Raw genomic sequence first — 57671 nt, 5'->3', positions numbered from 1 at the left:
CTGGAAAAAAAAGTCAGTTGCCCACTTGTTTCGTCCATTTTATAAACATGAATATGCTCAATAAAAGGCGTATTCTGAAAAGTGCCCAGCCTCTGTTTTTCAGAAGCAGAGTCGTCGAATACGATAGTTCGTGCAGCATTACTGGCGATAATTCGCGTGTAAGAGAGTGCTTGTTCCTGAAGCGACTTTTCGAACTGTCCAACCTGACTGACAATATTTATTGTAAAGCCAATGAGCAGCGCAAAACTGGTGACCAGTAGCACCAGATAAATGAGTATGCGCTTCAGTGAAATCGTATGCATTCAGTTAACAGCTCAACTTAATTATTGTTTATGTTTATTTATGTTAGCAAATCGTTAACAAAAGAGTAATCGCCTAAACGATAAAACGCTTATTTTATCGACGAATGGCTTCGTAAACTCGGTAACGACCATCATCAACAAGCGTTTCACAGTGTCCAAAGTGTTCTTCGATAACCTCTGGCCAAGGTAAAAAGCGATTCGCAACGATATACAAAGCGCCATTTTTCTTCAAATGTTTGCGAGCACTACTCAAAAATTTACGAGCAATGGCATAGTCCGTTTTTTGGCCTGTGTGAAATGGCGGGTTACTGACAATAGTGTCAAACACCTCTAAATTATCAGGTAAGCCGTCGGCTAAGCGCAAATCAACCTCAATACCCTGCTGAGCAAACGTCATTGTGCTGGCAGCGATGGCCATAGGGTTAACATCACAGGCGGTTAAATGCTCGGCTGACTGACGTAATGCGCTGGTTATCACACCGGCACCACAAGCAAAGTCTAACACTTGCCCCAGTGGTTTTTCGCTCAGGGTGTTCAATAGCAATTGGGTGGCAGGGTCAATATGAGTTTGACTGAATACGCCTGGTAATGTGGTGAAACTCTCAGTGTGCCCATTTAACTCATAATGGACATGGGTTGCGTAATCCGTTAAAGGCCTGGGGTCAGTCGCTGCTTCAATATGACTCGAGCTAAATAATTGGCAATGATTTCCCGATGCGACCTTACGCGCTTTTGAAAAGCTCTCAGGCAATTTTTTAGCGAGGGACTGAACGCCGGAGCGCTTCTCTCCAACCAGCCAGACAATAGCATCCGTAGGTAATGCAGTGAGTTGCTCCAGAATATACTGATTCAGCGCTTTTTCTTTGGCAACCACCAGCATGACTTGTGTGTACTGGCTTATGTCAGGAGCTGAAGCCTGACAATAGGCGACGTTACCTTTAGCTTGCCACTGGCTCGCCGTGCCCGCATGAAAGCACCAGGCTTCTGCATTCTTGAGTGTTGCTAAAGCATCGTCCAGGGGGTTAATCACCAGTAAAGGAGCATCGCGCCAGGGCTGCTCGTGTTGGCGTTCTAATAAAGAGAAAATAGCAGATGACATTATATTGAATCGTTACAGTAGACTGTCTACGCGCAGTTGTTTGTCTTCAAGTAAGAACATTGTACCATTGCGATGCTCTTTAATGCGCAGGCTTTTTTCTTTAAATATGAAGAGTATACCGGGGAATACTTCGCGACTAACCATTGTGCGTAAAGTCGGGTGCGTTTCGAACGCTTCTAAAACGGAATCAATGCTAATGCGAGTCGTCGTAATTCGGGACTTTATTTTTTTAAGTTCACCGTGCAGTTTTTGCTGGTATTGCACCCGTTTGGCTTCGTCCTCAAGTGATTTACAACGTTCCAAACCTTGCTGCAGCGTTTTGGCACGCGCAATCAGCTTAGCGAGAGAGCTACGTAAGTGATTGAGGTGAGAGACTGCCTGTGGATCGTGGGGTGGTAGTGACCAGTAAATACGAGTTTTGGTCCCGGCAGGAGCCCCCAGTTGACCGCAATAGATGTGATCACTGGTTTCAATGGTGCCACCAATGAGTTTACCCCTGGCGGCTTTACCTTCCCCGCCAATTGCTAAAGGACCTTTTGTAACGACATGGCAATGCGTGAGCTGCTTATTGGTATGCACACCGTTTTTCGCATCAAAAAACGAATATTGAGCGTAAGCACACCAGACTGAACCGCCGGCAACTAATTTTGTCGATACTTCGGGAATCCAGTCGTCAGCATCTTCATCGTGTTCGCCGGTTTCGGAAGCATTCAGAAGTCGGCCAATACAGCCTTTTTGAACGGTAATGTTACCGTCGGCATAGAGCTCGGCAGAGTCGACATAACCACCAACGGTAATATCGCCGCTGCAGGTTACTTTCATACCTTCGCTTACGTTACCGGTGACTATCACGCTGCCTTTGAACTTGACGTGACCGGTGGAAACATCAACGTTATTTAACTGCATAACGTCGTCGACTTGTACGCTATTACCATTAAAACTGGGTAAACCGGTGCGGTCAGCGATAATAACATTCGGATCATCATCACTTATTTTCGTGCCCTCACCGGGGGCAAAGTCACGATCTTCTCCATCCATTGCTTCGAGTTCCTGGCCAAACACGGTAAAACCCGGGCGACCTTTACTCAGTGGTATTTTCTGTAGCAGTGGCTGACCTGGGTCGACAGTGACTTGCGCACCTAAGTCACGCATATCGGCAGTACCATCGTCCCGAAGTTGCGGCCGCAAAACGCGTTTTCGAGCATCGTCGACCAGTGGTTTAAAACGTGCATTACTGCCGTTAATCGGATGCTTTCCTTTAGCGACAGTTACTGACATTTCCGCCCCGGGAGGCGCTTCGTTGGTATGCTCTACCAGAGCTTCGATGCCTTTACGCTGAATGCCCGAGGTAATATCTTTTTCCCGAAGCGTCGCAATGATCATCTCTTGCGTTAAAGGCTTGCCGCCAAAGCCAACAATGGCAGTGGCTGTCACTCTCATAGAGTCGTCACTGATTTGCAACTTAAGCTCAGCGTCAAAGATTTCAGCAATAGTGACTTGAAAAGGAATGCTCTTGTTGCTGTCTTTGGAGTAGTGCTGCGCGTATTTTGTTGCCGTTTGCGTCAACATTTGAGGATCCAACAGTTTGGCAGCCGAAAACTCAGAAGCCTGCCAGGCTTTCTGTAATGCTTCTGCTTTAACGTCTGACGGCGATGTACCGGCATCAATACTTATGTATACATCGCGTTCAGAAACCCGGAAACTCACCGGACTGGACATTGCGCGCCTACTGTCTAACTGTTGTTATAATTTTATCGACCAATCTTAACGAAGTTTGATAAGTTTTTGTATTGTTTTTAGTCGGTTTGCGGGTTTTCGTTGCAATAGTGTTGGACTTTTTGATTCACTTCAAAAAGGAAGTGGTTCAGTTGTCTAATCTCTTGGCGCTTTTCACTGTCAGTTAAGCTGGGCCACTTATTGAATACTTGTCCAACAAACTCACTAAACGTATCCGCACCAATTGTTGCCGTTAAACTTTTTAATGTATGTATCTTAATTTTTGCTTCATTGTCGCTAGCAAGCAGGGCGTCTTCGTCTATCAGCGGTGAAAACTCCTCCAGGTAACATTGAAGGACTTCACGATAAAGCGACGGTACATCGTCGCAATGGTGCAGACCTTTCTCAAAGTCGACAGTTGACAGCTTCATCGTCATAAGGGCTTGTTCTCATACACCTCGGTAAATGAATCCACACTTTCTGTGGCATCGGATATGACATCTTTGTCAAACTGAGCCACATTGAACAACGCCTCGCCTTCGTTCGCAACCGGAATATTGCTGCAGCCAATAATAATGCCGCGAACCGGTGACTCAATAGGGTCGTCTGCACCGCCGTGAGGGTTCACACTTAACGCCAGTATTTGACCTTTCTGAATGGTTTGTCCCAATTCTACTTTACGAAGTATTAGACCGTCCCGCTCGGAACGAACCCAAGTGGAGCGGTGCGATATAACTGGTGTAATACGGCGTCCTTTACGGCGACCTTTAAGCATTTTCAGGTGCTTCATGACATTCTGAACACCAATAACCCCGGCACTTATTGAAGCCTCGTCAAAGCGCAACGCTTCGCCTGCTTCATAAAGAATGAGCGGAATACCTAATTCAGTCGCTAAAGCCCGGAGTGAACCGTCCCTCTCTTTGGAATGCAAAATAACTGGCGTACTGAATGATTTAGCCATTTCGAGAGACTTGTCGTTATCAACGTCCGCGCGAATTTGCGGTAGGTTACTGCGGTGAATGGCGCCGGTGTGTAAGTCGATAATATGGGTGGATTTTTTTACCAGCTCTTCACTGAATAAAAAGGCCATGCGACTGCCTAATGCACCACGTTCAGACCCCGGGAAACAACGGTTTAAGTCACGTCTGTCCGGTAGGTAACGAGACTGTTGGATGAACCCAAATAAATTCACGATAGGCACGACGACCAGCGTTCCGGCAAGGTTGTGGGCGTCGGTTTCGTTAATTAAGCGGCGGCATATTTCTATGCCGTTGAGCTCGTCGCCGTGAATAGCGGCAGATACCAACAGAACCGGTCCCGGCTTGGTACCGTGGAATACATCAATACGTAAGTCCAGCGGTGCATCGTTATAAAGGCGAACCGCCGGCAACGTAATATGCTGATGTGAACCGGACTCAATACTTTGCCCGGCAAGCTCAAACCGCTTCATTTTAGCCTTTTCCTTTCGTACGTGTTTTATGCGCCTTTGCATTCTTTTCTAAGAACGTAATAATTTGCGAGGCAACGTCTTTTTCTGTTGCCTGCTCAATGCCTTCAAGGCCTGGCGATGAATTCACTTCCATCACTAATGGGCCGTGGTTCGAGCGTAAGATATCGACGCCGGCCACATTCAACCCCATAGTTTTTGCCGCTTTAACTGCGGTTGCTCGCTCTGCCGGAGTCAGTTTTACTAAGGATGCGCTACCTCCACGGTGAAGGTTCGAGCGGAACTCTCCGGGTTTGGCCTGGCGTTTCATAGCGGCTATGACTTTGTCGCCAAGGACAAAACAACGGATGTCTGCCCCACCGGCTTCGCGAATGTATTCCTGCACCATGATATTGGATTTCATGCCCATAAAGGCCTCTATCACGCTCTCAGCCGCTTGTGCCGTTTCGGCTAACACCACACCGATGCCTTGTGTTCCCTCGAGTAACTTAATAACTAACGGCGCACCACCCACCATATCGATTAAATCGGGAATGTCTTGTGGTTGGTCGGCAAAACCGGTGGTTGGCAAACCAATACCTTTGCGCGAGAGTAGCTGCAATGAGCGTAACTTGTCGCGGCTGCGTGAGATAGCGACCGACTCGTTTAACGGGTAAGTGCCCATCATCTCGAATTGGCGCAATACGGCGGTACCGTAAAAGGTTACAGATGCGCCAATACGCGGAATGACGCAATCGTAGTACGGTAACTCTTTACCGTGCCGGTGAATTGAATTTTCTCGCGCGTTGATATTCATGTAGCAGCTGAGTGGGTTTAATACATCAACCTCGTGGCCTCGGTCACGAGCGGCTTCAATCAGTCGGCGAGTCGAATACAGCGAAGAGTTTCGCGATAAAATCGCTATTCTCATTTTACATCTCCAAGTAAGTGAGAGGCATCAGGGTTGACCAGAAAATGACCTCGCATGGCCTGGCGTCCCAATAACATTCTGAATTTCATAGTGTCTCTGTTAGTTAAGGTCAGTTCGACCTCCTGGTCAAATGAGCCGAGCACGAAACGAGTTTTTATCACGTAGCGTACTTCAGTATGGCCTCCAGAGTCGGTCACTTCTCTTTTGTCATATACTCTTGCTTCGCAAATGTGCTCTTCCAGTGATTCTTGTTTAGGGTGAACGAAAATGCGCAGCCATTCCTCGCCTTCTTTCATAAACGGTTCGAGTTGAAAAGCGTGCAAACACGACGTTTTTGCGCCAGTATCGACTTTCATGTGAATGTTACTAATGCCGAGCGCGGGGAGGTGACCCCATTCTCTCCAACCAATTGTTATCATTGTGCTACCTTGTAATATAATGCTGAATGCTTAATACAGTATTTTTCAAAAAAGGCAATTTTTTTAGTGATCATTTGAAAAAATTTTTTCGTTTGAAGACGATGAAAAAGTAAGCAAGGAAACTTTATGTCTGCATGTCCAGGATGCGATTGCCGAACGCCACTAAACTTCGGTATTAAAATGGCTTTTCAACCTATTGTTGATGCCAGCCAAAAAAATGTGTTTGCCTACGAAGCGCTCGTGCGCGGAGAAAATGGTGAAGGCGCCGGAGAAGTATTAGGCCGAGTCACGGAAGAAACCAAGTATACCTTTGATCAAAGCTGTCGGGTAAAAGCCATAGAAACGGCCTCAAGAATTGAGCTGCCGTCAAAGCTAAGCATTAACTTTATGCCGAATGCTATTTATGAGCCAGAAACCTGTCTGGCCAAAACCTTATCGACTGCGCGCAAGACAGGGTTCGATAAGAAGAACATTATTTTTGAGGTAACCGAACAGGAAAAAGTGGTCAGCCAGGACTTTCTGGTGGATGTTTTTGAAGCCTATCGGAAAGAGGGATTTATGACTGCTATTGATGACTTTGGTGCTGGTCATTCCGGATTGAACCTCTTGTCTGATTTTCAGCCTGACATCATTAAGATAGATATGAAGCTTATTCGTGATATCGATTCTAATAAAGTGAATCAGGTACTGGTTAAAGGTATTTTGGATATTGCAGAGCAGCTTGGCATACGAATTATTGCCGAAGGCATAGAGACCGAACACGAGTTTAAGTACTTGCAAGATGCTGGTGTCTCTCTTATGCAAGGTTACTTCTTTCAAAAGCCGATGCTAGAAGCCATACAACCCGTCGTATTCCGGTAAAGACGCAGCCTGATGCTATTGCATCAGGTGCGATGGTGAACCATCATTAGCCTGTGAATTCAAAATCGCACCTGACGTAAATCACGTCGGGCTACATAAACCAGTTTGCAGGAATAAAGGAACGCCATGCAATTCACCGTAAGCCCACAAGCCAGACGCAATGCCATAAGCTTTTGCGGTATCGCGCTGCTTATATTGGTGCTACTAGTCTTTCTGCATCTTATTAGGGATGACATTCCAATTGGCGTTTCAGTTGTTCTCGGAGCGGCCTCGGGCATATTCATGTTGCTTGGCATAGGAAAGTTAATAGAACCTCCAGTCTCACTGGTAATTACCCCAGAAGGTATTCAATATCTACACCGGCGCGGTGAGTGGCATATTCGGTGGGAAAACATCATTCGCTTTGATGTACCCAGAGTAAACCGAGTACTAGATCTTGAAGATGCGCCCTTTATCGGTTTCCGTCTACATAATGTAGAAGAGGTTTTAGACGAGATATCACCACGCTTAGCTTCCGCACTATTGTTTGAGCAGCGCCAACTCTTGACAATGGCACTACGGCATCAAGCTCCCGACCGGGAGGACTATACGCCATACTTCGACATTCCAGACAGTTACACAAGCCCTAATGGTAAAGTTTATAAAGGACTTATTGGCGTTTTTGGCAAGCGAATGGAACAAATGCGCGAGCTTCTTGGTTACGACCTTTATGTTAGTGCTAATGCACTTGATAGAGATATCTACGAATTTAAAGCTCACCTCCAGCGTTTGCAGGCAAGCCGTTAAGATCGCACCTGATGCAATAGCATTAGGCTACGTTGAGGTACGCCTCTGATTAAGCAAAAATGCGCTGAAGGATGGCTCGGGTGAAGTCTTTTTTGAGGTAGAACCCGCGGGGACGAACTTTAATGATGGTGCCTTCGGGGCCAATGGCGTCCGTTAGAACAGAGCCGTCAGCAGCTTTCGGCCGTATTTGCATAACTTCACCTTGTCGGGCAGTAATGCTCTCGACCTGTCCTAACGCGATTCTATCCATGTGCTCTTCCCAGTCAGCACGAAGTTGAGCTTCCTCTTTCTCATTGGGTGCCCAAAGGAAAGCGCTGCCAACCACCCGGTCAGGAACGGGTATCTCGCGGCGGCCATCGATAGGCAACCAGAGTACATGCTGAAGTTTGTTGCGCACGTTCGACGTAGCCCACTGCACCCCTTTAATACTCGTCAGCGGGGCGCTGCAAACAAAAGTCGTTTCCAATGGCTCTCCTTCTGGAGTGACCGGTAGCGTTTTTAATTCAACCCCCAACTCAGGGAAGTCCTGAGTGGGCTTAGAGCCTGCAGTAGCGCCAAGGTGCAGTTCCAGAAGTTGTCCCACCCAGCCTTTGTCGCGGCGTAGGTTTTCTGGGGCAGTTAAACCCACCTGTTCGGCTAATTCCGAAAAGCGCTTACCGGCAAGTGCGGCTGCGCGTTCAAACAGTTCGTCAACGGATGTAGGGCGAGAGGGCTTGTCTGTCATGTCGTAAATCTGCGCAAATCCAAAATGAGTATTTGCCCGAAACCGGGCTTTATGGAAGAATCCACTGTAACAGAGAATAATTGAGGATGCTCGCGTGATAGATGCTGAAGGATTCCGACCCAACGTAGGAATCGTCATCTGTAACGGGCATGGGCAGGTATTTTGGGCTCGTCGAATCAACCAGCAGAGCTGGCAGTTTCCACAAGGAGGCATTCACGACGGCGAGACTCCTGAACAGGCAATGTACCGAGAACTTTATGAAGAGGTCGGTTTAAAGCCTGAGCAGGTCGAAATTCTGTACACCAGCCGTCACTGGTTGCGTTATCGGTTGCCAAAACGACTGATTCGGCGTGAACAACGGCCCATGTGTGTTGGACAAAAACAAAAGTGGTTTTTACTGCGCCTGAAGTGTCGGGAAGAAGACGTCGATGTCTTGCATTCAGGTCATCCCGAATTTGATGGCTGGCGCTGGGTAAGTTACTGGTACCCTGTACGACAAGTCGTATCGTTTAAACGCGATGTGTATCGCCGGGTTATGAAAGAATTTGCCCCGCATGCTATGCCATTTCGCTCGTCCGGAGGGCGTCACCACCGACGTAGAAGATAATGATGTTAGTCACACTGCAAAGAATTGTTGAAGGCGTGAATAAAGCGCCTGACTTTAACATGGCACTAAATACCATGGTCGGTCAGGTACGCGAAGCGCTAGAAACAGACAGTTGCAGTGTGTTTATTGCTGATAACGATCAACGTCAATTCGTTATGGCCGCCAGTGACGGCCTGCGAACAGAAGACGGCTCGTCAATTCGCGTCGACTTCGGTGAAGGTATAATCAGTCTCGCTGCACAGCGGGAAGAACCACTGAATATCGCAGACGCTAGTCAGCACCCTGCCAATAAAAAACTAGTCGACACCAACGAAAATATTTATCGTGGGTTATTGGCTGCGCCTATTATTCACCGCAGAAAAGTGTTGGGTATCGTTGTCGTTCACCAAAGCGTTGCCCGGCAGTTTACTCGCGAAGAAGAAGCCTTCATTGTAACCTTGGCGGCGCAGTTAGCGGTGGTCATTGCTCATGCCGATGCGAAAGGCCTGTTAATGAGTGACCACTCTCCGTGGATTCACAGTCTTCGCGGACTTCCTGGCTCTCCCGGTGTGGCTATTGGTGATGCTTATGTATCCCGACCTGAAGCAAGATTGGATGAAGTCACCCCAAAGCGCTCCGATAAACCGGTTCATGAAATACGTAAGTTTCGGCAAGCCGTTGCGCGCACACGAGCTGACCTAAAAGAACTGTCCCGACGCATGGCCGGGCAGGTTCCTGACGATACGCTGGCTATTTTCGACGTGTATCAAGGCATGCTTGATGCCGCCAGCCTTGGTGATGCCGTCGAAAACATGATTAAAGAAGGCTGGCGCGCGCAGACCGCATTAAAGTACGTGGTTGAACAGTTCGTTTCGCAGTTTGAAGCGCTAGAGGATTCCTACCTTAAGGAGCGTGCGACAGACGTTCGGGACATTGGTCAGCGTGTGCTTATGCACCTGCAGAACCGTCAACGGCAACGTAAACCGCTGCCGGATAGTTTCATATTGGTGGCGGATGAAGTCACGGCTTCTATGCTTGCAGAGTTACCGCAGGACCATATCGCCGGTATTATTTCATTAAATGGTTCAAGTAACTCGCACGCAGCCATTATGGCGCGCAGTATGGGTATTCCGGCGGTATTGGGTATTGATGATATTGATCTCCATTTTTTCTCTGACCGCCAGCTTGCTGTCGACGGTTACACTGGTGAAGTTTATATTGACCCGCCACCACAGGTGCTTAGTCAGTTTCATCAGTTGGCGGAAGAAGAGCAGGAACTCAAGGATATTGTCTCTGAGCACAGCCATTTGCCAGCTGAAACTCAAGACGGTCAGCGAGTTAGTTTACACCTAAACCTGGGGTTAGATGTTGCCCACGATTATTTACAGTCCTTGAATATTGACGGTGTTGGGCTTTATCGCTCTGAAATTCCGTTTATGATGCGCGACCAACTACCGACAGAAGACGAGCAAACGGAAATGTATCAGGAGGTGCTTGAACAGTTTCCTGATCGTCCGGTGGTTATGCGGACACTCGATGTGGGCGGCGATAAACCTTTACCGTATTTTCCGCTGCAGGAAGACAACCCTTTCTTAGGTTGGCGCGGTATACGACTGACGCTCGATCACCCTGAGATTTTTCTGATACAAATTCGGGCAATGCTAAGAGCCAGTATTGGTAAAAGTAATCTACGTATTTTATTGCCTATGATCACTAGCACCAGTGAGGTAGACGAAGCATCACGGCTCATTAAACAGGCGTACTTCGAGGTTGCAGAAGAGCAGGGGTGTGAAGTTGGCGTAAATCTATTCCAGCCGCAATTAGGAGTGATGATAGAAGTCCCTGCAGCTATTTATCAATTACCGGCCATGGCCAGTAAAGTCGACTTTTTCTCAGTAGGTAGTAACGATTTAACACAGTACTTACTAGCTGTAGACCGCAATAATCGACGCGTTGCCAGCCTTTATGACGCCTACCACCCGGCAGTTCTGGCGAGTTTGGATGAGATTGCCCGGCGCTGTGAGGAACTGGGTAAGCCTGTTAGCGTATGTGGTGAATTAGCCGGAGACCCTGGTGGTGCGCTACTACTCGTCGCAATGGGCTACCGACAGCTAAGTATGAACAGTTATAACGTTGACAGAGTACGCTGGATTCTCCGCAACGTGCGTTCAAGTACGCTCAATGTCATGCTGGCAAAAGCGTTACAGGCACGCAACCCGGAGCAAATACGCAGTATGATAGCGGACAAAATGGAAAGTATGGGCTTGGGTGGTTTCGTGCGAGCGGGTAAATAATTATGTTATTAAGCACTTGGCTTTTGTGTTTGGGCGGCGGAGCAGTTGCCGGTTTGTTGGCTGGCATGCTTGGTATTGGTGGTGGTTTAGTTATTGTGCCACTACTTATTTATTTGTTGCCGATAATAGGTGTGCCTCCTGAACTGGTGGTTCCGAGTGCTATAGCAACCAGTTTGGCTACCGTTTGCATGACAACCGCCAGCGCTTCGCGTTCTCATGCTAAGCACGGCTTAATGGAAAAGTTTTGGTTAGTTCGTGTTTTGCCTGGCTTGTCTATCGGCGCAATGACCGGAGCGTACCTGGTTACCGTTATCGACCCCGACTGGCTGAAACGTATTTTTTCCATTGTATTAATAGCCTTGGCTGCTCGAATGGTTCTGCCTCAGAAAACCGGTGAGCCGATGACATCGGTGTCAAAACGGTTGGTTGCCTTAGGGAGTTATATTATTGGCACCATATCGGGCTTAGTTGGAATTGGCGGAGGGGCCTTAACTGTGCCGTTTTTAACGAAAATGCGACTGCCTGTGCGTCAGGCTATTGCAATATCGTCGCTCGGTAGTTTTATTATTGGCTGTAGTTCCGTCGTTATGTTTATTGCTAATGGCTGGCTGTCGGGTAAAGCCACTGGGGCTTTCGGGTTAATTCATATACCGGCGTGGATAGGCATTTCCGTAGCGTCGGTTTTAATGGCTCCATTAGGTGCTAAACTTGCCCATAAATTACCGGTTAAGCAGTTGCAGCGCGTGTTTGCTGCATTTTTAATTATTGTTGCTGTACAACTTATTTTTTAATAGAACAAGGGAGTGTCCTCAGTGCCTTCGAACGAATACTGGCAGTTTCCAGCGATAGATCCAGTGGCCTTTAGCATTGGCCCTATTGATGTGCATTGGTACGGTATCAGTTATCTTGTCGCCTTTGCATTTGCCTATTTCTGGGGTGTTCGCCAAACCAAAACAGATGAAAACTGGAGCAAAGAACAGTTTAGTGACTTACTGTTCTGGTGTTTCATCGGTGTTTTTGTTGGAGGGCGTGTCGGTTATACCTTGTTCTACCATTTTGACTACTTCCTTGCCGACCCCCTCTATATTTTCTATGTCCACGAAGGTGGTATGTCTTTTCATGGCGGCTTATTGGGTGTTATAGCTGCGATGTTTTTATACGCAAAGAAGAAAAAGCGCGACTTCCTTCAAGTGGGGGATTTTGTAGCACCACTAGTGCCTATGGGCTTATTCTTCGGACGTATAGGTAACTTTATCAATGGCGAGCTTTGGGGCCGTGCGGCAGAAGTACCCTGGGCAATGTACTTCCCCAGCGGTGGCCCGGTGCCAAGGCATCCGTCGCAGCTTTACGAAGCGCTATTAGAAGGCTTGCTGCTGTTCTTGCTTATTTTGTGGTTCCAGCGTAAACCGCGCGGCGTTGGTGCAGTCAGCGGTCTGTTCTTGTTAGGTTACGGCGTGGCTCGTTTCATAGTTGAGTTTTTCCGCGAACCGGACGCTCACTTAGGTCTACTGTCTCTGGGTATGTCCATGGGTCAATGGCTGACCCTGCCAATGATCATTTTAGGTGTTCTCCTGATGGTTCGTGCCAAGCCCCGGACGGCGTAGGGCAGTGGTTGTAGCCTGACATTCATGTCAGGTGAGATGCCGCCGCTCACATAAAAGTCGGGCTACTACATCTATTATTCGTACGTGATTTCAACGGACAAGATCCCACCTGATGCAATAGCATCAGGCAACGGCATCAGGTACGATATAAAATATTACGCACAACATAATTTGTAGAAAAAATGAAACAATACTTAGAGCTGTGCCAACGCATTGTCGACGAAGGTGTTTGGGTTAAAAACGAACGTACAGGCATTAACTGCCTAACGGTTATAAACGCCGACTTAGAGTACGATGTTGCAAACAACCAATTCCCGCTCATTACCACTCGCAAAAGTTATTATAAGTCAGCTATTGCTGAGCTTTTAGGCTATTTGCGTGGCTACGACAGCGCGGCTCAGTTTCGTGAGATTGGCTGCAAAACCTGGGACGCCAATGCCAATGAAAACCAGGCTTGGCTAAACAACCCGAACCGCAAAGGCGAAGATGATATGGGCCGGGTGTATGGGGTACAGGGCCGCTCGTGGCAAAAGCCGGACGGCAGCCACTTAGATCAGTTGAAAAAAGTGATTAATAACCTATCAAAAGGTATTGATGATCGCGGTGAAATAGTGACCTTCTATAATCCCGGGGAATTTGAGTTAGGCTGTTTGCGTCCGTGCATGCATACCCACAACTTTTCACTGTTAGGCGACACGCTTTATTTAACCTCGTACCAACGCAGCTGCGACGTACCGCTGGGGCTTAATTTTAACCAAATTCAGTGCTTCGTTCTTTTAGCTTTGGTGGCACAAATTACCGGACACAAGCCGGGCAAGGCGTACCACAAGATAGTAAACGCTCACATTTATGAAAACCAGTTGGAACTCATGCGTGATGTACAGCTGAAACGCGAACCTTTTCCGTCGCCTCAGTTACACATTAACCCTGAGATTAAATCTCTTGAAGATGTTGAAACCTGGGTGAGCAAAGACGACTTCACCGTCAGCGGTTATCAGTGCCATGAACCCATTAAATACCCATTCGCCGTGTAGCCTGACATTCATGTCAGGAGCGGTATCTCACCTGACATGAATGTCAGGCTACACGAATAGCATCAGGCTACTGCCTGCGCTAGAATAAGGGCACTAAACAACGGCCGGGAATTTCAATCTATGACGCTAAAAGTCACGCTGTGCGATGACTCGAAAATGGCGCGGAAACAGCTGTTGCGCACGCTGCCGGATGACTGGGACGCTGAGGTGCACCAGGCGGAGCACGGTGAGCAAGCGCTTACTTGTGTGCGTGAAGGGCGTGCGGAAATCCTGTTTCTGGATTTGAATATGCCGGTAAAAGACGGCTACGAAACTCTGCAGGCCATCAAAGACGAGCAGTTAGAAACTCTGGTTATTGTAGTGTCGGGTGACATACAGCCTGAGGCGCAAAAGCGCGTGCAGTCATTAGGTGCCATGGCCTTTGTGAAAAAGCCGATGAAAGCCGAGGACGTACAGACTCTATTGCAGCAGTTCGGCCTTTACCAGCCCGCCGGTGGACAACTAAAAGTCGCCGACCAGCAAACTCAGGCTCCGTCTAATCCGCTCGATGTATACCGCGAGGTTTCAAACGTTGCCATGGGTCAGGCGGGTGATCACTTAGCCCGGGTGCTGGATACCTTTATTGAGTTACCCGTGCCGAACGTCAATTTCATTGCGCCTTCTGAACTGCACATGGCGATAGAGTCTATCGATGCTAAACAGCAAGTGGCGGCAGTCAGTCAGGGCTTTTCCGGCAGTGGAATATTAGGGGAGGCTCTAACGCTCTTTAATGAAGCGGCTATTGACGACATTGGTCAGTTATTAGGCGCGAAGCTGGGCGAAAGTGGCTCGGTGAAGCAGCAGCGCATTGAGTCATTAATGGACGTGGCTTCTATTTTATCCTCTGCCTGTTTAAACGGTTTGGGCCAGCAGTTGCATGTGGAGTTTGCGGCGTCACAGCCGGTATTGCTTGGCGAAAACCAGTCCATGCAAGAGTTACTGCAATACGGCGAACAGCGCTGGCAGAAAATTCTGGCCATAGAAATAGGCTATCAGTTGCCGGAGCATAAGCTGGCGTTTGATCTCTTACTGTTGTTCCCGGCCGACGCTGTGAAAATTCTCGACCAGCAGCTGGCGCACTGGCTGCAAAACGAAGAGGATGACCAATGATAGACGATATGGACGAGCTGCACAGCAAGCTAAGCATTCTGGGTGCCATTGATGTAGGCATTGTGGTGGTCGATAACGACAACAACATCCAGATGTGGAACGAGTTTATGCAGAATCACAGCGGCCTGCGACCCAGCGAAGTGCGCGATAAAAATTTATTCCGCTGTTGTCCGGGTATCGACCAGGTCTGGTTTCAGCGTAAAATTGACCGCGTGCGGCAATTAAACTCGCGGGTGTTTATCACCTGGCAACAGCGTCCTTACGTGTTTCGATTTCGCCACAGCCGGCCCATAAGCGGGCAGAGCGAATGGATGTATCAAAACGTCACCCTAATTCCGCTTAAGAACCCGCGTGGTGAAGTGCACCAGGTGGGCATTATTATCTACGATGTGAGTGAACAACCCAGTCATGAGTGAAGTACCCGATCAGCGTTTTGGTGGTGTCAGCCGTGTTTACGGACAACAGGCACTCAACCATTTTCAACAGTTACACATAGTGGTCGCCGGGCTTGGCGGCGTTGGTTCCTGGGCGGTGGAGGCACTGGCGCGCACCGGTATTGGCAAGCTGACCCTCATTGATTTAGACGACGTATGCACCACCAATATTAACCGTCAGTTACCGGCTACCGATGATACCATTGGGCAGCTCAAAACCGAGGTGCTGGCACAGCGCGTGAAAAGCATTAACCCAAACTGCGAAGTTAAGGTTATTGATGACTTTTTGCTGCCCGAAAACTTTGAAGAGTACTTAACCGGCGCCGATGCTGTGCTGGACGCCATAGACAGCGTTAACACCAAAGCGGCGTTAGTAGCCTGGTGTAAACGTCGCAAACTACGCTTAGTAGTCTGTGGCGGTGCCGGTGGGCAGATAGACCCGGGTATGATCCGCGTCGGTGACTTAGCCAAAGCCAAGCAAGACCCGCTACTCGCCAAAGTACGCTCGCAACTGCGTCGCGACTACGGCTTTTCCAAGAACCCAAAGCGCAAGTGGGGCGTCGACTGTGTGTACTCCGAAGAGCAACTGCGCTATCCGGTTATTTCCGGTGAACTGGAAGGTGAAGTGACCCTGCAAAAACCAGGCTCCGGCTCCATGCGCATGGACTGCAGCTCCGGCTTTGGTGCCGCTATGGTCGTCACCTGCAGCTTCGCCATGCAAGCTGTTTCTACTTTGTTAAAACGGATGAGCCCGTAACCTGACGTTATTACGTCAGGAAGGATATCTCACCTGACATAAATGTCAGGCTACCCAAAAACCTTTTGCGTGATATAGGTTGCAAAAATAGATTTGTTTGTCTATTTTGAGTGTAATATCACTCAATTTTAGGTGCGTCATGAATAGTCTAACGGTACAGGCTTACCTGCAAAACCAATGGCAGGACATAGCCATGTTAACTTTTACTGAACGAGCCGGGCAGAATGAACCCGACGTACAAGTGCAGTATAAAACGGACTACGCTATTGAGCACCTGGAGCAGGATGATCACCATGCTGTTTCCTTAAACCATCCCGTTCAGCTTTATTTCGATGACGACGATCAACCCGGTTGGCTTCGCTTTCTTGATGATATTATTCCAAGTGGTGCAGCTCGACGGTTTTGGGTGGATCAGCTTGAAATACCCAACTTGCCACTAAGCGAACAAAATTTGGTTTTATTAGAAAAGGCCGCAATTGCACCTGTTGGACATTTGAGAATAAAAGAAGCTGTCGAAAACCAGAACAAATCTACAAACCCTCCTCAGTTTAAAGTCAGAGACGTTGTAGAGAGAAACGCAAGTTTTCTTGAATATGCTCAACAGCGAGGAGCCATTGCCGGGGGAGCCACCGGAGCGGGCGGGGAAGCGCCAAAACTGTTGCTGCGATGCAACAATAATGACGAGGTTTGGATAGATACCTTTCAAGACGGTACCAATACTCAGGACGCATTTTATCTGGTGAAGTTTCCCCGAGGTCAACGAAAGCAAATTGATTGCGATATCCTGCGCGCGGAATATCACTTTTATTGCGAGCTTGAGCAAATGGGAGTGAGCGCCATAGCAACCGAACAGATGAGGCTTGAAGAAGGAGATAACTTTCCGTCACTTTGGCTTCCGCGTTTTGACGTTGAAGTTGTTAATGGTGTCGTTACTCGCAAGGCAATGGAGTCTGTCTACTCTATTTTAAAAAGAGCCCCCGGTGTACGTCTTCGTCATGCCGATGTAATACGTGAGTTAGTCAGCAAAATTGAAAACTCATACACGGTGAAAGAACAGGGAGCTTATTTTAATGTAGAGGCGTTCGTAACCGAATGGGTACGAAGGGATTTATTGAATATCGCTTTTGGTAACTCGGATAATCACGGTCGTAATACGGCATTTTTCAGGGATGAAAGTGGTATAAAGCTCACGCCAATTTATGATTTTGCGCCGATGCGAGCTGACCCCGAAGGAGTGCCAAGATCAACTGTTTGGGGAGAGCCAATGGAAAGTGGTGGCGAATATAACTTTGGCGCCCTCTGCGAGGAGCTTTCTGATTTAATTGAACCCGAACAATTGCTCGGTGACCTGAATACATCGGCTGAGCGACTTATTGGTTTGGAAAGTAGATTAAGAGAACGAGGCGTTCCAGACAGCATTATGACGATGCCTAAAGTCGGACTGGCAAATATTCCAGAAAAACTGAAACGCTGGGGGCTGCTATGATTAAGAGTAACCAGCTTAGCGGCGAAGAGCGAGAAGCTCTTATTGAACGTATTGCGCTACAACTATTACAGGGTGACATAAGCCAGGGACAAGCGTTGCAGGAGTTCAGGAAAAAAATTACTGGGTTGAATCAAAGCGATTATGCCAAGCTCACAAGAACTTCCCGAAAGACCGTTTCAGAAGTTGAAAATGATCTAGGCAATTATTCTAGCGACATAATTAATAGACTGTTTAAGCCCTTTGGGTTAAAAGTCGGCCTGGTTCCGGCATCCGCTCGGTTAAAGCGCCGTACATTGAAGGTATCGTGAGCGCGCCCGGTGGTTATGGGAGCTACTGCGGAGGTGTGCAGCGCCATGGACGGCGCTGCCCAAGCCCTACAAGGATGTATTCACGGGCGTCCTCCGCAGTAGCTCCTATAACCTCAGCGCTCACTCACGCCTCAATAACCCGCAACTTCAGGGTTTTGGCGACCTGATACAGGCCGTTGCTGCGTGAGGGACTTAGGGCGTTATCTAAACCTTCGGCGCGATAAAAGGCGTCAATGTCAAAGTCGGCTATTTCCGCTACCGAGCAGCCGTCCAGCCGCTGTTGCAGTAGTGCCAGTAGCCCGCGCACAATGCGCGATTCAGAATCAAAACGAATCACTACCGCCTCTACATCAGAAGTATCCAGCCACAGCCACACCTTTGCCTCGCAGCCACCCACCAGATGATCGTCATCACGACATTCCGCCGGATATTCTGCTAGACTTCTAGCCTGTTGCACTAGTTGACGAAAAAGCTGTTCCCAGCTGGCCATGTAAACTCTCCCTTACGGCAATAGAGTTTTATTCTCCCACAACTTGTGAGATCGACGCCAGTTTAGGATAATGGCAGCATAATAAACACCAACATTAAGAACATTCCAGCAAAAGGAAGTACAACATGAAGATACTCGTCGCGGTTAAGCGCGTCATTGACTACAACGTCAAAGTTCGTGTGAAACCAGATCAGTCTGATGTCGATTTGGCGAACGTCAAAATGGCACTCAACCCATTTTGCGAAATAGCAGTAGAAGAAGCGGTGCGTTTAAAAGAAGCCGGTACTGCTGATGAAGTTGTGGTTGTGTCAATTGGACCTAAAGCCGTTCAGGAACAACTTCGCACTGCCTTAGCACTTGGCGCTGACCGTGCTATTCAGGTTGAAACCGATGACATGCCGGACTCTTTATCTGCTGCGAAAATTCTCAAAGGCGTGGTAGAGAAAGAAGGGCCGGACATGGTCATTCTGGGTAAACAGTCTATCGATTCAGACAACAACCAAACCGGTCAAATGCTGGGTGCTTTAACCGGCATGCCACAGGGCACTTTCGCGTCAAAAGTCGAAATGGGTGACGGTTTTGTTAATGTGACTCGCGAAATTGATGGCGGTCTGCAAACCGTTAAATTGAACCTGCCAGCAATTGTTACCACCGACTTGCGTCTGAACGAACCGCGTTACGCGTCACTGCCAAACATTATGAAGGCCAAGCGTAAGCCGCTGGAAACCACAACACCAGACGAGCTGGACGTTGAAGTAAAACGCACTGTTAAGCTGCTGAAAGTCGAGCCGCCTGCAGAGCGCAGTGCGGGTGTGAAAGTTGCCGATGTTGACGAGCTGGTAGACAAACTGAAGAACGAGGCCAAAGTATTATGAGCATCTTAGTAGTAGCAGAACACGACAATAACGCAGTTGATCCTTCAACGCTCAAAACGTTAGCCGCTGCCCAGAAAATCGGTGGCGATATTCATGTACTGGTTGCTGGTAAAGGCTGCTCAACTGTTGCTGAGAACGTGTCTAAAGCGGACGGCGTGAAGAAGGCGATTTTGGCCGATAACGAAGCTTACGAGCACCAGTTGGCTGAAAACATCAGTGAGTTGGTCGCAGAGTTAGGCAAAGACTATAGCCACATCCTGGCACCAGCGACCACGACCGGTAAAAACTTTATGCCGCGCGTTGCTGCTTTGTTGGACGTAGCGCAAGTATCCGACATTATCGCGGTAGAAAGCGACGACACGTTCAAACGTCCTATTTATGCGGGTAACGCTATTGCTACCGTTCAATCAGAAGACAACATCAAAGTCATTACTGTCCGTGCAACCGCATTTGATGCGGTAGCAGCAGAAGGTGGTAGTGGTGATGTTGAGAGCATCGATTCAGTGTTTAACAACGACAAATCTGAGTTTGTTGGAGAGCAACTGGCGGACTCTGAGCGCCCAGACCTGACGGCAGCGGAAATCGTCATTTCCGGTGGTCGTGGTATGCAAAACGGTGAAAACTTCCACATGCTGGAAGACATTGCCGACAAACTAGGGGCGGCGGTAGGCGCATCACGTGCGGCCGTTGACGCTGGCTTTGTCCCTAACGACATGCAGGTGGGTCAGACCGGTAAAATTGTTGCGCCACAGCTTTACGTGGCTGTCGGTATCAGTGGTGCTATCCAGCACTTAGCCGGTATGAAAGACTCCAAAGTCATCGTTGCTATCAACAAAGACGAAGAAGCACCTATCTTCCAGGTGGCGGATTACGGTTTGGTAGCCGACTTATTTGATGTTCTTCCCGAACTCAAAGAAAAGTTATAAAACACTTTTGAAGACTCGTTACCAGCGTCAATTTAGACGCTGGTAACGACATTTTCCCGCACTTTTTCCAACAACTTGTTATCTTTTCGTGTTCATACACTTGCATATTTTTAACTCATCGGACATGATTCATCTATAACCGCCAAACAAGTTTAAAGGATTAGGTGGCTCACAATGAAAAGAAGAACAACTATGCTAAAAAAACTTCCTCTGGCTACGGCCATTGCACTGAGCTTTGCGGCTACAGGCCAGGCTGCTGACTTCGAAGTCGGCGACTATGAAATTAAATTCGACTCTATTCTGTCCTACGGTGCGTCATGGCGTATGGAAGATCAGGCCAACCACCTGATTCATCCAGGCAACCGCGCAGGCGGAACCGCAGGCTCAAGTGTCGGTGATGACGGCAACTTGAACTTTGACAAAGGCGACTTAGTATCATCAGTTTTCAAAGGTGTTCACGATTTAAGCATTGACGGTGATAATCATGGTGCTTTTGTGCGCTTTAACTATTGGTACGACTATGTGATTTCTGAAGAGGAAATGCCGCATGGTCACAGTCCCAATGGCTACTTCCCGAATAAGAAACTAAATGATGATGCTTTTGACGATTATTCGCAGGGGCATGGAGTTGAGTTGCTAGACGCATTTGTTTATGCAAACTTTGATATCGGTGATATGCCTGCAAACGTCCGTGTGGGTCGTCAGGTATTAAGCTGGGGTGAAAGTACCTTCGTTTTCAACGGCATTAACGACATTAACCCGTTAGACGTCAACGCCGCTCGCCGTCCAGGTGCTGAAATTAAAGAAGCCTTGTTGCCAGTCGGTATGATAAGTACCAACATCGGTTTAACCGACGTAATGAACTTTGAAGCCTTCTACCAATATGAGTGGGACAACACCAAGTTGGATGGCTGCGGTACGTACTTCTCAAGTGTTGATATTATTGGTGGTCCGGGTTGTGGCACCGTTACGCTAAACCCCAGTATAGGCAATGGTATCTCGTTAAGTGATCGCCAATCTTTTGAGGCGGGAGCTTATATTGGAAGCAACCCGCGCATTGAAGCCTCTGACAGTGGTCAGTGGGGCGCAAACTTACGCTACTACTCAATGGATCTGGGTGCTGAGTTTGGTGTTTACTACCTGAACCTGCACAACAACACACCAATTATTTCTGCGTATAACTGGAGTGTTGATCCTCGTCCTTATCAAGAAGCGGCGGGAGCAGCTGGTCAAGCACCAGATTATGCATGGTCGACACCAAATGGTTATCCGATTGATGGTCCACGCTTGGTACTGGAATATCCGGAAGATACTGAAGTTTATGGTTTAAGCTTTAGCACAAACCTCGGTATGTGGTCTGTGTCTGGTGAGTATAGCTACCGTGACGGTATGCCGGTACAAATCAACACCACTGAAATTTTGACCGCTGGCTTACGTCCTAACACGCCAAGCACATTTGCTGATCGAGTAACTACAACGCCTCTTGGTGAAAAGGCAAATGGTTATGACCGCTTAGATGTAAGTCAAGCACAAATTAGTTTCGTTCGTTTCTTCGACCGTTTCTTAGGTTCAGATCGTATGACCTTTGTCGGTGAGGTAGCGATGAACAGTGTTCACGACATGCCGGGCATTCAAGAACAACGCTACGGTCGTTTACCGTTATTTGGTAAGTGCTTAACAGAGCAGGACGCTGGCCCAATGGCAAATGGCAACTGCGAAGGTTTTGTGACCTCAACATCCTGGGGTTATCGCACGCGTTTCCAGTTTGAATATTCAAACGTGTGGCAAAGTTGGGGGTTAAATCCAACAGTCCAGTTTAACCATGACGTAAATGGTCATTCGCCAAACAGTAACTTTATTGAAGACCGCAAATCTCTGGGTCTGAATTTAATGGCTGACTACCTGTCAACCTATAAAGTGACTCTTGGCTACACCATGTATTCAGACAGCGACTTAGACCCGTTAGCGGACCGTGACTTTGCGTCCGTTAGCTTCTCATACGCGTTCTAATACATTGATTCATGTTTTGAATCGCGATAAAACCGTCTCTAAGAGGCGGTTTTTTTATGTCCGTATGCGAATGTAGCCTGACGTTACCTACGTCAGGTGTAATGTCTGGGGAGAACAACAATGAAAAAGTGGATAGTTGCAGCAGCGGCTCTGGCTGTATCAGGTGCCGCAGTCGCTCAGGAAAAACTGGCGTTAGAAGACGTATTCACTCTGGAGTACGCATCGTCACCGACCATTCACCCAAGTGGCGAGTGGAGCGTATTTGTCCGTCAGTCTATGGACATACAAAACGACCGTAAAGTAGGGCGCTTATGGAGTGTCTTACCTGACGGTGATATTCGTCCATTAACCGGTGAGAAAGGCAGTGAGAGCCAACCCGTATGGTCGCCCGATGGCAAACGGTTAGCCTATGTATCGACAGAAACAGGCAGCCCGCAAATCCATATCTATTGGGTCGACTCGGGTGAAAGCGCCGCCATTACTCAATTAACGAAAGCGCCGTCAGGACTGAGTTGGTCGCCCGATGGTAGCCAAATCGCATTTTCAATGTTTACACCAAAGCCAGAACCTGCTCCGGTAAGCTTGCCGGGAAAACCCGAAGGGGCAAACTGGACAACACCACCGAAATATATCGATAAAGGCAATTACCGTTATGACGGCGGTGGCTATGCAGAAGACGGATTCCAGCAAGTTTATGTTGTGCCTGCTACGGGAGGCTCGCCACGTCAGTTAACCGAGGACGAATTTAACCATGGTGGTAATCTGGCCTGGTCAGCCGACGGGAAACGTATTTTCTTTTCAGCGAATCGTCGGGACGACGCATTCCTTAACCCTGTAAATAGTGAAATTTATCAGCTAACCGTTGCTAGCAAAGAGGTATCGCCAATTACTGACAGAAATGGACCAGACGGTTCACCTAAAGTGTCACCAAACGGCGAGAAAATAGCGTATACCGGTTATGACGATGAAAAAATGAGCTATCAGATTACTAAGCTCTACGTCATGAATACCGATGGCACTGATATCGAAGTGTTAACACCAGACTTAGATCGCAGCGTTACTGGCTTTGAGTGGGACTCTGGCAGCCGTGGCATCTATTTTACTTATGACGACAACGGAATTGGGCAACTGGCACGAACGGACTTAAACGGCGAGCACACGCACTTAACTGACCGCGTGGGTGGCCTTTCTTACAGCCGACCTTATGGTGGAGGCGACTTCAGTGTTGCAAAAGGGGACAAAATTGCTTTTACCATTTCAAACCCAATGCGCCCAGCTGAATTGGCGTTATGGCAAGACGACAATGTCCAACAAGTGACTCGCCTGAATGAGGACGCGTTAGCTCACAAGCAACTCGCAAAAGTAGAAGAGATTCGCTATAAGTCGAGCGTCGATGGTAAAGACTTACAGGGTTGGATTGCGTATCCGCCCAACTTCGATAAAGACAAAAAATACCCATTGATGCTGGAAATTCATGGCGGTCCACATACTAATTATGGTCCGCGTTTTGCCGCTGAAGTTCAGCTCTTTGCAGCGGCCGGTTATGTCGTGCTGTATACCAACCCTCGTGGCAGTACTAGCTATGGTGCTGATTTCGCCAATGAAATTCATCATAACTATCCAAGCGATGACTATAACGACCTTATGGACGGCGTTGATGCAGTAATTGAAAAAGGTTTTATTAACGAAGATGAGCTGTTTGTCACCGGTGGCAGTGGTGGTGGCGTACTAACTGCTTGGATAGTGGGTCACACAGACCGCTTCAAGGCAGCTGTTGTGGCGAAACCGGTCATTAATTGGTACAGCTTTGTGCTCACTGCAGACATGTATAACTTCTTCTACCAGTATTGGTTCCCGGGCCTACCATGGGATAATATGGAACATTACATGGAGCGCTCGCCAATTAGCTACGTTGGCAATGTGACAACGCCGACCATGCTATTAACCGGTGAGAATGACTACAGAACGCCCATGTCGGAAACCGAGCAATATTATCAGGCCTTGAAATTGAAAGGTGTCGACACTGCTATGGTGCGCATTCAGGACTCAGGCCATGGCATTTACGCGCGGCCCAGCAACCTGATGAATAAAGTTGCTTATATCTTACATTGGTTTGAGAAGTACCAAGAGAAAGAAGATTAACTTCTTTCTCTGTTTTTATGGTAGCGGCGGTTCTGGCAAAAGAACCGCCATTGCTCTTTCAAACGAACCCAGCCCCTGCGCCTGGCATCGTGTCTGTTGGCAACACTGAAGATATCACTTTCGTGCGTATGACTGTTATCAACGGTGTAAGGGAGCAAGCCGAGAACATGAGCACCTGTTTCCCATTGCCATTGCATATCAACATCGACCGGGCGAAAAAACGGTGTACGAGACAACATTTTCTTTGCGCCTTTTCGACTTATTAAATAACCACAAGCGCCCATCGGCGGTTTAATATAGTCGACTAATTGAAAGTCGCCAATAGTGTCCAGCTGTCTGGACTCTTTGGGTTTGAATGGTTGAGCTAGTTTAATAATATCCCAGTCAGAGTAAGCGCTGTTCTCAATTTCAGCAGTGGCATGATGCAAGTGAGCAAATGCCGGACTAAGCACAATGTCATCCTCGAGGATAATGGCTGCTTGATGATCGCTATCTAATAACTTTTGCCATGCCTTTCGGTGACTCATATAGCAAGCGATTTCCCCTTGCGTTAAATCATAATTATAGCGTTCTGCGTTTAGTTTATGGCTATACGCTGCGTTTATGTCTGAAGTGGATATCACTCGCCCATCAATGGCGGGGACACGCTCATAGTCAAGGCCGAGCTGTTTCATCGATTTGTCGACATCTTCAAGGCGATGACGAGAGCGGTCGAGGTTAATTAAAAATATCGGTAAAAATGACATGTTATCGCTCTGACTTTTCTACATCGTCACCGCGCTTACGCCTGTAGGCGCGCTCATAAAGCTTAGCTTCAGTGAGAAAAAAGTGAAAAGCATCAATATTTGCCTTAATAAAGCCTCGCCAACCGGCTAAAAACATCCGGCGGATAAAGTAAAACTTGATGAACATCAGCGGGAATATAAGTAATACCCGAGCTAAGCTGCAGTGACGACCTCTCTCTTCTCGCTGTTTAGCCTTCAGCAGCGAATATTTGTTCAGCTTATCCATGTACCCATGTGCTGAATCGTAGCCATAATGTTTAACATCGATCGGCAAATGAGTCAGAGGCGGCTCTACCTCGATATGCTCATGAACTTTGGTTGATGTGTTCCAGTGAGACTTAGATTTTCGGTAGACTCGGCGGAAACGGTGGTGGCGATGACCGGGCAGAGAGTGCCCCATAAAGATATCGTCGTGAGCTAAATAGATACCATTGATATCATTCTGCGCGATGCGATGTTGAATGGTTTCAAAAGCGCCCTCAGGCAGAACCTCGTCCCCATCTAAGTTGATGACCCAGTCGTTTTTGCATTGCTCTAGAGCAAAGGCTTTTTGTTTTGCATAGCCTAGCCACGATTGGTGAATAATTCGTGCACCGTGGGTTTCGGCAATTTCGAGTGTATCGTCGGTGGAACCTGAGTCGACTAACACTATCTCGTCGGCGCCTTTGACACTGCTGAGAACTTCATCTAAATGACGGCCCTCATTGAGTGTTATTAAGTAAACACTTACTTTCGGTAAGCTATTTCGCTCTGTCATGCTAAACCTTGAAATCATTCAGTTGAGAAGTGGGATCATATCGTTTTATGATACAAAGGTGTAGCCTGAACTAAAGGAATTCCAATGCCCTGGAGCGACTTACTTGCCGAAGAAAAACAAAAGCCGTACTTCAAAGAATTGTGGCAACGTGTTGAGTTGGCACGTCAGCAGACGGTCGTTTACCCTCCAAAGGAAGAAGTATTTAATGCACTGAAGTTGACCGAGCCCGAGCAGGTGAAAGTGGTTATTCTGGGGCAGGACCCTTATCACGGGCCAGGTCAGGCGCATGGGCTGAGTTTTTCTGTTAAAGAAGGCGTGAAGTTTCCGCCGTCACTGCGCAATATGTTTAAGGCAATTGCTCTGGACTACCCAGACACCGTACTCCCTCAACATGGAGACTTGACCGCATGGGCGCAGCAAGGCGTGCTCTTATTAAATACAGTGCTTACGGTTGAGCAGGGAAAAGCGCACAGTCATGCAAGCTGGGGTTGGGAAACCTTCACCGATACCGTTATTAAAAAAGTGTCGGAAGCGACAGAGCATGTCGTGTTTTTATTATGGGGTTCACATGCTCAGAAAAAGATCCCGCTGATTGATGGCACTAAGCATTACATTCTGACCGCGCCACACCCATCGCCCTTATCTGCGCATCGCGGCTTTTTTGACGCTAACCATTTCAAAAAAGCCAACGATTATCTGCAGCAGCACGGACGGCAGCCCATTAAATGGGCGTAAAGGGCGTTTACTTCACAATATCTATCCACACCAAGCGGTGGTCAGAAGAAGCCTGGCGCTTTTTCATCATGTCGGCACCTGGCTCATCGTTAACGGGCCAGAAAACCCCTGCATTTTTGACCACTAAGTCATCAGACGGTAGGGCGTAGTCAACGCGCTTGCGCCAAGCCGCTGTGTGAAATTGAGAACCCTCAATATCCGGCGAATGCAATTTACCACCCTCGCTTTGTGGCTTAACGTCGTTGACGCGCGGGTGCTCGAGGAGCTGCTCAATTGCACCGTCAACACCACCTGCGCCTGCTTGTGCATTCATGTCTCCCAGAATTACAAAGCTAGCGTCTTCACCTAGCCCGCCACGAACACCGTTATCGTCATAAAGATAGTTATCGCGACCAGGTGTTAAATAATCAGCAAACAAGCGGATTTCATCATAGTTGCGCATTCCGTTACGGTTCTCAGGACCGTCAAAGACAGGCGGTACCGGGTGCGCCGCTAATAGGTGAATAACACGGTCCCCAATTTTTACCGGCACATCCCAGTGAGATTTCGAGCTCAATGGATATTGGGCCATAGCGTCTTCAGAGAACCAGGGCTCAGATGTTGGCTGCTTATCGGAGTCATGTACATAAGGAATGTGGCGGCCCGGCATATCTTTCCATAGGAAATGCTGGAAGGTACGCGCGTCCTCGGCTGCCAGAGGGTATTTTGACAAAATAACCATGCCGTATTGACCCGGGTACCAACCAAAAGCCCAGGCATCGTCACCAGAGCCACTGGCTTTGCCATCGCGGTTTAAATCGAAAGGTGAAGGCACACCGGTGTTAACAGGGGCGGTGTAGGCATAAGGGTAGTCAATAGCTGCCTGGCCGTTTTGAGACACTTCTAAATAATCACTGCGGAAAACATCAATACCTACGGCTTTATCAACGTAGTCAAACTCGTTCAGTAGGACCACATCGGGACGTACGCGTTGAAGTATTTCTGCAATACCACGAATTTGCTCATGGTTTTGCTCCAGAACACCAGGAAGAGGAGAGCTCTTCAGCGTAGGGAGTTCGTTTTCCGGCAGATAATTAGACGCGTCCATACTGACATTAAAAGTTGCAATACGAACCGTCTCAGGTTCGCTTTTGCCAGAACCTGCGAACGCAGAAAGAGAAGTGATCATAAAAAGTACAAATGTTGAGTATATTGAAAACCGCATAAAGCCCATGGGAATGCCTGTTTGAGAAACGCCTATGACAATTAAGAAGAATAAAGGTTCCCAAAGCGCTAGGCAAGGGCGAATATTTTGATTAAAATATGTCACATATCTGACACATAAATGTCTTAGAAGCGTAATGAATCAAGCGGCATACCCAACAGCTCCGACCACCAACCACAGTCTCGAGGCTTATCAAGTCATGAGCTTCCCTGTGATGAATCAGCTGTTATGCCGTGGGGCATCATCGAATAATAAACAAACGTCTAACTTTTCTTCTTTTTATTATTCACTGCTCCCTCCCTCCAAAGCTTTCGCTTCGTTAACTTTTTCCTTTTTCTTTCACAGAATTGTCACAAATAAGCTATACCCTTATTTGTGCTTAAAAACCCAAAACCAAAACCGGGAAGAACAAAACTATGTTTAACTCTACTTTCAAGCGTACAGCTCTTGCGGCTGCTATTGCTATGGGCCTTAGCGGTGCTGCTTTCGCTCAGGAAACATCATCATCTATGCGCGGTGTTATTACTGGCCCTCAGGGTAACCCGGCTGCAAATACAAAAGTTGTCATCATTCACCAACCAACAGGCACGGTTAATGAGTTTACAACTAACGAAGACGGTGTTTTCTCCGCTAAAGGTCTGCGTGTTGGCGGTCCTTATCAAGTTATCCTTGATTCCGATAAATACCGCGACGCGGTTTTAGAAGGCGTTTACCTTGATCTTGGAGACACATTCCGTGTTAGTCGTCAGTTAGAGTCAGCAGACATGGAGCGCTTAGTTGTTAGCGGCTCGGCTATCATGATGGAAAGCGGTGGTGCGAGCAGCAGCTTTGGTGAAGATACCATTGATAATATGCCAAGCTTCAATCGTGATCTGAAAGACGTCGCTCGCATTAACCCGCTAGTAACCATCAACGGCTCAGGTGAAATGACTATTGCTGGCGGTGACCCACGCATGAACAGCGTCACGGTTGATGGTATTGGCCAGAATGATGACTTTGGTCTGAATTATGGTGGCTACCCAACTGAACAGCCTCCCGTATCGTTAAGTGCTATTGAGCAAATATCAGTGGATGCCGCGCCGTTTTCTGTGAAAAAAGGCGACTTCTCAGGCGGTACTATTAACGCGGTAACTAAGTCAGGTACTAACGAGTTCGAAGGCGAGTTATTTTACGAGTTTTCTGACGCCGACTTAAAAGGTGACGTACAGGCGGTTCGAGAGAATTATGGTGACCTGGACGAAAACGGCTATCGTACATACCGTAATGAAGACATTGAGCCTAATCAGTCAATGTCGACTTTTGGCCTGTCTTTCGGCGGCCCTATTATTAAAGATGAGTTATTTTTCTTCACCAGTTATGAAGAATGGAGCCGTGAAATCGATTTAGACTACGGCTTTGAAGGCAGCGGCGCTACTAACGAGTTCTACGTTTCTGAAGCAGACTATAATGAATTTCTTCGTATATTAGACGAGCGTTATGGTATTCAGGATTCTCTAGGTGGGGACCCAGAGAGTAAAGATCGTAAGTGGTTAACTAAGCTAAGTTGGAATATTAACCAAGCTCACCGTTTAGATGTGACCTACCAGTGGCAGGATAACTCCGATGAGCGTAACTTCTCTACCGGTGGAGATTTTGTTCAGTTGGCTTCGCGCCGATACACATACCATACGCGCATGAACAACATCAGCGCTCGTTTATACAGTGACTGGTCTTCAAATTTCATTACTGAAATGGGTATCACCTACAAAGATGTGGAAGCTAACTCTTTAACTAACTCAGACATTGGTTCGGTTCAAGTAGACATGTTCTTCAACGGGCCTAGCTTTGCGTTTGGTACCGACGAATACCGCCACAGCAACGTTGCTAAGAATGACAATTTGACCTTCAATTTCGATGCAACTTACTTAATGGGTGAGCATGAAATTGTTTTTGGTACCCAAGTTGAGCAGTTAAGCCTTTACAACAAATTTGTTCCTAATGCTTTAGGGTCGTGGGAGTTTGATAACTTCTATGGTTTCGAAAACGGTATTGTTGGCAACTATAATGGCAACTGGGACTTCAGCTACCAGAATGCTTATACCAACAATCCGGAAGACGCGGCCTATGAAGTTGATAGAACTACGTTAGCGCTATATGTTGGTGATACGTTCTATGCAACGCCAAACTTGGAGATTAATGCTGGTTTGCGTTACGAGCGTTTAAGTTCTGACGACAAGCCAACATTAAACGAAAACTTCCAGGAAGCGTATGATGGCATGACCAACCAGGAAAACTTGGACGGTTTGGATATCTTCCTTCCGCGTATCAGCTTTAAGTATTATACCGACAGCAGTTTAGTGGTTCGTGGCGGTATTGGCCGTTTCTACGGCGGTGTTCCTAACGTTTGGTACACCAACCCATTCACAAAAGACGGTGTAACACTTGTACAAGCGCCGAGAAGCGCAGTTGTGGATTATTATTCGAACAACACCGTTACAAGTTTCGATGGTGTACCACAAGAAATTCAGGACGCGATGCAGCAAGGTGACGGTAGTACCAACTATACGGATCCAAACTTCGAGTTACCGAATGACTGGCGAGCTCAACTGGCTCTAGACTACGAGCTGGATATTCCTTACTTAGGTGATATGTTTAATGCGACTACGTCATTGATGTACAAACGCATGAAAGACCAGCCTGTTTGGTATAATACTGCGATAGTAGAAGCCGAAGTAATGGCTGACGGTGAACGTATTATTCATGAGTCTCGTTATGAGGGGGATCGCTCTCAAAACTCAGATATCATGTTAAGAAATGCACCGGAAGACGGTCGCGCTTACATTTTCTCGCAGTCTTTAGCAAAACAATGGAATAACGGGGTAAGCTTTACAGCAAGTTATACTTACCAAGATGTTGAAGATAATGGCGCTGGTTCTTCTTCACAGGCAGCAAGTAACTATAAGCACTATGTTGCTAAAAACCGTAACCAAGCATTTTCAGCAACGGGTAACTTTGAAACTGAACACAGCTTAAAAATTACTTTGGGCTATAAGAAAGAGTTCTTCGCGGACTATGAAACCCGTTTTAACCTGTTCTTTGAACGCCGTTCAGGTCGTCCGTTTAGCTATGCTATCGGCATGTATCAAGATGGCGACTTTGGGGATACGCCAGAGTTCTTCAGTCAATCAGCTTACCTGCCGTACATCCCGTCAGGTGCCGATGATCCTAACGTAGACTGGGAAAACTCAATTAGCTGGGAAGAAATGCAAATGCTGCTAGATAATGCGGGCATCTCTTACGGCGGTGAAGGTTATATACTTGACAGAAACACTCACAACCAGCCTTGGGTTACCGACTTGGATCTAAGCATTCAGCAAGAAATTCCAGGGTTTATGGATGGTCACAAAGGAATCTTATACTTAACCATCGACAACTTTGCTAACTTGCTGAACGATGATTGGGGCATCGAGCGCCGTCTTCAGTATCCGCAGGTTAACTTGTATGACTTGGGTGGCGTTAATGACGAAGGTCAGTATCAAATTGACCCTGTTTATAGAGGCTACTATCCGAATAACTACAGTACTGTCGACATGAGCTCCTCCTGGAGTGCCAAATTAGGTGTTCGTTACACCTTCTAAATTAAACAGCCTCGCAACTCGTTGCGGGGCTTTTTTTTGGATAAATTTCACACAAATGTCACAAATGAGCTATACCCTTATTTGTGCTAAAAACCAAAACAAAACTGGGAAGAACGAAACTATGTTTAACTCTACTTTCAAGCGTACAGCTCTTGCGGCTGCTATTGCTATGGGCCTTAGCGGTGCTGCTATTGCTCAGGAAACATCATCCAGCATCCGTGGTGTGGTCACAACGGAATCTGGGCAAATGGTGTCTGGTGCTACCGTCCAAATTCGTGACGAACGTACCGGCAGTGTGAAAACGCTGCGCTCGAATGAACAAGGAACGTTTTCATCACGTGGTATGCCAGTAGGCGGTCCATACACTATTGTTGTAGAAGGTCCTGAAGGTAGAAACCAAGTTGTTGAAGATGTTTACCTTACCCTGGGTGACTCACAGAATGTGAATGTGCGTTTAGAACAAGAAGTCATGGAAACCCTGAGTGTGACAGGCTCTATGACCAGTAACGCGCTATACGGTAGCAACAGTCCGGCAGCGAACTTTAACTTGCAAGACTTAGAAAATGCACCTTCAGCAAATCGTGATTTAAAAGATGTCGTTCGCATTGACCCACGTATCTATATTAATGAAACCAACGCTGGAGATATTCAGTGTGGTGGTGCTAATCCGCGCTTCAACAGTTTGACTGTTGATGGCGTTCGCATGAATGATAACTTCGGTCTGAACAGCAGTGGTTATCCGACCGAACGTATGCCGTTTTCTTATGACGCGATTGAACAAGTCGCTGTTGAATTTGCGCCATTCGATGTTCAGTACGGCGGTTTCACTGCTTGTAACATTAACGCTGTAACTAAGTCTGGTGACAACGAAATGTTTGGCGGTGTGTTCTATGACTATACGAATGACTCTTTGCAGGGCGACGAGTTAGAAGGCGACAAAATTAACGTTGGTGACTTCAGTGAAAAGCGTTATGGCTTCAACCTTGGTGGCGCAATTTTAGAAGACAAACTGTTTTTCTTTACCTCTTATGAAAAGCTCGAAGGTTCAGACACTTTTGATCGCGGAGCAGAGGGCTCTGGCGCTGCTACCGAGGTGGCGGGAGTTACTACTGCAGATGTTGAGAGAATTGCGACTATTGCTCAAGATATCTATGGCTATAATCCAGGTGGCTTCCCGTCTAGCCTGCCTGTTGAAGACGAAAAGTTCCTGGCCAAGTTAGATTGGTACATAAGTGACGCACACCGTGCTTCACTAACTTACAACTATAACGATGGTTACTCTATCGCTGAATCTGATGGTGATTCAGATGAGCTTGAGTTTTCTAATCACTTCTACGAGCGTGGTTCTAAGTTTACCTCCTATGTCGGTGAGTTATATTCAGACTGGAGTGATAACTTCTCAAGTGAAGTACGTGTTGGTTACTCAGAGCTTGATGCACGAGTTAATCCTCTTGGCGGAACCGACTTTGGTGAAGTACAAATTAGTGTGAACGATGCAACAGTTTACTTAGGTGCTGACGACTCTCGTCACGCGAACAAACTGAAGTACGATACCACTTTCTTTAAAATGAAAGGTACGTACTTGCTAGGTGACCATGTTATTTCTGCCGGTATCGAGCGTGAAGAGTACGACGTTTTCAACTTGTTCGTGCAGGAAGCCGAAGGTGAGTATCGCTTTGGTTCTATCGATGACTTTGAGGCAGGAACACCTTACGCAGCAATTTATGAAAGTGCAGCAGGTACAAACAACCCACAAGATGCTGCTGCTGAGTTTGCTTATGCAGTGAATACCGCTTATATCCAGGACGAGTATTATTATGCGCCAATGGATATCACGTTCACTTACGGTTTACGTTATGACTGGTACACAAGTGATGACTACCCAACTTACAACCCGTTAAATGAAGAGCTTTATGGTTTCTCAAACCAGCAAAACATGGGCGATCAGGACTTACTGCAGCCGCGTTTTGGCTTTAACTGGTTCGTGAATCCTGATATTGAAGTACGTGGTGGTATTGGGTTGTACTCAGGTGGTAACCCGAACGTTTGGATTTCTAATAACTACTCGAACAACGGTGTGACTCAATACGAAGCATTCCGCGACTTCTCAGGACAGTCATTGTTCGATGTGCCGCATACTGGTGAAGGAAACCCAATTTACGATATTCCTCAGGAAATGTTTGATGAAGTTGCTAATGCAGGTGGCCAAGGTCCGATTAATACAATGGATCCTGACTTCGAACTACCTAAAGAATGGAAATATGCTTTAGGTGCAACTTTCACATTGCCTGATGACTATATTTTGATGGCAGATTTCCTATATACGGATAAGAAAGATGCAGCCGTTATTTATAACTTAGGTCTTGAGCAAGTTGATACAGCGCCGGATGGCCGTCCAATTTTCAATGAAATGTCAACTGACGGTCGTGATCAAGGCGACGACTTTATGCTGACAAATGTGGATGGTGACTCAGGCTCTCAAACTACGTTATCTTTAGCGTTAAACAAGTCGCATGATTTCGGGTTAGATTGGACATTAGGTTACGCTTACAATAAAGCAGAAGACGTTAACCCAATGACTAGCTCAGTGTCGTTCTCAAACTACACTAACCTGGCAACCGCAAATGCTCAAAACCCAGGTGTGGCAACGTCAAACTATGAAATTCCACATCGCTTTACGTTCAAAGCTAACTACACTAAAGAGTTCTTTGATGGCTATGATACAACCGTTACGCTATTTGCAACTCGCAACAAAGGTCGTCCGTTCTCTTACACGATGACTGACGGTGCGTTTGGTGATATTGCATATCAAGGACGTAGCTTGCTGTATGTTCCTACCGGTATCGATGATCCGAACTTCGCTGTTGGTTCAGACGACGGTACGCCGTTTGCGACTGCTGACTTCTTTGAGTTCTTAGAAGAGTCTGGCTTGAACAAGTACGCTGGTGGTATTGCACCACGCAACGAGTTCAACAGTAAATGGTGGACGAAAGTTGACTTGCGCTTAGAGCAAGAACTGCCTGGCTTCATGGAAGGACATAAAGCTTCAGCATTCTTCGTGATTGAAAACTTAGGCAACATGATTAACGACGACTGGGGTGTGCTTTATGAAGCAAGCTTCCCTCGAGCAGTCACTATTGCTGACGTTGAGATCAATGATGCTGGTCAATACCAGTACAACTCATTCCGTGATGTGAGTAACGTACAAGCTCGTGCGGGCGCACCGTCACTATGGTCTGTCCGTTTAGGTGTTGAATACAAGTTCTAAACAGGTTTAACACCTCCGAATAAACCGCCGCTGGTATTGCCCGCGGCGGTTTATTATTTTAACCTCCCTATATCAAACACAAACTAACGTACCCACATGGAACTGAGCTGGACGAGCCTTTTACCTTCCCTGCTGGCAATTGTCTTTGCCATTGTTACCCGAAAAGTGTTGCTAGCCCTTATTGGCGGCATTATTCTGGCGAATGTTCTACTGTTCTGGCCTGCTCCGGCAAATATTGCCTATGGCACACTCGACAGTACCTGGGAAACACTTATTGACCCGGGCAACATGCTGGTTTGGTTTTTTACGCTGGGTATTGGTGCATTATTTGGTGTATTAGAAAAGGGCGGTACGTTTAAACAGTTTGTTCTCAAACTTGAGAGTAAGCAGTGGATAGAAAGCAAGCGCCGAGCGCGTTTTATGACTTGGTTTCTCGGTGTCATTGTCTTCATTGAGTCCAACGTGACTATCATGATTTCAGGCACTACCTCACGGCCTATTTATGATCGACTGGGCATTTCTCGTGAAAAACTCGCTTACATCGTCGACTCGACCTGCGCAGCAATTTGTATTCTTATTCCGCTGAACGCCTGGGGAGCATTTAACTTAACGCTTATTTCAAAGCAGGGCGTTGATCAGCCACTCATGGTGTTTATTCAATCTATTGCTTTTAATTTCTACGCCATATTTGCCGTTTTGCTAGCGTTGTTCGTGGCCTTATTCGACTGGAATATTGGTCCTATGAAAGCGTTTGAGAAAAATGCCGTGCCCGATCAAGTCTCTAAAAACCCGTGGGGGGATGGCCCTGACGAAACAGCGACTTTCGGCAAAGGTACCGCAGTGGTGCTGACCAGCCTTATTTCCCTGGTCGTTATGGTACCGGTTATGTTGCTTATCACCGGGAACGGAGTCTTGGTTGAAGGTGACGGCACGCTGAGTGTCTTTATCGCCATATACATAGCATTGGGCATTGCGAGTATCGGTACCTTGCTGACGCAGTCGGTCAACATTAAAGATATCGTCGAGTACATACTAAAAGGTGCCTGGAATATTTTGCCGTTGGCTGTCATTTTATGGTTGTCGATAGCGCTTGGCGGACTGACACGAGACTTGGGCACAGGTGAGTTCCTGGCGTCTGTTCTGGACGGCTCGGTGTCGCTATGGATGCTGTTACCGCTTATTTTTGTACTGTCGGCAATTACCGGTTTTTCCATAGGCTCCAGCTGGGGCACCTTTGCCATAATGTTGCCGCTAGCCATTCCTTTGGCAATGACACTCGGTTTGCCGCCCGCGCCGTTTATTGCCGCTGCCATTTCGGGAGGTATTTTCGGCGACCATGCATCGCCGATATCGGATACCACCATTATTGCCTCTATGGCCTCAGGCGTTGAGCATATCGATCACGTCAGAACACAATTGCCGTACGCTTTAATTGCAGGTGTTGGCGCGACTCTGGCTTATGCGGCAACCGGGCTACTGATGTAGTCCGGGTTTTATTTAGTGTGAGTTGGCTAAGAACTGGCCGGCTTGGTCGACGACTTACGACGCGCCCGGAAAAAACGCCGCAAAATGTCGCCACATTCGTCCGCTAATACGCCGCTTTCAATCTCAACTTTGTGGTTCATCGACGCATGGTTCAGCACTTCAATGGCGGTGCCAGTCGCACCCGTTCGTGGGTCGCTGGCGCCAAACACTAAGCGCTTAACCCGAGCATGAGTAATGAGCCCGGCACACATGGCACAGGGTTCTAAGGTGACGTACAGAGTGGAGTCGACTAGCCGATAGTTTTCAATAGACTGCCCAGCGGCACGAATGGCTTGTGCTTCTGCATGGGCGGACGGATCAGATAGGCTAATAACCTGATTATAGCCCTCGCCAATAATCTCGTCGTTTAGCACCAGCACCGCACCAACCGGTACTTCGTCCGCTTGTTGCGCTTTTTCGGCAAGCTCTAATGCTCGCTGCATATAAATTTCATCGGTTGTCATGGCGGCGATTTTAGCGCAGGATATTAGCCAGTACCAGAACAACAATTCCTCCCGGTTTGACGAGTTCAATTTGGGAGCACAGGAGAGCATTTATGAAAAAGCTTGCTATCAGTGTACTGTTGGCCAGTAGCGCCACTTTGGGAGCCTTTGGCCTCCCCAGTCAGGCTATGGCGCAGCAGTCGCCAGTGACTGTCAGCAATGACTTAGAGCAGCAAGTCATTGAATGGCGCCGTCATATCCATGCGAACCCTGAATTGAGTAACCGGGAGTTTGAAACTGCCAAAATGGTGGAAAAACACTTACGGTCATTGGGGATGGAAGTGGCGACAGGCGTTGCTCATACCGGTGTCGTGGGACTGTTAAAAGGTGGTAAATCAGGACCCACTGTCGCACTTCGTGCCGACATGGACGCTTTGCCGGTAACAGAAAAAACCGATGTGCCGTTCAAGTCGACAGTTACCTCTGAATACCGGGGCAAAGAGGTTGGCGTTATGCATGCCTGTGGCCATGATACTCACGTTGCCATGCTTATGGGCGCAGCGACCAAACTGGCAGAAATGAAAGACCAGTTGGAAGGTAACGTTATGTTTATCTTCCAACCAGCAGAAGAAGGCGCACCAGAAGGTGAAGAAGGCGGAGCAGAACTGATGCTAAAAGAAGGTTTGTTTGGCGACCTTATTGCTGAAAACAAACCGGAGAAAGTGTTCGGAATTCACGTTTGGGCTGGCTTTCCGACCAGTCATGTGGGTTATCGTAAGGGGCCATTAATGGCTTCGTCTGATAAATTTGAAATTACGGTGAAAGGTAAACAAACTCATGGCTCAACTCCATGGGGCGGTGTTGATCCAATCGTAACTTCTGCGCAAATCATCAATAACGCACAGACCATTATTAGTCGCCAAACGAACATTACCAAAGCGCCTGCGGTGCTGTCGTTTGGTATTGTCGAAGGCGGCGTTCGTAACAACATTATTCCCGACGATGTGACGCTTATTGGTACTATCCGTAACTTCGACATGGACATTCGCAGTGATATTCACGCGAAGTTAAAGCACACTGCTGAGAAAACAGCGGAGGCTAATGGCGCTGAAGCCCATGTACATGTTGACCTAGGCTATCCGGTAACGAGTAATGATGACGACCTCGTAGAGCAGATGCTTCCGGTAACGAAAGCTGTAGCTGGCGCAGACAAAGTCAAAGAAGTGCCTTTAGTGACAGGCGCAGAAGACTTCTCTTACTACGCACTGGAAGTGCCCGGGATGTTTGTCTTCTTGGGAGTAACACCACCTGAGCGAGACATGAGCAAAGAGCCCAGCAACCATTCGCCTTACTTTTATGCGGACGAAGACGCGCTGAAAACAGGTACGGAGCTTTACGTGAATTGGGCGCTGGAATCACTCTAATATGCCGAAGTCTGCAGTTTATTTTTTAGTAACCTTGTTTCTGGCCGTCACAACATTGACGGCCTGTACCCCCCAAACCCGACCGGATGCCATGACGGTTGTGCAGGAACGTCAGGTGCTTCGAGTTGGAACCTTGATGAATCCAACCAGTTATTATTTCGACCATGATCGGGAGCAGGGCTTTGAGTATGATTTAGCGAAACGCTTTGCTGATCGTTTAGGCGTCGAACTGGAAATGGTGCCGCGGTTCGACATAAATGACTTATTTACTATGTTGCGACGCGGGGAAGTCGATATTGTAGCTGCGGGTATCGATAGAACGTCGACGCGGGCACAGTTGTTTCGTTTTAGTCCCCCTTACGACGTTATTAGCCAAAAAGTAGTGTTCAAACAGGGATCTCGTCAGCGTCCGCGAGACTTACAACAAATTACAGACGGTGAAATTGTGGTGGTAGAAGGCAGTTCGCACCATGAGTTTTTGAAAAGCTTAGGGGACAGCATTCCCACGCTAAAGTGGCGTGCAACGTCAGACCATGATGCCGTTGAATTATTACGTATGGTTATCAATGAAGAAATTGATTACACCATTACGGACAGCACGGCGCTAGATATTCAGCGGCGCTTTCATCCGGATTTGAGCGTGGCATTTACGGTTAAACACGACCAGGACATTGGCTGGGCGTTACCACAAAGCAATGATGACTCTCTGTATGCAGCCGTTATTGAATACTTTGGGGAAATTCGCAGTAGTGGCCGGTTGGCACACATTAAAGAGCAGCATTTTGGGCACGTAAAACAGTTTAACTATGTAACGACTAGCCTATTTATAGAGGCAGTAGATACCATACTGCCGAAATACAAAAGTTTATTTAGAGAGCACTCAGGCACTCTGGACTGGCGCTTACTGGCTGCTATTTCTTATCAAGAGTCTTTGTGGAATCCGCGGGCGGTGTCACCAACCGGCGTGCGTGGCATGATGATGCTAACACTACCGACAGCAAAAGCGATGGGCGTGAAAAGTCGCTTGAATGCGGAGCAGAGTATTCGCGGTGGAGCACGTTATTTAGAGCGTATGTTAGAGCGGGTGCCTGATAGAATTCCTCAGCCAGACCGTACCTGGTTTGCATTAGCCGCGTATAATATTGGCTTCGGGCATTTGGAAGATGCACGCATTCTGACCGAAAAGCAGGGCGGCAATCCAGACCGCTGGGTCGACGTGAAAAAGCGTTTGCCTTTATTGCGTCAGAAGCAATTTTATCGACAAACACGGTTTGGTTTCGCGCGAGGCGACGAGCCTGTCACTTACGTTGGTAACATTCGCCGGTTTTACGACACCCTTAAGTATTTAGACGAACAAGGCCGACTTTAATGAAAAAAATAGCTGCTGCGGTAATCGTCGCTCTAACACCAATATTTACCTGGGCTCAAAGCTTGGGGGATACTATCCAGTTGGATGTCAACGGCGAGTCTATTGAAGCGACGCTTGCGGAACGACTTTCTTCACAAAATAGCTATCGTCTGACCTTTGAAACCAGCAGCGGCGACACGCAACACCTTGGCTTTATGCACAAACGAGGTGAGAACCAGCTTATTTCAATCACTCACCCAAAGGCGGGCTCCGTGATTATTCGCACGGTAAAGGGTAAAACGGTAGTAGAAACCACCAGCTTATCGCCGGCAGAGCCTAAGCAACCTCGAATTGAGAGAAAGACTCCAATGAGCGTGAAGGCACAAGCCCTGCCTCAGAAGTCTTACTCCACCAAAAAATCGGCCGCTCCAGCGGATGAGGTTCAGTTATTTGATAACTCACTCGATGTTTTGTTTATCTATGATGACCGGCTGCTAGGGTACGCCGAAGAAAATGAGTATGACCTAGACTTATCCATTCAAAGTGCAGTTGAATTTAGTAATAGTATCTTCGAGCGCTCAAATCTACCTGTCACCATGACGATAGCAGGCTTGGAACCTTTCAGACCTGACAGTACAACAAGCTTTCCTAATGAAAACCCAGAAACAATACTGGATGAGCTGATTAATAATCAGCGCGTGATACGACTGGTTGATCGCTACAAAGCCGATGTGGTGCATTTTGTCGGTGCTGAAAACCCCGACCTTTGTGGCATTGCGTTTAGAGCCTCCGAGTTTAATACCAGTGACAATAAAGTGAATTATGTCAGTGGTGGCTCAAACGCCGGTTATACCGCTATAGAGTGCATGGGGAGCGGAACTGTTGCACATGAAGTTGGGCACAATTTTGGTTTGCGACATGACAGGTTCACGCTAGCTGACCCTGAAACCAAGTCTGATGTGCCCGCAGAAGATTTCCATATACCTTACGGTTATATTAATACTGATGAAGGTTTCTTCACTACAATGGCTTACGAAAGCATTTGCCGAAAGAACTCTGTTTCAGGCGATTGTTATAGTGAGCCTGCGTTTTCAAACCCGAACTTAGTTGATTCCAAAGTCGGCCTGCCACTGGGCAAAGCAGAGGTCGAAACAGATGCTGCGAATGCCAGCCTGGCTGCCCAACGTAGCAGTGTTATTTGGTCGAATAACAGCTCAAGAACGAATTTAGCGGGTATGCAAGCTACTCGTTCAGGGAACGATGAAGTTACGCTGACGTGGCCAAGAGTTGAGGGTGCGGACAACTATGCAATTTATGCCAATGCGTGCGGAGATATCGCTGGGTTATCTCGGCAACAACTTCTTGATACGGCGTCTAATCAGGCAATTAACACCAATGGGGCTGTGACCCCAGCCGGTGGTGGTTTTGACAACTTGTGCGTTATTGCCGTCGAGCAAATCAATCCTGACACAGCCCGCTGGCGCTTTGTCAGCAATGCCAGCTTTAGTGGTGACTACACCGACGCAGCGGCTAATTATCTCTTATTGAATAATAATGTTCTCAGTCTGGTTGAAGCCGGTGATCAGGCGCAGGTTACTATCGAGTTGTCTGATGAAACCACTACCAACGCCTCTCTTCAGTTGGCTCTGCCGATAACAGCCAGCGGCACCGACGTCAGTCAGCAAATAGGCATCGACAATGCGGCTGAATGGTTCAGCTGGGAAGTAACCGGCTCAGGCACTACTCGAACAATGACAGTAACCCTTAAAGAGTCACTGGCTGATATTAGTGCCGGCCTGGACAAAGACAATGTTCACAACCCATATCATCTGCCGTTAAAAGTAGTGAATACTGAGGCGCCGGACTTCTCCGTGTCCAGCGGTTTATGGATTGATCCTGAAAGCATGACAGGTGGCGCCGCACAAGCATTTATTAGTCAGGGTGAGCGTGTTGGAGAGGTCATGACGCTGGACTCTGCGATTAGCGTTTATAATGTACCTGAGGACGTTGCTATTACGGTGGACGACACCGACGGCGTTATTCAAAACTTTACCGCAGCAGAAATTGATCCGGCCGTTGAAGGCGAGCGTCGTATTCAATTAACTGGTGAAACACCGGCCGTCGACCAGGCGTTGTCCGTACCACTACAAGTGAACTTTAGCGACGGGAGTGGCAGCATTAATGTGTCTTTGACAGTGGAACCAAGAGCCATAGCGCCCACTATACGAAGCTTCCGCGCAAGCAATACTATCGCTGGACAGACTGTGTCGCTAACTGCAACTGTGACTGATGCTGACGGAAACTTAGATGCATCCAGCATTGAGGTCGTTAGGCTAAACAGTGACGGTAGTGAAAGCAGTGTTTCTAACGTCAATTATGAAGGTGATACTGTCTCCGCGTCATTAGGTAGTCTGTCAACCGGCGATTATGAATACCGACTGACCGCAAGCGACACCGAAGGGAACAGCGAAACCGCAACAACCAGCTTCACCGTTACAGAAGCTTCGTCAGGAAGTAGCGGCGGTAATGCCGCCTGGTTACTGTTATTGGCTCCAATAGCTTGGTTGGTGCGACGCAAAAGCGTTACTTAAACTGAAGCTCTTTGTAACTGAAGTTGGCTTTAACTTCTTTTTGCATCCACTCGAGCATGACGAAGCATCGTGACTCGCCGTCAAGCTGAACAATTTTGGCAAGGAAGCCACGGAACGGCCCTTGCTGAATTTCGACGCTGTCACCCACTTTCGGGGCTTGTTCATCGGTCAGTTCGTCAACGCCTTTCATTTCATCGACCCACTGCTGTGGAATTTTGGGAATATTGTTACCAAACCTCAAGACGCCAGCCACACCATAGGTACTGCGTATTTTGTAAAACTGCTCGATAATATCGTCTAGCTTCACAAATAAATAATTCGGGAACATAGGCTCAACAACCGACGTGCGAACGCCGCGGCGAATTTTTTTCACCGTTAACTTAGGCGCAAATACTTCAAAACCCTGGTTTTCAAGATTTAATGCAGCGCGTTCTTCCTGTTTAGGTTTCGTCCGAATAACGTACCAAACATCACTGTCGAGCTCGTTCATAACACATCCTTTCCTTTGTTGGCGGCGGATCTTTCCATATTAGCCTATACGACGCAAGCGTATTGACTTGAACGTCAATTCAAGGCATCTTAACGCAAAATTAACAATATGGAGCAACAAATGGAATTTAATCACGGTGGTTTCTGGCTGCGCTTAGCGGCAGCTATTATAGACACGATTATCACACAGCTAGGTTTAACCATTATTGGCGTTATTATTGGTATTTTCGTGGGTATCTTTATGGGCGCAGCTGGCTCACCCATGGGCGATATTGAAATGATCGCTGGCGGCATCGGTTACGCTATCGGCATTATTGGCCAATGGCTGTACTTCACTATTTTCGAAATCTCCGGTTGGATGGCAACACCAGGCAAGAAAATTCTGGGCTTACAAGTCACCGACCTGAATGGCCAGCAAATTGGCTTCGGCCGCGCCAATGGTCGTTATTGGGGGAAAATTGTGTCAGCGCTTATTCTGATGATTGGTTTCATCATGATAGCTTTCACCGATAAAAAGCAAGGTTTACATGACATTATGGCGGGTACCTTAGTTATTAAGAAACCGTCTGCATAAAATTATTGCAAAAAACTGGGGCGGCAAGGTAAGCTGAAAAGGTCTTTCAACGCAATAAAGGCCTAAGTCTATGCGAGCCAACCGCCTCAGACGAGAAAACAACTCCCGCCGTCGCGCCGTTATCCGCAAGCGTCGCCAGCGCATCATTGAACGTCGTGAAAAATGGTTCCGTATTGTTCAAAAAGAAGGCCGACCTAAGGTCGAGTAACGAGGTGCAACCCCCGGTATTTTACTGTATAATCCGCCAGCAAAAATCGCCCAGCTTTGGAGACCTTGCTTGTGGAAATCTACCGCGGTGCACCAGCCTTATCAGCCTTTAAAACAACGAAGCAACTCGAGCAACTGAAACAGGCCGGTTTACCGGTTGAAGAGCTCTACGCCGAGTATCAACACTTCGTTGATTTGCACAACGACCTAACCGAAGAGCATCGCTCGGTCCTGGTGCAACTGCTTAAATACGGTCCGGAACTACCGGCGCATGAGCCAGAAGGCGCGCTCATTCTGGTTACTCCGCGTATAGGCACTATCTCCCCCTGGGCTTCCAAAGCCACCGACATTGCTCACAACTGCGGTTTAAAAAGCATCCACAGAGTCGAACGCGGCACAGCGTACTATCTAAAAGGCGATCTGTCTGCGACGCAGCTGAAACAAGCCGCGGCATTGTTACACGACCGCATGACTGAAAGCGTGCTGTACGACATGGATGACGCATCCCAGTTATTCCGCACGCAAGAACCGCAACCGCTGTCATCAGTGGATATTTTAGCGGGCGGTCGCGAAGCCTTAGCGCAAGCCAACATCAACTTAGGCCTGGCATTAGCCGACGACGAAATTGATTACCTTGTCGAGAATTTTGAAAAGCTTGAGCGTAACCCAAACGACATCGAGCTTTATATGTTTGCTCAGGCAAACTCAGAGCATTGCCGTCACAAAATTTTCAATGCCGACTGGACTATCGACGGTAAAGAACAGCCGAAATCGCTGTTCAAAATGATTAAAAACACCTTCGAAACGACACCGGACTACGTACTCTCAGCATACAAAGACAATGCTGCGGTTATGGAAGGTCACGAAGCCGGTCGTTTTTATCCGCAGCCGGATAGCATGAGTTATGGCTACAGCCACGAACCGGTGCACATTCTCATGAAAGTGGAAACGCACAACCACCCAACAGCTATTTCTCCTTACCCGGGTGCCGCAACAGGCTCTGGTGGTGAAATTCGTGACGAGGGCGCTACCGGCGTAGGCTCGAAACCTAAAGCAGGGCTTGTTGGTTTTAGTGTTTCTAACCTGAACATTCCTGGCTTTAAACAGCCGTGGGAAGAAAACTACGGTAAGCCGGCGCGTATTGTCTCTGCGTTAGATATCATGCTGGAAGGCCCGCTGGGCGGGGCTGCGTTTAACAATGAATTTGGTCGTCCGGCTCTGACAGGTTATTTCCGTACCTACGAACAAACCGTCGACAGCCATAATGGCCGGGAAATGCGCGGTTACCACAAGCCCATCATGATAGCCGGTGGTATGGGTAACATCCGTGAAGCGCACGTCCAAAAAGGCGACATTCCGGTAGGTGCTAAGTTAGTCGTGCTAGGCGGCCCGGCAATGAACATTGGCTTGGGCGGTGGCGCAGCTTCTTCAATGGCATCAGGTGAGTCGACCGAAGACTTAGACTTTGCTTCCGTTCAGCGTGAAAATCCGGAAATGGAACGCCGTTGCCAGGAGGTTATTGACCGATGCTGGCAGCTAGGCGCAGAAAACCCTATCGCGTTTATTCATGATGTGGGCGCTGGTGGTTTGTCGAACGCTATGCCTGAGCTGGTCAGCGACGGCGGTCGTGGCGGTAAGTTTGAGCTGCGTGATATTCCGAACGACGAGCCGGGTATGACGCCACTGGAAATTTGGTGTAACGAGTCACAAGAGCGTTACGTTATTGCCATTGCGCCGGAAAACCTTGCGCGTTTTGAAGCCATTTGTGAACGTGAACGCGCTGAATATGCGGTTATAGGCGAAGCCACCGAAGAGCTCACTGTGCTGCTCAATGACGCTAAGTTCTCAAATCAACCTATCGACCTGTCGCTGGATATTCTACTCGGCAAGCCGCCGAAAATGCATCGCGACGTCGAGACTAAACAAGCTAACGGTGTCGATTTACATTTGGAAGGTGTCGATATTAATGACGCTGCAGACCGCCTGCTGCGATTACCGACTATTGCTGAGAAAACCTTCTTAATTACCATTGGTGACCGCAGTGTTACTGGCTTGGTCGCTCGTGACCAAATGGTAGGCCCGTGGCAAATTCCGGTAGCGGACGTTGCGGTAACCGCAGCCAGTTATGACAGCTACCACGGTGAAGCCATGGCCATGGGCGAACGCACACCGCTGGCCTTATTGAACTTCGGCGCTTCAGCACGTATGGCGGTGGCTGAATCATTAACCAACATTGCTGCGGCTGACATCGGCGACTTGAAACGCATTAAGTTGTCGGCGAACTGGATGTCAGCAGCGGGTCACCCAGGTGAAGACGCCGGGTTATACGAAGCTGTAAAAGCGGTGGGTGAAGAGTTGTGTCCTGAACTGGGCATTACCATTCCGGTGGGTAAAGACTCAATGTCGATGAAAACCCAGTGGCAGGAAAACGGCGAAGACAAAGCCGTTACCGCACCGTTAAGCTTAATTATTACAGCCTTTGGCCGCGTCAATGATATTCGCGCAACATTAACGCCGCAGTTGCGCACCGACAAAGGTCAGTCGCATCTGGTGCTAATTGATTTAGGTCGTGGCAAGAACCGTCTGGGCGGCTCGGCATTGGCGCAAGTTTATCAGCAACTGGGTAAAGAGACGCCAGATCTCGACGACACTGATTTATTCAAAGCGTTTTTCAACACCACGCAGCAGTTGGTGACCGAAGGACGGTTATTGGCTTACCACGACCGTTCCGACGGCGGTTTGTTTGGCACTGTGGCTGAAATGGCATTTGCCGGTAATTGTGGTGTGAATGTCACTCTCGACGAGCTGAGCTCTGATGATTCAAGTACGGATAACCTGGCAGCACTCTTTAACGAAGAGCTGGGCGCGGTTATTCAAGTGAGCGACGAGCAGTATCAGAACGTTATGGATGCCTATACAGCAGCCGGTTTAGGCGACTGTGTAAAACGCATTGGTGAGCCAACCAATGAAGACGCTATTGTCTTTACCCGCGACGGTCAGAAAGTACTGGCACAAAGTCGCACGCACTGGCGCACGGTGTGGGCTGAGACTACGCATCAAATGCAGCGTCTGCGTGACAACCCTGTGTGTGCCGATGAAGAGTTCCGTCTGAAACAGCGTGCTGATAACCCCGGGTTACAGGCTGATGTAACCTTTGATCCTTCTGAAGACATTGCGGCGCCTTATATTGCCAAAGGTGTAGCGCCTAAAGTTGCGATTCTGCGAGAGCAGGGTGTGAACTCGCATTATGAAATGGCCGCTGCGTTTGACCGGGCCGGCTTCGAAGCCGTTGATGTTCACATGAGTGACATTTTGGCTGGTCGTGTGTCGTTAGAAGACATGCAGGCACTGGCAGCTTGCGGCGGCTTCTCATACGGTGACGTGTTAGGCGCCGGTGAGGGTTGGGCGAAGTCTATTCTGTTTAATGACCGTGCTCGCGAACAGTTTGAAGCCTTCTTTGGGCGTAACGACACGCTAGCGCTGGGCGTATGTAACGGCTGCCAAATGTTGTCGACGTTAAAGTCACTCATTCCGGGTACCGACCACTGGCCACGCTTTGTCACCAATCGCAGCGAACGTTTTGAAGCGCGCTTCAGCTTGGTGGAAGTACAAAAATCTGCGTCGGTGTTCCTTGGTGACATGGCCGGTTCTCGTATGCCAATTGCCGTGTCACACGGTGAAGGGCGCGCCGAGTTTGCTAATGCACAGCAACAAAGCCAGTTAGAGCAAAACGCTCAGGTTGCACTGCGTTACATCGACAACTGGGGCGAAGTTGCCGAGCAATATCCGGCAAACCCGAATGGGTCACCACAAGGTATCACCGCAGTCACCAGCGAAGACGGTCGCGTTACCGCCATGATGCCGCACCCTGAACGAGTCTTCCGCACCGTCGCCAACAGCTGGCACCCCGACGAGTGGGGCGAAGACAGCCCATGGATGCGCATGTTCCGCAACGCCCGCAAACACTTTGGGTAAGGAGTGCCCTTCGAATCACCCAAATCGCTGCAGCAGTTGAGCGACCATGGGGTGTTCGAAGGGGCGTTTGAGGGTAATAGCGTAGAAGTGCTCGAAGACGTTAGGTAACGTCAGGTAGCGCTTCAGCTGACCGCCAGTCAGCTCGTCGCGTACAACAACGTCTGGAATGACCGCCAAGGCGCCGGTGTCACGGGCAAGCAGACGCAGCATCGCCATATCATCAGCTTCCGCAAGCACTCGAGGCTGCCAATTGTACTCCGCACTGAGCATGTCAAATGCTGAGCGAAGTGGCATATTTTCAGGAGGAAGCACCCAATTTTGCCCCACCAAAGCCTCTGACGTTAGCCGTTCAATATCCCGGCCGACAGGACCAATAACCGACACCGGCTGCCGGGCTAATAACCGACTTTGCCAAAGTTGTTTGTCACTGCCCCGCACGTTCGTATTTGCTAACGCAATATCGATTTGATGATTCGCCAATTCATTAAACAACTGGTCGGGTGTCATCGAGTGCAATCGGTAATTTACCTTCTGCTGATGCACTAAATCATTAATAAAGGCTTCAACGAAGTTGCGCGACATCGTCGATGCATGACCAATACGAATGACCACATCATCACCGGTCTGACCATGCTTCAACTGCTTTATCAGACTTTCGCCTTCGTGAAAAATCCGACTGGCGTATTGGCGTGCAATATAACCGGCCTCAGTCAGCACTAGCTGGCGGCCCTGACGCTCAAACAAGGGGGTACCAAACCACTCTTCTAACTGCTTAATTTGCGCCGATAACGCCGACTGCGACACATGCAGCTTTTGCGCCGTTTGCGTCAAGTGACCGCTTTCCGCCACGTGCCAAAAATAAAACAAATGTTTGTAGTTCATATCGCAAACCATCATTCATAAAAACAGAACGAAATAATAATATATATCTATTTTACTTAACATCAATAAACCGTCGATAATTCGTTACAACATAAAACCCTCCAAACGAGGTACCAACGACGTGTTATTGACAGAATGGCTCACAGTTTCAGGCATACGCCCGGTGCTACTTGTACTGGTTGGTGTGTTAGCCCTAGTGGTCACCAACTATGCCAGAACCAACTTCAGACTCGATCCGCGCCGGCGTGCTTTTATCACCAAACTTATTGGCTGCTTGTCTGCTGTTCTTATCCTTATTGTTAGCAATAACATCATCGTCTTCTTCGCCGCCTGGATGGCAATCAGTCTCCAATTGCACAGCCTGCTGATGTTCTATCCAGAACGTGACCGCGCTGTGCTTGCCGCGCATAAAAAATTCATTTTGGCTCGCTGTTCGGAGTCCTTTCTCGGCACCGGGTTGTTACTTATGTACCTGCACACCGGCAGTTTGCAACTCGACACCATTTTACAAAGCGTCACCGCAACCAACGCAGCGCCCGAGCTGATTCAACACATTGCGGGGCTTTGTCTGGTCATGGCAGCACTTATAAAATGCGCCCAGCTGCCATTGCATGGTTGGCTCATTCAAGTGGTAGAAGCGCCGACACCGGTATCCGCGTTACTGCACGCCGGTATCATTAACCTTGGTGGTTTTTTGCTACTCACAACAACCCCCATTTGGAGCAATAGCGCCCCCGCAGTTTGGTTACTCTGCATAGTTTCTGCCGCATCCTGCTGTTTCGCGGCTCTTATTATGGCTACACGCATTAGCATCAAAGTCCGTTTAGCCTGGTCTACCTGCGCACAAATGGGACTCATGCTGCTGGAAATTGGTCTGGGCTATTATGACTTAGCATTACTGCATTTAATCGCACACTCGGTCTACAAAGCGCACGCATTTCTGTCTGTCAGCGAAGTGGCCATAATAAAACAGCCACAAGCTCGCTCATTATGGCGTGTCGGTATCATCTTTATCGCGTTTCAGGTCATAGTCGCAGCGGCGTGTTGGTGGTGGCTTAACGATCCAAAATGGCTGCCGTCAGCATTACTCGCCATGGCGCTTACCACAATATGGATGAACCTTTATCAACCGCTACTGCGACTCGGAGTGTCAGTGCTTACTATCGCGACATATCTTGTTCTTGGCGCGCTGGCGCAACAAATAATAGAGCCTCAACAGCTTACTAGCGTCTGGCTGGAGCCTTTTATTGCGCTACTTTTCAACGCATTTGCTTTTACCTATTGGCTGGTGCACCACACGCCGTCGCACAGCTTAAGTCAACGTTGGTTTATTACCCTGAACGCTGGTTTGTACTTGGACGAGTGGCTTACTCGCTTTGTGCTGTGGCTATGGCCAAGTCACCCCATTGAGTATTATCAGCGCCGCAGTAAAAAAGAGGGGCTATCATGATTTCAGTCAGCCGTTTTGTGTCCAGAGCTGAGCAAGTGAGCCAGTCTGTTGCTCCTCAGTGGCCGCTATCTCAATGGATAGCCGTGAACCCATTCTGGCAGTACCGCAATAAACCGGTAGAGGACGTTGCTGCGCACTGGCGATACAGCGCCGGCAGCCGCTTACTGATGAGCCCTGAATTTTATTGGCAAAAGTGGCAACAGAATGACATAGACAAACAGCACGTGACCGACAAAATGGTCGAGCAACTGCAACAGCGCGTTAGTATTATCACGCCCATCCCGCAGTGGCAGAACCTCAGTCGTCTAGTCGATAAATATCAACAGCGCAGCCGTAAAATGCGCTGGAACGAAGAGGTTGTTCTGCAAATTAGCCAGACTTGTGGCTTGTTTATGCAGTTCCCCAAGCGCTTTCAGGAAGAGGGCAGCGACAGCTCTTTATACAGTCACTGGCTGGCCATTTCGCGTGCTGACCGTGGTATCGAAACGCTGATGGACGAGGCTGACCTTAACGAGCTGTTTGCGGAACTTCCCGATGACCCTCACGAGCTAATTAAAGTATGTCAGGCGAGTTTTCTGACTGACGCATCCGATTATGCGTTGCAGTGTTATTGCCAGGCGCTTATCAGTGACTTGTGGGGTTGGGCGGCTGCACTTTCCTATCAGGACGCTCGTCAGGACAGCCAGTGGGTGTTTGATCTGCTGTGTATTCGTTTAGCCTGGGAGTATCTGCTGTGGCACTTGGCTGAGCGTACGAATACATCCGTGCATGAGCAGTTAAAAAGCAGCTTCAACGAACAGCTTGAGCATTGCTTAGGCTGGGTGGGATACGCTCAACAATACAACGAACTCCTTTGGAAGTGGCAGGGCGCATACGAACGCTCGCAGGTGACTCGTCTCAAATTTACCAGCGCAGAGGATGCTAAGCCGTCAAAAGCACCTGAAATTCAGGCGGTCTTTTGTATTGATGTGCGCTCAGAGCGTTACCGCCGAGCGCTGGAAAAAGCGGGGCAGGCGCTTAGCATAAACACTCAGACCAAAGGTTTTGCCGGATTTTTCGGTGTGCCACTGGCGTTAAAAACCAGAAGTGGCAGCACCCCGCATGTACCGGGATTGCTGCAGCCGTCTTATTACATACAAGCACCGGAACAAAAGCAAAGCGTGACGTCGCTGCTGGCAAATTTATTTAACACACCGGTGTCTATGTTTAGTGGGGTTGAAGCCCTGGGTTTAAGTAAACTCAAGTCTTTATTGACGGGTGTGCCCGGCAAGATAGCAACCGCCGATGCATATGCCAAAGCGACGGTGTGTAACGACGATGGAGAGGTGTCGACCGACGCATTAGTTGCTATTTGTGAACAAGCCTTAGCCGGTATGCAATTTCAGGCATTTGGTCAGCATGTCGTATTGGTTGGGCACGGTTCGCACCACAGCAATAACGCGCAGCGTGCCGGTCTTAACTGTGGTGCGTGCGGTGGCCAGACAGGCGCTTTGAGTGCTCGTGTGTTAACAGGTTTGCTCAATGACACCACTATTCGCGAGCATTTACGTGAGCGAGGCTTCGATATTCCAGCGAAAACGAGGTTCTATTCAGCCCTGCATGAAACGGTAACAGACCGCATTGTCTGGCTTTCCGATGCCGTGCCGGGAGAGGTAAAACGAACCTTTAATGCCGCCAGTGAGTCACTTGCAAATAACAGCAGCGAACCGTTTAAAGCCCGTAAAAAGCGCTCCAGTCACTGGGCTGAACTACGTCCGGAGTGGGGGCTTGCTGACAACAATATATTATTCTTCGGGCGCTCTGAACGTTTAGCATCCGCCGACACCTCAGGCAGCAACTTTTTGCATGATTACTACAGCAACAATGACCTGAACGGTGCTTTGTTGAGTCAATTATTTAGCGCACCGGGCCTGGTCGCTAACTGGATAAACTGGCAGTACTACTGCTCTGTCACTGACCCGAAACAGTTAGGCAGCGGCAACAAGCTACTGCATAACCGTGTGGCTAACGACATTGGCGTGTTTGAGGGTAACGGCGGCGACTTGCGGCAAGGCATAGCCTGGCAATCGGTGCACGACGGAAAAGACTTTGTGCACCGACCTATGCGCTTGCAAGTTATTGTTGAAGCTACCGAAGACATCATTCAAAAAGCACTGGCAGGCGCTAGTGACTTTAATCAACTGTTCCAGCACGACTGGATAAACCTGTACCGACTCGATGAACGAGGTGAGTTATGTCCAGTAACCAAGTGAATACCACCCAGGCAACCACCTGCTACACACTAAAAGAGTTGTATGACGTTGTGCGGTCAAGGCCATTCAACCAGCCCTTTGCTGTGCATTACCAGGACGGGCACACTGACACCGGCCTTAATTCCGAGGAAGAATTAAAAGCCAGCCTCCGCCGCCATGGCAACGCCTACTTAAAAGAACCTGTAGACGTGGTTGTTGAGCGCGGCTAAATTCTCGCTTTTAAGTAATCTGCCAGTTGCGAAGCGGCACTGGAAGCACCACCTGCCAGCCGCATAATGACATTAACAGAGCCCGGCGTTGGTAAACTTTGCCCGTTAGCGAGTGTGTCAATAATAGATACATTGTCAGGCACCGTGCTTTTCGCCAGCACAGTTAAGCCAAGCCCGCTGTTTAACGCCGCTGTCAGCCCGGAAAAGTCTGTGTTGGTGTAGGTAATTCGATAAGGCTGGCGTATGCGCTGTAAACTTTGCTCGGCACGACGCCGGTAAATACAGCCTTCCGGTGCGACAACCAACGGTAGACTGGTTTGCTCTATTAACGCCGAAGACCCTACCCAAACTAACTCTTCGCGCTGAATTAACACGTCGCTTTTATTGGTTTGCTCGCGCAGTGCCAGAATAATATCGAACTGTTGCCCCAGCCCTGACAGTAAGTCTTTACTTAGCGCAGAGGTTACTTGCAATGTGACCTGCGGGTACACCTGGGCAAACTGGCCCAGAACTTTGGGTAACAGGCTTGAGGCGAACTCGCTGGTAATACCCAACCGAACTTTCCCACTGACTTGTTGAGGTTCGAACTGTGCCCAGGCTTGATCATTCAACGCCAACATTCTCTGTGCGTAATCAAATAGCACATCGCCGTCGGGGGTTAGAGCAAAGCCATTGCCTTCTCGGGTTAAAAGCTCGACGCCGAGTTGCTGTTCGAGCTTTTTCAATTGCAGACTGATAGCAGGCTGGGAACGACCCATGCGCTCGCCGGCAAGAGTCATGCTGCCTAGCTCTATAACAGCACTGAAACTACGCAGGGCCTCTAAGGATAAATGTTTCATTGGCTCACTTTATAAACTCAGTATTCAATATTTAAAAAATTAATACCATTATAAGCATTATTGATTTTAAGTTTAAGTGAATCACGCCTATAATTTGCGCCCATAAACACGCACATAAAGTGAACAGATAAGGAACGCGTTATGGGTAGCAAAACGCCACTGTACGATGCACACGTAAAAGCCGGTGCCAAAATGGTCGACTTTCACGGCTGGGATATGCCGTTGAACTATGGCTCACAGATTGAAGAGCACCATGCTGTACGCCGAGACTGCGGTGTTTTCGATGTGTCGCACATGACCATCGTTGACGTTGAAGGCCCTCAGGCTCAGGCGTTTTTGCGCTACTTGCTGGCCAACGACGTGGCTAAACTAAAAACTGAAGGCAAGGCACAATACACCAGCATGCTGAACGAAAACGGCGGCGTTATTGATGACCTTATCGTGTACCACTTTTCAGAAACGTCTTATCGCGTGGTGGTGAACTCAGCCACTCGTGACCGTGACTTAGCATGGATTGAAAAAGTCGCTGCCGATTTTGATGTCACCACGAAAGAGCGTGACGATATGGGCATGCTTGCGCTGCAAGGTCCTAACGCGGCAGAGAAAATTCAGAAAGTACTTTCAAGCGAACAATACGCTGAAATTGACGGCATGAAGCCTTTTGTGGGTAAAGACGTTGGCGATTACTTCATTGCTACCACCGGTTACACCGGCGAAAAAGGCTACGAAATTGTCGTACCGGCAAGCCAATTGGAATCATTGTGGAACCAGTTGCTAGAAGCGGACGTTGCTCCTTGTGGACTGGGCGCACGTGATACTCTGCGCTTAGAAGCCGGCATGAACCTGTATGGTCAGGATATGGACGAGAATATCACACCGCTGGAAGCTAATATGGGCTGGAGCGTCGCATTCGAACCGGCAGACCGAGACTTTATTGGTCGCAAAGCATTAGAGCAGAAAAAAGCGGAAGGTCACGATAAGTTGGTAGGCTTAGTGATGGAAGAGAAGGGTGTACTTCGTCACGGTCAAAAAGTGACCGTTGAGGGTGGCGAAGGTATCATCACTTCTGGTACATTCTCGCCTACACTTGGTTTCTCGGTCGCAATGGCGCGTGTTCCTGCTTCAGTGGGTGATACCGCAGACGTTGAAATGCGTAAGAAACAAGTACCGGTGAAGGTCGTCAAACCGGGCTTCGTGCGAAACGGTCAATCTGTTTTATAATTCTGTTTCATCACAATAAACGATTTTGAACTACAGGAAGTCATTATGAGCAATATTCCAGCCGATCTGAAATACGCATCAACTCACGAGTGGGTGCGCGACGAAGGTGATGGCACCTTTACCGTTGGCATCTCTGAACACGCGCAAGAGCTGTTAGGAGACATGGTTTTCGTTGAGTTGCCAGACGTTGGTGACAAAGTTGAAACGGGCGACGACATTGCTGTTGCTGAATCTGTAAAAGCGGCATCAGACATTTACGCACCAATGACGGGCGAAATTGTTGCTATTAACGAAGACTTAGAAGACGCGCCTGAAACGGTCAACAACGACTCTTATGGCGACGGCTGGTTGTTCCGTATTAAAGCGGACGACAGCAGTGAACTGGAAAATTTATTGGACGCAAACGCTTACGAGGCTTCAATAGACGAAGACTAAGCCATTGGACTTTGTACCAATGACTAAGCGTCCTGAGCCCCGGAAATTAACCGGGGTTCGTTGTTTCTTACTATCGATAAATGTACGAGGCTGAGTTAAATGAGCAGTACTACCCTGACGCAATTAGAACACCACGATGAGTTCATCGGTCGCCACATTGGCCCAAGTGCTGAAGAGCAAAAAGCCATGTTGGCAGAACTGGGTGTGGATTCTTTAGAAGCTTTAACCAAAGACACGGTGCCTGGCGCAATATTGCGTGAACCGTTCTTGCAAGTTGGTGAGCCGCAAACGGAACGCGAGGCGTTAGCTCGCCTGAAAACCATTGCTCAGAAAAACGAAATTTTCACCTCGTACATTGGTATGGGTTATTACGACACCGTTGTACCGAACGTTATTTTACGTAACGTGTTGGAAAACCCAGGTTGGTATACCGCATATACCCCGTATCAGCCGGAAATTGCGCAGGGCCGTTTAGAAGCGTTGCTGAACTTCCAGCAAATGACCATGGACTTAACTGGCCTGGATTTAGCCAGTGCGTCTTTACTGGATGAAGCAACGGCTGCAGCGGAAGCTATGGCTATGGCCAAGCGCGTGTCGAAGAATAAAAAAGCCAATGCGTTCTTTATTGCGGACAATGTTTACCCGCAAACCATCGACGTAGTGAAAACCCGTGCCGAGTATTACGGCTTTGAAATCATCGTTGGTCCTGCACGCGAAGCGTCCGACCATGATGTATTTGGTGCATTACTGCAATACCCTGACAAACAAGGCCAGTTGCACAACATCGAACAATTGATTGGTGAGTTGCAGGAGAAAAAAGCCATTGTTGCCGTTGCTTCTGACTTAATGAGCTTGTTAATGCTTAAGTCGCCGGGCGAAATGGGCGCAGACATGGTGTTCGGTAACGCACAGCGTTTCGGCGTGCCGATGGGCTACGGTGGTCCTCATGCAGCGTTTTTTGCCACTCGCGACAAGTTTAAGCGTTCATTGCCTGGTCGTATTATTGGTGTTTCTAAAGACTCTCGCGGACGCCCTGCGTTGCGTATGGCTATGCAGACTCGAGAGCAGCACATACGCCGTGAAAAAGCCAATTCAAACATCTGTACCGCGCAAGTACTGCTGGCGAACATGGCGTCTTTTTATGCCGTGTATCACGGTCCACAAGGCTTGCGCCGTATTGCCAACCGCATTCACCGCCTGACTGACATTGTTGCCTTAGGTATGCAGGACAAAGGCGTGAAGCTGGTCAACAGCCATTGGTTTGACACCCTGACGTTCGAAATGAAAGACAATGCGACCGACGTGTTAGCGCGCTCTAAAGCTGCAGGTATTAACCTGCGCGTGGACGGCGAGGGCGTATTTGGCGTTAGCTTAGATGAAGCGAAAACGCGTGACGATGTTGAAACGCTGTTTAACGTGTTGTTTGGTGAGAATCATGGTCTGGACGTTGACGTACTGGACAGCCGTGTTGCCGGCGGAGATGTCGAGTCGATTCCTGCGGCGTTGGTACGTCAGTCAGACTACTTACAGCACCCGGTATTCAACGAGTATCACTCAGAAACCGAAATGCTGCGTTACATTAAAAAGCTGGAAAACAAAGACTTAGCGCTGAACCATTCCATGATTTCATTGGGCTCGTGCACCATGAAATTGAATGCGACCGCTGAAATGATTCCGGTGACCTGGCCTGAGTTTGGTCAGTTGCATCCGTTCTGCCCGGTAGAACAGGCACAAGGCTACCAAGAATTGGTCGGCACCTTGTCTGAGTGGCTATTGGATATTACCGGTTATGACGCCATGTCTATGCAACCGAACTCGGGTGCGCAAGGCGAATACGCAGGTTTGCTGGCTATTCAGAAGTACCATGAGAGTCGCAACGAAGGGCACCGCAATATCTGCTTAATTCCAAGCTCTGCGCACGGTACTAACCCGGCGTCAGCGCAAATGATCAACATGAAAGTTGTTGTTGTCGACTGCGACAAGAACGGCAACGTAGACATGGACGACTTAAAAGCCAAAGCAGAAGAAGCGGGCGATAACCTGTCGTGCATTATGGTGACTTACCCGTCTACCCACGGTGTGTACGAAGAAGGCATCAAGGAAATTTGCGACATTGTACACAGCTACGGTGGTCAGGTTTACATGGACGGTGCCAACATGAACGCACAGGTTGGCGTAACCTCACCGGGTTACATTGGCTCTGACGTATCGCACCTGAACCTGCACAAAACCTTCTGTATTCCGCACGGTGGCGGTGGCCCGGGTATGGGTCCTATTGGTGTGAAGCAGCACTTAGCTGAGTTTCTGCCGAACCACTCGGTGATTAATATCGAAGGCCCTAAAGCAGGTAATGGCGCGGTATCTGCTGCGCAGTTTGGCAGTGCCAGCATTCTGACCATTTCATGGATGTACATTGCCATGATGGGCGGACGCGGTTTACGTGAAGCGTCAGAAACCGCTATTTTGAACGCCAACTACGTTGCCGAGAAGCTGAGCAAGCACTTCAAAATTCTGTATCGTGGTCGCAACAACCGTGTCGCTCACGAGTGCATTATCGACTTGCGTCCAATGAAAGACGCCGCCGGCATTGCCGAAATTGATGTGGCTAAGCGCCTGCAAGACTATGGCTTCCACTCGCCAACCATGAGCTTCCCGGTAGCGGGTACCATTATGGTTGAGCCGACCGAGTCTGAGTCTAAAGCTGAGCTGGACCGCTTTATTGAAGCTTTGGTAAGCATTAAAGCCGAAGCCGAGAAAGTAGCCGCCGGTGAATGGCCAAAAGACAACAACCCGCTGGTTAATGCACCGCATACACTGGCCGACATTACCGATGCAGAATGGAACCGCCCATACGATAGAAAAACGGCAACCTACCCGGTTGAAGCCGTTGGCTACGACAAGTTCTGGCCAACCGTTAACCGCGTAGACGACGTTTTCGGTGACCGTAACCTGATGTGCTCATGCCCGAGCATTGAAGAGTATCGGTGAGTACAGGTAGCCTGACGTTCCACGTCAGGTGAGATGATTACTGATATGACTATGAAGCCCGCTTTTTAGCGGGCTTTTTTGTTTGCCCAGCGAAG

48 protein-coding genes (1 of these 48 running past the window's edge) are annotated in these 57671 nt (G+C 48.4%); 32 read left to right on the top strand and 16 right to left on the bottom strand.

Features of this window, described 5'->3' with window-relative positions; all coding sequences use genetic code 11:
- The 7 genes from B3850_RS01635 to B3850_RS01605 form a co-directional block, all read right to left on the bottom strand.
- Nucleotides 1–302 carry the 5' portion of an ATP-binding protein gene (locus B3850_RS01635; RefSeq protein ID WP_058575996.1) on the bottom strand. It extends 1318 nt beyond the left edge of the window, so the window shows 302 of its 1620 coding nt (coding positions 1–302); its start codon is at nt 300–302; its stop codon lies off the left edge, out of view.
- Between the two features lie 94 nt (nt 303–396).
- Nucleotides 397–1401, bottom strand: coding sequence for a class I SAM-dependent methyltransferase (locus B3850_RS01630; protein WP_286874713.1), 1005 nt, complete (start codon nt 1399–1401; stop codon nt 397–399).
- 12 nt (nt 1402–1413) lie between these two features.
- Nucleotides 1414–3120 (bottom strand): DUF342 domain-containing protein, encoded by a 1707-nt coding sequence (locus tag B3850_RS01625; RefSeq protein WP_286874715.1) that lies wholly within the window; start codon nt 3118–3120, stop codon nt 1414–1416.
- 77 nt (nt 3121–3197) lie between these two features.
- Nucleotides 3198–3554, bottom strand: coding sequence for an Hpt domain-containing protein (locus tag B3850_RS01620; protein ID WP_286874716.1), 357 nt, complete (start codon nt 3552–3554; stop codon nt 3198–3200).
- Nucleotides 3551–4567: a succinylglutamate desuccinylase/aspartoacylase family protein gene (locus tag B3850_RS01615; protein ID WP_286911286.1), complete on the bottom strand. Its 1017-nt coding sequence runs from the start codon at nt 4565–4567 to the stop codon at nt 3551–3553. The genes B3850_RS01620 and B3850_RS01615 overlap by 4 nt, the downstream gene beginning before the upstream one ends.
- Nucleotide 4568: 1 nt before the next feature.
- The gene (gene rimK / locus B3850_RS01610; protein WP_053954523.1) at nt 4569–5474 is read right to left on the bottom strand and encodes a 30S ribosomal protein S6--L-glutamate ligase; all 906 of its coding nucleotides are present in this window, start codon (nt 5472–5474) and stop codon (nt 4569–4571) included.
- Nucleotides 5471–5893 (bottom strand): ATP-dependent zinc protease, encoded by a 423-nt coding sequence (locus B3850_RS01605; RefSeq protein ID WP_053954524.1) that lies wholly within the window; start codon nt 5891–5893, stop codon nt 5471–5473. Before B3850_RS01605 ends, rimK begins: the two co-directional genes overlap by 4 nt.
- Nucleotides 5894–6073: 180 nt before the next feature.
- Between B3850_RS01605 and B3850_RS01600 the strand changes: the two genes are divergently transcribed.
- Nucleotides 6074–6754 carry an EAL domain-containing protein gene (locus tag B3850_RS01600; protein WP_286874002.1) on the top strand — a complete coding sequence of 227 codons (681 nt, stop codon included), beginning with the start codon at nt 6074–6076 and terminating at the stop codon, nt 6752–6754.
- A gap of 126 nt (nt 6755–6880) precedes the next feature.
- Nucleotides 6881–7540, top strand: coding sequence for a DUF2982 domain-containing protein (locus B3850_RS01595; RefSeq protein WP_286873999.1), 660 nt, complete (start codon nt 6881–6883; stop codon nt 7538–7540).
- A gap of 49 nt (nt 7541–7589) precedes the next feature.
- Here B3850_RS01595 and mutH read toward each other — a convergent pair whose 3' ends face one another.
- Nucleotides 7590–8264 (bottom strand): DNA mismatch repair endonuclease MutH, encoded by a 675-nt coding sequence (mutH, locus tag B3850_RS01590; RefSeq protein ID WP_286873996.1) that lies wholly within the window; start codon nt 8262–8264, stop codon nt 7590–7592.
- Between the two features lie 94 nt (nt 8265–8358).
- Here mutH and rppH point away from each other — a divergent pair, with 94 nt between their 5' ends.
- The 10 genes from rppH (at nt 8359) to B3850_RS01540 (ending at nt 17916) form a co-directional block, all read left to right on the top strand.
- Nucleotides 8359–8871: an RNA pyrophosphohydrolase gene (gene rppH / locus B3850_RS01585; protein ID WP_053954528.1), complete on the top strand. Its 513-nt coding sequence runs from the start codon at nt 8359–8361 to the stop codon at nt 8869–8871.
- A 2-nt stretch (nt 8872–8873) separates the two neighbouring features.
- Entirely contained in the window at nt 8874–11144 is a 2271-nt protein-coding gene (gene ptsP, locus B3850_RS01580; protein ID WP_058576004.1) for a phosphoenolpyruvate--protein phosphotransferase, read from the top strand.
- A gap of 2 nt (nt 11145–11146) precedes the next feature.
- Nucleotides 11147–11935, top strand: coding sequence for a sulfite exporter TauE/SafE family protein (locus B3850_RS01575; RefSeq protein WP_058576005.1), 789 nt, complete (start codon nt 11147–11149; stop codon nt 11933–11935).
- 21 nt (nt 11936–11956) lie between these two features.
- The gene (lgt, locus tag B3850_RS01570; protein WP_058576006.1) at nt 11957–12748 is read left to right on the top strand and encodes a prolipoprotein diacylglyceryl transferase; all 792 of its coding nucleotides are present in this window, start codon (nt 11957–11959) and stop codon (nt 12746–12748) included.
- A 182-nt stretch (nt 12749–12930) separates the two neighbouring features.
- Nucleotides 12931–13782, top strand: coding sequence for a thymidylate synthase (locus B3850_RS01565; RefSeq protein WP_058576007.1), 852 nt, complete (start codon nt 12931–12933; stop codon nt 13780–13782).
- Between the two features lie 120 nt (nt 13783–13902).
- Nucleotides 13903–14931: a response regulator gene (locus B3850_RS01560; protein ID WP_286911285.1), complete on the top strand. Its 1029-nt coding sequence runs from the start codon at nt 13903–13905 to the stop codon at nt 14929–14931.
- Nucleotides 14928–15347 (top strand): PAS domain-containing protein, encoded by a 420-nt coding sequence (locus B3850_RS01555; RefSeq protein WP_053954532.1) that lies wholly within the window; start codon nt 14928–14930, stop codon nt 15345–15347. Before B3850_RS01560 ends, B3850_RS01555 begins: the two co-directional genes overlap by 4 nt.
- Complete coding sequence (gene tcdA / locus B3850_RS01550; RefSeq protein ID WP_286873983.1) at nt 15340–16122, top strand: tRNA cyclic N6-threonylcarbamoyladenosine(37) synthase TcdA; 783 nt, start codon at nt 15340–15342, stop codon at nt 16120–16122. The genes B3850_RS01555 and tcdA overlap by 8 nt, the downstream gene beginning before the upstream one ends.
- A 139-nt stretch (nt 16123–16261) precedes the next feature.
- A complete protein-coding gene (locus tag B3850_RS01545; protein ID WP_286873981.1) occupies nt 16262–17608 on the top strand; it encodes a type II toxin-antitoxin system HipA family toxin in 1347 nt (448 codons plus the stop codon).
- Nucleotides 17605–17916 (top strand): helix-turn-helix domain-containing protein, encoded by a 312-nt coding sequence (locus B3850_RS01540; protein ID WP_053954535.1) that lies wholly within the window; start codon nt 17605–17607, stop codon nt 17914–17916. Before B3850_RS01545 ends, B3850_RS01540 begins: the two co-directional genes overlap by 4 nt.
- 124 nt (nt 17917–18040) lie before the next feature.
- Here B3850_RS01540 and B3850_RS01535 read toward each other — a convergent pair whose 3' ends face one another.
- Nucleotides 18041–18406 carry a SufE family protein gene (locus B3850_RS01535; RefSeq protein ID WP_286873978.1) on the bottom strand — a complete coding sequence of 122 codons (366 nt, stop codon included), beginning with the start codon at nt 18404–18406 and terminating at the stop codon, nt 18041–18043.
- 125 nt (nt 18407–18531) lie between these two features.
- On the opposite strand from B3850_RS01535, the gene B3850_RS01530 reads away from it, so the two are divergent.
- From B3850_RS01530 to B3850_RS01515, 4 genes are all read left to right on the top strand, one after another.
- Nucleotides 18532–19281, top strand: a complete 750-nt coding sequence (locus tag B3850_RS01530; RefSeq protein ID WP_286873976.1) for an electron transfer flavoprotein subunit beta/FixA family protein — start codon at nt 18532–18534, stop codon at nt 19279–19281.
- A complete protein-coding gene (locus B3850_RS01525) occupies nt 19278–20207 on the top strand; it encodes an electron transfer flavoprotein subunit alpha/FixB family protein (protein ID WP_088768824.1) in 930 nt (309 codons plus the stop codon). Before B3850_RS01530 ends, B3850_RS01525 begins: the two co-directional genes overlap by 4 nt.
- Before the next feature lie 174 nt (nt 20208–20381).
- Nucleotides 20382–22217, top strand: a complete 1836-nt coding sequence (locus B3850_RS01520) for a DUF1302 domain-containing protein (protein ID WP_286873970.1) — start codon at nt 20382–20384, stop codon at nt 22215–22217.
- Between the two features lie 120 nt (nt 22218–22337).
- Entirely contained in the window at nt 22338–24359 is a 2022-nt protein-coding gene (locus B3850_RS01515; RefSeq protein ID WP_286873968.1) for a S9 family peptidase, read from the top strand.
- Here B3850_RS01515 and B3850_RS01510 read toward each other — a convergent pair.
- Nucleotides 24356–25105: a glycosyltransferase family 25 protein gene (locus B3850_RS01510; RefSeq protein ID WP_273270413.1), complete on the bottom strand. Its 750-nt coding sequence runs from the start codon at nt 25103–25105 to the stop codon at nt 24356–24358. The genes B3850_RS01515 and B3850_RS01510 overlap by 4 nt on opposite strands.
- Before the next feature lies 1 nt (nt 25106).
- A complete protein-coding gene (locus tag B3850_RS01505; protein ID WP_273270414.1) occupies nt 25107–25901 on the bottom strand; it encodes a glycosyltransferase family 2 protein in 795 nt (264 codons plus the stop codon).
- A gap of 84 nt (nt 25902–25985) precedes the next feature.
- On the opposite strand from B3850_RS01505, the gene ung reads away from it, so the two are divergent.
- Nucleotides 25986–26636, top strand: a complete 651-nt coding sequence (ung, locus tag B3850_RS01500; protein WP_058576020.1) for a uracil-DNA glycosylase — start codon at nt 25986–25988, stop codon at nt 26634–26636.
- Between the two features lie 7 nt (nt 26637–26643).
- Here ung and B3850_RS01495 read toward each other — a convergent pair whose 3' ends face one another.
- Nucleotides 26644–27804: an endonuclease/exonuclease/phosphatase family protein gene (locus B3850_RS01495; protein WP_286911284.1), complete on the bottom strand. Its 1161-nt coding sequence runs from the start codon at nt 27802–27804 to the stop codon at nt 26644–26646.
- A gap of 452 nt (nt 27805–28256) precedes the next feature.
- Here B3850_RS01495 and B3850_RS01490 point away from each other — a divergent pair, with 452 nt between their 5' ends.
- The 3 genes from B3850_RS01490 (at nt 28257) to B3850_RS01480 (ending at nt 36210) form a co-directional block, all read left to right on the top strand.
- Entirely contained in the window at nt 28257–31457 is a 3201-nt protein-coding gene (locus B3850_RS01490; RefSeq protein WP_058576022.1) for a carboxypeptidase regulatory-like domain-containing protein, read from the top strand.
- 121 nt (nt 31458–31578) lie between these two features.
- On the top strand, nt 31579–34725 hold the full coding sequence (locus tag B3850_RS01485) for a TonB-dependent receptor (protein WP_058576152.1): 3147 nt from the start codon (nt 31579–31581) through the stop codon (nt 34723–34725).
- Between the two features lie 96 nt (nt 34726–34821).
- Entirely contained in the window at nt 34822–36210 is a 1389-nt protein-coding gene (locus B3850_RS01480) for a Na+/H+ antiporter NhaC family protein (RefSeq protein WP_058576023.1), read from the top strand.
- Nucleotides 36211–36236: 26 nt separating this feature from the next.
- On the opposite strand, the gene tadA is transcribed toward B3850_RS01480, so the two are convergent.
- A complete protein-coding gene (gene tadA, locus B3850_RS01475) occupies nt 36237–36713 on the bottom strand; it encodes a tRNA adenosine(34) deaminase TadA (protein WP_273268614.1) in 477 nt (158 codons plus the stop codon).
- Between the two features lie 92 nt (nt 36714–36805).
- Between tadA and B3850_RS01470 the strand changes: the two genes are divergently transcribed.
- Genes B3850_RS01470 through B3850_RS01460 form a run of 3 tightly spaced genes read left to right on the top strand, consistent with a single transcriptional unit; the run spans nt 36806 to nt 42055 of the window.
- Complete coding sequence (locus B3850_RS01470; RefSeq protein WP_286873949.1) at nt 36806–38116, top strand: amidohydrolase; 1311 nt, start codon at nt 36806–36808, stop codon at nt 38114–38116.
- Nucleotide 38117: 1 nt separating this feature from the next.
- Nucleotides 38118–39485, top strand: coding sequence for a membrane-bound lytic murein transglycosylase MltF (mltF, locus tag B3850_RS01465; RefSeq protein WP_286873946.1), 1368 nt, complete (start codon nt 38118–38120; stop codon nt 39483–39485).
- Nucleotides 39485–42055 (top strand): zinc-dependent metalloprotease family protein, encoded by a 2571-nt coding sequence (locus B3850_RS01460; protein WP_286911283.1) that lies wholly within the window; start codon nt 39485–39487, stop codon nt 42053–42055. The genes mltF and B3850_RS01460 overlap by 1 nt, the downstream gene beginning before the upstream one ends.
- Here the strand turns inward: B3850_RS01460 and rfaH are convergent.
- Nucleotides 42048–42545 carry a transcription/translation regulatory transformer protein RfaH gene (rfaH, locus tag B3850_RS01455; protein ID WP_053954460.1) on the bottom strand — a complete coding sequence of 166 codons (498 nt, stop codon included), beginning with the start codon at nt 42543–42545 and terminating at the stop codon, nt 42048–42050. The genes B3850_RS01460 and rfaH overlap by 8 nt on opposite strands.
- 120 nt (nt 42546–42665) lie before the next feature.
- On the opposite strand from rfaH, the gene B3850_RS01450 reads away from it, so the two are divergent.
- From B3850_RS01450 to purL, 3 genes are all read left to right on the top strand, one after another.
- Nucleotides 42666–43118 (top strand): RDD family protein, encoded by a 453-nt coding sequence (locus B3850_RS01450; RefSeq protein ID WP_053954459.1) that lies wholly within the window; start codon nt 42666–42668, stop codon nt 43116–43118.
- 70 nt (nt 43119–43188) lie between these two features.
- Entirely contained in the window at nt 43189–43326 is a 138-nt protein-coding gene (locus tag B3850_RS01445) for a hypothetical protein (protein ID WP_157980629.1), read from the top strand.
- Between the two features lie 71 nt (nt 43327–43397).
- On the top strand, nt 43398–47300 hold the full coding sequence (gene purL / locus B3850_RS01440; RefSeq protein ID WP_286911281.1) for a phosphoribosylformylglycinamidine synthase: 3903 nt from the start codon (nt 43398–43400) through the stop codon (nt 47298–47300).
- A gap of 15 nt (nt 47301–47315) precedes the next feature.
- On the opposite strand, the gene B3850_RS01435 is transcribed toward purL, so the two are convergent.
- A complete protein-coding gene (locus tag B3850_RS01435; protein ID WP_058576029.1) occupies nt 47316–48182 on the bottom strand; it encodes a LysR family transcriptional regulator in 867 nt (288 codons plus the stop codon).
- Nucleotides 48183–48303: 121 nt separating this feature from the next.
- On the opposite strand from B3850_RS01435, the gene B3850_RS01430 reads away from it, so the two are divergent.
- Genes B3850_RS01430 through B3850_RS01420 form a run of 3 tightly spaced genes read left to right on the top strand, consistent with a single transcriptional unit; the run spans nt 48304 to nt 52093 of the window.
- Nucleotides 48304–49632 (top strand): NADH-quinone oxidoreductase subunit L, encoded by a 1329-nt coding sequence (locus tag B3850_RS01430; RefSeq protein ID WP_286911280.1) that lies wholly within the window; start codon nt 48304–48306, stop codon nt 49630–49632.
- The gene (locus tag B3850_RS01425) at nt 49629–51884 is read left to right on the top strand and encodes a putative inorganic carbon transporter subunit DabA (protein WP_286911279.1); all 2256 of its coding nucleotides are present in this window, start codon (nt 49629–49631) and stop codon (nt 51882–51884) included. Before B3850_RS01430 ends, B3850_RS01425 begins: the two co-directional genes overlap by 4 nt.
- Nucleotides 51866–52093 (top strand): hypothetical protein, encoded by a 228-nt coding sequence (locus B3850_RS01420; protein WP_286873925.1) that lies wholly within the window; start codon nt 51866–51868, stop codon nt 52091–52093. Before B3850_RS01425 ends, B3850_RS01420 begins: the two co-directional genes overlap by 19 nt.
- Here B3850_RS01420 and B3850_RS01415 read toward each other — a convergent pair.
- A complete protein-coding gene (locus B3850_RS01415) occupies nt 52090–52932 on the bottom strand; it encodes a LysR family transcriptional regulator (RefSeq protein WP_058576032.1) in 843 nt (280 codons plus the stop codon). The genes B3850_RS01420 and B3850_RS01415 overlap by 4 nt on opposite strands.
- Before the next feature lie 141 nt (nt 52933–53073).
- Between B3850_RS01415 and gcvT the strand changes: the two genes are divergently transcribed.
- The 3 genes from gcvT to gcvP all read left to right on the top strand — a co-directional run bounded on the left by gcvT (nt 53074) and on the right by gcvP (nt 57576).
- Nucleotides 53074–54153 (top strand): glycine cleavage system aminomethyltransferase GcvT, encoded by a 1080-nt coding sequence (gene gcvT, locus B3850_RS01410; RefSeq protein WP_286873922.1) that lies wholly within the window; start codon nt 53074–53076, stop codon nt 54151–54153.
- A gap of 45 nt (nt 54154–54198) precedes the next feature.
- Nucleotides 54199–54588 (top strand): glycine cleavage system protein GcvH, encoded by a 390-nt coding sequence (gene gcvH / locus B3850_RS01405; RefSeq protein ID WP_058576034.1) that lies wholly within the window; start codon nt 54199–54201, stop codon nt 54586–54588.
- 99 nt (nt 54589–54687) lie between these two features.
- Nucleotides 54688–57576, top strand: a complete 2889-nt coding sequence (gene gcvP / locus B3850_RS01400; protein ID WP_286873917.1) for an aminomethyl-transferring glycine dehydrogenase — start codon at nt 54688–54690, stop codon at nt 57574–57576.
- Nucleotides 57577–57671: the final 95 nt, after the last annotated feature.

The organism is Idiomarina sp. UBA4520, from assembly GCF_002388365.1.
Classification (GTDB): domain Bacteria; phylum Pseudomonadota; class Gammaproteobacteria; order Enterobacterales; family Alteromonadaceae; genus Idiomarina; species Idiomarina zobellii.
This window is presented reverse-complemented; position numbering and strand designations above follow the sequence as displayed.

Coding starts and splice junctions, on each gene's coding strand:
- B3850_RS01535 (WP_286873978.1), bottom strand. CDS start 18,406: ATGGCCAGCTGGGAACAGCTTTTTCGTCAACTAGTGCAACAGGCTAGA.
- B3850_RS01445 (WP_157980629.1), top strand. CDS start 43,189: ATGCGAGCCAACCGCCTCAGACGAGAAAACAACTCCCGCCGTCGCGCC.
- B3850_RS01490 (WP_058576022.1), top strand. CDS start 28,257: ATGTTTAACTCTACTTTCAAGCGTACAGCTCTTGCGGCTGCTATTGCT.
- B3850_RS01575 (WP_058576005.1), top strand. CDS start 11,147: ATGTTATTAAGCACTTGGCTTTTGTGTTTGGGCGGCGGAGCAGTTGCC.
- ung (WP_058576020.1), top strand. CDS start 25,986: ATGCCCTGGAGCGACTTACTTGCCGAAGAAAAACAAAAGCCGTACTTC.
- B3850_RS01495 (WP_286911284.1), bottom strand. CDS start 27,804: ATGATCACTTCTCTTTCTGCGTTCGCAGGTTCTGGCAAAAGCGAACCT.
- B3850_RS01615 (WP_286911286.1), bottom strand. CDS start 4,567: ATGAAGCGGTTTGAGCTTGCCGGGCAAAGTATTGAGTCCGGTTCACAT.
- B3850_RS01505 (WP_273270414.1), bottom strand. CDS start 25,901: ATGACAGAGCGAAATAGCTTACCGAAAGTAAGTGTTTACTTAATAACA.
- B3850_RS01525 (WP_088768824.1), top strand. CDS start 19,278: ATGAGCATCTTAGTAGTAGCAGAACACGACAATAACGCAGTTGATCCT.
- B3850_RS01605 (WP_053954524.1), bottom strand. CDS start 5,893: ATGATAACAATTGGTTGGAGAGAATGGGGTCACCTCCCCGCGCTCGGC.
- B3850_RS01485 (WP_058576152.1), top strand. CDS start 31,579: ATGTTTAACTCTACTTTCAAGCGTACAGCTCTTGCGGCTGCTATTGCT.
- B3850_RS01565 (WP_058576007.1), top strand. CDS start 12,931: ATGAAACAATACTTAGAGCTGTGCCAACGCATTGTCGACGAAGGTGTT.
- B3850_RS01625 (WP_286874715.1), bottom strand. CDS start 3,120: ATGTCCAGTCCGGTGAGTTTCCGGGTTTCTGAACGCGATGTATACATA.
- B3850_RS01530 (WP_286873976.1), top strand. CDS start 18,532: ATGAAGATACTCGTCGCGGTTAAGCGCGTCATTGACTACAACGTCAAA.
- B3850_RS01620 (WP_286874716.1), bottom strand. CDS start 3,554: ATGACGATGAAGCTGTCAACTGTCGACTTTGAGAAAGGTCTGCACCAT.
- B3850_RS01450 (WP_053954459.1), top strand. CDS start 42,666: ATGGAATTTAATCACGGTGGTTTCTGGCTGCGCTTAGCGGCAGCTATT.
- B3850_RS01595 (WP_286873999.1), top strand. CDS start 6,881: ATGCAATTCACCGTAAGCCCACAAGCCAGACGCAATGCCATAAGCTTT.
- B3850_RS01630 (WP_286874713.1), bottom strand. CDS start 1,401: ATGTCATCTGCTATTTTCTCTTTATTAGAACGCCAACACGAGCAGCCC.
- gcvH (WP_058576034.1), top strand. CDS start 54,199: ATGAGCAATATTCCAGCCGATCTGAAATACGCATCAACTCACGAGTGG.
- rimK (WP_053954523.1), bottom strand. CDS start 5,474: ATGAGAATAGCGATTTTATCGCGAAACTCTTCGCTGTATTCGACTCGC.
- B3850_RS01460 (WP_286911283.1), top strand. CDS start 39,485: ATGAAAAAAATAGCTGCTGCGGTAATCGTCGCTCTAACACCAATATTT.
- B3850_RS01425 (WP_286911279.1), top strand. CDS start 49,629: ATGATTTCAGTCAGCCGTTTTGTGTCCAGAGCTGAGCAAGTGAGCCAG.
- tcdA (WP_286873983.1), top strand. CDS start 15,340: ATGAGTGAAGTACCCGATCAGCGTTTTGGTGGTGTCAGCCGTGTTTAC.
- B3850_RS01520 (WP_286873970.1), top strand. CDS start 20,382: ATGAAAAGAAGAACAACTATGCTAAAAAAACTTCCTCTGGCTACGGCC.
- B3850_RS01510 (WP_273270413.1), bottom strand. CDS start 25,105: ATGTCATTTTTACCGATATTTTTAATTAACCTCGACCGCTCTCGTCAT.
- gcvT (WP_286873922.1), top strand. CDS start 53,074: ATGGGTAGCAAAACGCCACTGTACGATGCACACGTAAAAGCCGGTGCC.
- gcvP (WP_286873917.1), top strand. CDS start 54,688: ATGAGCAGTACTACCCTGACGCAATTAGAACACCACGATGAGTTCATC.
- ptsP (WP_058576004.1), top strand. CDS start 8,874: ATGTTAGTCACACTGCAAAGAATTGTTGAAGGCGTGAATAAAGCGCCT.
- B3850_RS01600 (WP_286874002.1), top strand. CDS start 6,074: ATGGCTTTTCAACCTATTGTTGATGCCAGCCAAAAAAATGTGTTTGCC.
- B3850_RS01560 (WP_286911285.1), top strand. CDS start 13,903: ATGACGCTAAAAGTCACGCTGTGCGATGACTCGAAAATGGCGCGGAAA.
- B3850_RS01420 (WP_286873925.1), top strand. CDS start 51,866: ATGTCCAGTAACCAAGTGAATACCACCCAGGCAACCACCTGCTACACA.
- mltF (WP_286873946.1), top strand. CDS start 38,118: ATGCCGAAGTCTGCAGTTTATTTTTTAGTAACCTTGTTTCTGGCCGTC.
- B3850_RS01480 (WP_058576023.1), top strand. CDS start 34,822: ATGGAACTGAGCTGGACGAGCCTTTTACCTTCCCTGCTGGCAATTGTC.
- B3850_RS01540 (WP_053954535.1), top strand. CDS start 17,605: ATGATTAAGAGTAACCAGCTTAGCGGCGAAGAGCGAGAAGCTCTTATT.
- tadA (WP_273268614.1), bottom strand. CDS start 36,713: ATGACAACCGATGAAATTTATATGCAGCGAGCATTAGAGCTTGCCGAA.
- rfaH (WP_053954460.1), bottom strand. CDS start 42,545: ATGAACGAGCTCGACAGTGATGTTTGGTACGTTATTCGGACGAAACCT.
- B3850_RS01555 (WP_053954532.1), top strand. CDS start 14,928: ATGATAGACGATATGGACGAGCTGCACAGCAAGCTAAGCATTCTGGGT.
- mutH (WP_286873996.1), bottom strand. CDS start 8,264: ATGACAGACAAGCCCTCTCGCCCTACATCCGTTGACGAACTGTTTGAA.
- B3850_RS01435 (WP_058576029.1), bottom strand. CDS start 48,182: ATGAACTACAAACATTTGTTTTATTTTTGGCACGTGGCGGAAAGCGGT.
- B3850_RS01515 (WP_286873968.1), top strand. CDS start 22,338: ATGAAAAAGTGGATAGTTGCAGCAGCGGCTCTGGCTGTATCAGGTGCC.
- B3850_RS01415 (WP_058576032.1), bottom strand. CDS start 52,932: ATGAAACATTTATCCTTAGAGGCCCTGCGTAGTTTCAGTGCTGTTATA.
- B3850_RS01470 (WP_286873949.1), top strand. CDS start 36,806: ATGAAAAAGCTTGCTATCAGTGTACTGTTGGCCAGTAGCGCCACTTTG.
- B3850_RS01545 (WP_286873981.1), top strand. CDS start 16,262: ATGAATAGTCTAACGGTACAGGCTTACCTGCAAAACCAATGGCAGGAC.